At 62.6% G+C, this 50254-nt stretch carries 42 protein-coding genes, 2 tRNA genes and 1 pseudogene; 33 read left to right on the top strand and 12 right to left on the bottom strand.

The genetic code is table 11. The features are described 5' to 3' along the window. Together MUW49_RS18785 and MUW49_RS18790 are read right to left on the bottom strand one after the other, a co-directional pair. Positions 1-869: pseudogene (locus MUW49_RS18785) on the bottom strand (IS4-like element ISAeme15 family transposase); the annotation flags it as partial. A gap of 106 nt (positions 870-975) precedes the next feature. Beyond that, positions 976-2172: an amino acid aminotransferase gene (locus MUW49_RS18790; RefSeq protein WP_109112889.1), complete on the bottom strand. Its 1197-nt coding sequence runs from the start codon at positions 2170-2172 to the stop codon at positions 976-978. Between the two features lie 392 nt (positions 2173-2564). Between MUW49_RS18790 and MUW49_RS21980 the strand changes: the two genes are divergently transcribed. From MUW49_RS21980 to bcsC, 8 genes are all read left to right on the top strand, one after another. Beyond that, positions 2565-2690: a hypothetical protein gene (locus tag MUW49_RS21980; RefSeq protein WP_258555889.1), complete on the top strand. Its 126-nt coding sequence runs from the start codon at positions 2565-2567 to the stop codon at positions 2688-2690. An 8-nt stretch (positions 2691-2698) separates the two neighbouring features. Next, the gene (gene bcsG / locus MUW49_RS18795) at positions 2699-4210 is read left to right on the top strand and encodes a cellulose biosynthesis protein BcsG (protein ID WP_244813079.1); all 1512 of its coding nucleotides are present in this window, start codon (positions 2699-2701) and stop codon (positions 4208-4210) included. 14 nt (positions 4211-4224) lie between these two features. Next, positions 4225-4449 (top strand): cellulose biosynthesis protein BcsR, encoded by a 225-nt coding sequence (bcsR, locus tag MUW49_RS18800; protein WP_010672842.1) that lies wholly within the window; start codon positions 4225-4227, stop codon positions 4447-4449. Further along, positions 4446-5108: a cellulose biosynthesis protein BcsQ gene (gene bcsQ, locus MUW49_RS18805; protein WP_104455264.1), complete on the top strand. Its 663-nt coding sequence runs from the start codon at positions 4446-4448 to the stop codon at positions 5106-5108. Before bcsR ends, bcsQ begins: the two co-directional genes overlap by 4 nt. 940 nt (positions 5109-6048) lie before the next feature. Further along, a complete protein-coding gene (locus MUW49_RS18810; RefSeq protein WP_244813080.1) occupies positions 6049-7671 on the top strand; it encodes a glycosyltransferase family 2 protein in 1623 nt (540 codons plus the stop codon). Beyond that, positions 7671-9893, top strand: a complete 2223-nt coding sequence (gene bcsB, locus MUW49_RS18815) for a cellulose biosynthesis cyclic di-GMP-binding regulatory protein BcsB (protein WP_244813081.1) — start codon at positions 7671-7673, stop codon at positions 9891-9893. The genes MUW49_RS18810 and bcsB overlap by 1 nt, the downstream gene beginning before the upstream one ends. Before the next feature lie 3 nt (positions 9894-9896). After that, the gene (bcsZ, locus tag MUW49_RS18820) at positions 9897-11006 is read left to right on the top strand and encodes a cellulose synthase complex periplasmic endoglucanase BcsZ (protein WP_244813082.1); all 1110 of its coding nucleotides are present in this window, start codon (positions 9897-9899) and stop codon (positions 11004-11006) included. Then, a complete protein-coding gene (gene bcsC / locus MUW49_RS18825) occupies positions 10991-14434 on the top strand; it encodes a cellulose synthase complex outer membrane protein BcsC (RefSeq protein ID WP_244813083.1) in 3444 nt (1147 codons plus the stop codon). Before bcsZ ends, bcsC begins: the two co-directional genes overlap by 16 nt. A gap of 28 nt (positions 14435-14462) precedes the next feature. Here bcsC and MUW49_RS18830 read toward each other — a convergent pair whose 3' ends face one another. Beyond that, positions 14463-14738, bottom strand: a complete 276-nt coding sequence (locus MUW49_RS18830) for a metal/formaldehyde-sensitive transcriptional repressor (RefSeq protein WP_041214512.1) — start codon at positions 14736-14738, stop codon at positions 14463-14465. A gap of 71 nt (positions 14739-14809) precedes the next feature. On the opposite strand from MUW49_RS18830, the gene dmeF reads away from it, so the two are divergent. Then, the gene (gene dmeF, locus MUW49_RS18835) at positions 14810-15751 is read left to right on the top strand and encodes a CDF family Co(II)/Ni(II) efflux transporter DmeF (protein ID WP_244813084.1); all 942 of its coding nucleotides are present in this window, start codon (positions 14810-14812) and stop codon (positions 15749-15751) included. A 15-nt stretch (positions 15752-15766) separates the two neighbouring features. Here the strand turns inward: dmeF and MUW49_RS18840 are convergent, their stop codons facing one another. Next, a complete protein-coding gene (locus tag MUW49_RS18840; protein WP_042014589.1) occupies positions 15767-16168 on the bottom strand; it encodes a hypothetical protein in 402 nt (133 codons plus the stop codon). A gap of 261 nt (positions 16169-16429) precedes the next feature. On the opposite strand from MUW49_RS18840, the gene pulA reads away from it, so the two are divergent. Beyond that, positions 16430-20488: a pullulanase-type alpha-1,6-glucosidase gene (gene pulA / locus MUW49_RS18845; protein WP_113978339.1), complete on the top strand. Its 4059-nt coding sequence runs from the start codon at positions 16430-16432 to the stop codon at positions 20486-20488. Between the two features lie 194 nt (positions 20489-20682). Here the strand turns inward: pulA and MUW49_RS18850 are convergent, their stop codons facing one another. Beyond that, positions 20683-23100: a zinc/cadmium/mercury/lead-transporting ATPase gene (locus MUW49_RS18850; RefSeq protein WP_113978337.1), complete on the bottom strand. Its 2418-nt coding sequence runs from the start codon at positions 23098-23100 to the stop codon at positions 20683-20685. 254 nt (positions 23101-23354) lie between these two features. Between MUW49_RS18850 and tpx the strand changes: the two genes are divergently transcribed. Both tpx and MUW49_RS18860 read left to right on the top strand, forming a co-directional pair. Continuing rightward, positions 23355-23855 (top strand): thiol peroxidase, encoded by a 501-nt coding sequence (gene tpx / locus MUW49_RS18855; protein ID WP_010672853.1) that lies wholly within the window; start codon positions 23355-23357, stop codon positions 23853-23855. 146 nt (positions 23856-24001) lie between these two features. Beyond that, positions 24002-25222: a DEAD/DEAH box helicase gene (locus MUW49_RS18860; protein ID WP_244813085.1), complete on the top strand. Its 1221-nt coding sequence runs from the start codon at positions 24002-24004 to the stop codon at positions 25220-25222. Between the two features lie 96 nt (positions 25223-25318). On the opposite strand, the gene MUW49_RS18865 is transcribed toward MUW49_RS18860, so the two are convergent. The 3 genes from MUW49_RS18865 to MUW49_RS18875 all read right to left on the bottom strand — a co-directional run bounded on the left by MUW49_RS18865 (position 25319) and on the right by MUW49_RS18875 (position 29044). Further along, positions 25319-26878 carry a PAS domain-containing methyl-accepting chemotaxis protein gene (locus MUW49_RS18865; RefSeq protein ID WP_042864414.1) on the bottom strand — a complete coding sequence of 520 codons (1560 nt, stop codon included), beginning with the start codon at positions 26876-26878 and terminating at the stop codon, positions 25319-25321. Between the two features lie 151 nt (positions 26879-27029). Beyond that, complete coding sequence (locus tag MUW49_RS18870) at positions 27030-27329, bottom strand: hypothetical protein (protein ID WP_010672856.1); 300 nt, start codon at positions 27327-27329, stop codon at positions 27030-27032. Between the two features lie 110 nt (positions 27330-27439). Further along, a complete protein-coding gene (locus tag MUW49_RS18875) occupies positions 27440-29044 on the bottom strand; it encodes an ABC transporter substrate-binding protein (protein ID WP_128318329.1) in 1605 nt (534 codons plus the stop codon). A gap of 173 nt (positions 29045-29217) precedes the next feature. On the opposite strand from MUW49_RS18875, the gene MUW49_RS18880 reads away from it, so the two are divergent. Next, on the top strand, positions 29218-29925 hold the full coding sequence (locus tag MUW49_RS18880) for a ParB-like protein (RefSeq protein ID WP_042014597.1): 708 nt from the start codon (positions 29218-29220) through the stop codon (positions 29923-29925). Between the two features lie 85 nt (positions 29926-30010). Further along, positions 30011-30439 carry a DUF2753 family protein gene (locus MUW49_RS18885; RefSeq protein WP_010672859.1) on the top strand — a complete coding sequence of 143 codons (429 nt, stop codon included), beginning with the start codon at positions 30011-30013 and terminating at the stop codon, positions 30437-30439. 2 nt (positions 30440-30441) lie between these two features. Here the strand turns inward: MUW49_RS18885 and MUW49_RS18890 are convergent, their stop codons facing one another. Next, the gene (locus MUW49_RS18890; protein ID WP_041211009.1) at positions 30442-31191 is read right to left on the bottom strand and encodes an enoyl-CoA hydratase-related protein; all 750 of its coding nucleotides are present in this window, start codon (positions 31189-31191) and stop codon (positions 30442-30444) included. Positions 31192-31280: 89 nt separating this feature from the next. On the opposite strand from MUW49_RS18890, the gene MUW49_RS18895 reads away from it, so the two are divergent. From MUW49_RS18895 to MUW49_RS18905, 3 genes are all read left to right on the top strand, one after another. Then, positions 31281-31721, top strand: coding sequence for a copper chaperone PCu(A)C (locus tag MUW49_RS18895; RefSeq protein WP_039039478.1), 441 nt, complete (start codon positions 31281-31283; stop codon positions 31719-31721). 92 nt (positions 31722-31813) lie between these two features. Next, positions 31814-32443, top strand: a complete 630-nt coding sequence (locus MUW49_RS18900; protein ID WP_043155850.1) for a TIGR04219 family outer membrane beta-barrel protein — start codon at positions 31814-31816, stop codon at positions 32441-32443. An 18-nt stretch (positions 32444-32461) separates the two neighbouring features. Further along, complete coding sequence (locus MUW49_RS18905; protein ID WP_069652447.1) at positions 32462-33142, top strand: SDR family oxidoreductase; 681 nt, start codon at positions 32462-32464, stop codon at positions 33140-33142. 194 nt (positions 33143-33336) lie between these two features. Here MUW49_RS18905 and MUW49_RS18910 read toward each other — a convergent pair whose 3' ends face one another. The 3 genes from MUW49_RS18910 to MUW49_RS18920 all read right to left on the bottom strand — a co-directional run bounded on the left by MUW49_RS18910 (position 33337) and on the right by MUW49_RS18920 (position 38032). Continuing rightward, on the bottom strand, positions 33337-33966 hold the full coding sequence (locus MUW49_RS18910) for a 3'-5' exonuclease (RefSeq protein ID WP_039039479.1): 630 nt from the start codon (positions 33964-33966) through the stop codon (positions 33337-33339). Positions 33967-34160: 194 nt separating this feature from the next. Next, positions 34161-35885, bottom strand: coding sequence for a proline--tRNA ligase (locus tag MUW49_RS18915; RefSeq protein WP_244813086.1), 1725 nt, complete (start codon positions 35883-35885; stop codon positions 34161-34163). Positions 35886-36022: 137 nt separating this feature from the next. Beyond that, positions 36023-38032 carry a methyl-accepting chemotaxis protein gene (locus tag MUW49_RS18920; RefSeq protein WP_244813087.1) on the bottom strand — a complete coding sequence of 670 codons (2010 nt, stop codon included), beginning with the start codon at positions 38030-38032 and terminating at the stop codon, positions 36023-36025. A 232-nt stretch (positions 38033-38264) separates the two neighbouring features. On the opposite strand from MUW49_RS18920, the gene ruvA reads away from it, so the two are divergent. From ruvA to MUW49_RS19000, 16 genes are all read left to right on the top strand, one after another. Beyond that, complete coding sequence (gene ruvA / locus MUW49_RS18925) at positions 38265-38879, top strand: Holliday junction branch migration protein RuvA (protein WP_010672867.1); 615 nt, start codon at positions 38265-38267, stop codon at positions 38877-38879. A gap of 8 nt (positions 38880-38887) precedes the next feature. Beyond that, positions 38888-39898: a Holliday junction branch migration DNA helicase RuvB gene (ruvB, locus tag MUW49_RS18930; RefSeq protein WP_041211014.1), complete on the top strand. Its 1011-nt coding sequence runs from the start codon at positions 38888-38890 to the stop codon at positions 39896-39898. Between the two features lie 10 nt (positions 39899-39908). Further along, a complete protein-coding gene (locus MUW49_RS18935; protein WP_029313687.1) occupies positions 39909-40151 on the top strand; it encodes a hypothetical protein in 243 nt (80 codons plus the stop codon). Positions 40152-40837: 686 nt separating this feature from the next. Then, positions 40838-42394: a cytochrome ubiquinol oxidase subunit I gene (locus MUW49_RS18940; RefSeq protein ID WP_010672869.1), complete on the top strand. Its 1557-nt coding sequence runs from the start codon at positions 40838-40840 to the stop codon at positions 42392-42394. 12 nt (positions 42395-42406) lie between these two features. Next, positions 42407-43543, top strand: a complete 1137-nt coding sequence (cydB, locus tag MUW49_RS18945) for a cytochrome d ubiquinol oxidase subunit II (protein ID WP_244813088.1) — start codon at positions 42407-42409, stop codon at positions 43541-43543. 14 nt (positions 43544-43557) lie between these two features. Next, on the top strand, positions 43558-43674 hold the full coding sequence (gene cydX, locus MUW49_RS18950) for a cytochrome bd-I oxidase subunit CydX (RefSeq protein ID WP_005331536.1): 117 nt from the start codon (positions 43558-43560) through the stop codon (positions 43672-43674). Continuing rightward, positions 43661-43972, top strand: coding sequence for a cyd operon YbgE family protein (locus tag MUW49_RS18955; RefSeq protein ID WP_039039483.1), 312 nt, complete (start codon positions 43661-43663; stop codon positions 43970-43972). Before cydX ends, MUW49_RS18955 begins: the two co-directional genes overlap by 14 nt. A gap of 286 nt (positions 43973-44258) precedes the next feature. Beyond that, positions 44259-44666 (top strand): tol-pal system-associated acyl-CoA thioesterase, encoded by a 408-nt coding sequence (gene ybgC, locus MUW49_RS18960; protein WP_010672872.1) that lies wholly within the window; start codon positions 44259-44261, stop codon positions 44664-44666. Then, positions 44656-45342 (top strand): protein TolQ, encoded by a 687-nt coding sequence (gene tolQ, locus MUW49_RS18965; protein ID WP_010672873.1) that lies wholly within the window; start codon positions 44656-44658, stop codon positions 45340-45342. Before ybgC ends, tolQ begins: the two co-directional genes overlap by 11 nt. After that, positions 45342-45788, top strand: a complete 447-nt coding sequence (gene tolR, locus MUW49_RS18970) for a protein TolR (RefSeq protein ID WP_069784929.1) — start codon at positions 45342-45344, stop codon at positions 45786-45788. The genes tolQ and tolR overlap by 1 nt, the downstream gene beginning before the upstream one ends. Positions 45789-45793: 5 nt before the next feature. Beyond that, entirely contained in the window at positions 45794-46924 is a 1131-nt protein-coding gene (tolA, locus tag MUW49_RS18975) for a cell envelope integrity protein TolA (RefSeq protein WP_010672875.1), read from the top strand. Positions 46925-47001: 77 nt separating this feature from the next. Further along, on the top strand, positions 47002-48327 hold the full coding sequence (tolB, locus tag MUW49_RS18980; protein ID WP_041211016.1) for a Tol-Pal system beta propeller repeat protein TolB: 1326 nt from the start codon (positions 47002-47004) through the stop codon (positions 48325-48327). 48 nt (positions 48328-48375) lie between these two features. Further along, positions 48376-48900, top strand: a complete 525-nt coding sequence (gene pal, locus MUW49_RS18985; protein ID WP_010672877.1) for a peptidoglycan-associated lipoprotein Pal — start codon at positions 48376-48378, stop codon at positions 48898-48900. Between the two features lie 157 nt (positions 48901-49057). Next, the gene (gene ybgF / locus MUW49_RS18990; RefSeq protein WP_041211017.1) at positions 49058-49867 is read left to right on the top strand and encodes a tol-pal system protein YbgF; all 810 of its coding nucleotides are present in this window, start codon (positions 49058-49060) and stop codon (positions 49865-49867) included. Between the two features lie 174 nt (positions 49868-50041). Next, positions 50042-50117 (top strand) — tRNA-Lys (locus tag MUW49_RS18995). A 32-nt stretch (positions 50118-50149) separates the two neighbouring features. Further along, positions 50150-50225, top strand: a tRNA-Val gene (locus MUW49_RS19000). Positions 50226-50254 lie beyond the last annotated feature (29 nt).

The following is a 50254-nucleotide window of genomic DNA, read 5'->3' on the forward strand; positions in this document are numbered from 1 at the left end:
TCCTTGCCTGCCACCTCATAGGTCACTGCGCGAACTTGCCAGTGTGTCGGCAACGCCGGGTTTTTCTTGCGAGCCTGAGGCGAGACCGTCATTTGCAACAGACGGTCACCGTCGCCATAGCGCTCAAGTTCCGTGTATACCAGCCCGTTGCGTTCCGGGATGAGCCAGTGACGGTCGGTGTCTTCGGCCTGAATACGCAGCAACAGGTCGGCACCGAAGAAGCCTTTATCCAGCAGGGTCACTGACTTGTCCGGCAATGAGTGAATGAACTCGCTGGCCAGGGGGATTTCCCCTTTGCGGTACGGGCTGATGGCCGCGTTGGCAATGACATGCGAGCGGACATTCATGAGCGTGACCAACCGCAGCATCGGGTAGGGTGTCTGCCGGTTGGTTGAGGTGTTACCCGAGCCGAAATGTGCTCTGAGTTCAGGCATATCCTGGGTTCGGAACAGGGCCCCATCGATGGCAAAGACCTGTAAACCGTGCCAATGGTCTTCAGGATAACGTTCCCGCCCCCACACATCGGCGCACTGTTTGAACAGCCACTCGAGCGGCTGTTTGCCGAGTCGCTGACGAGCCTGAGACAGGGCACTGTCCGCGAGCAAGGCATCATTGGCCAACCCTTCTGCACAGATGTTGAGGCGCCGAGCGACCTCGGAGATAGGCTCATTGCGGAAAAAGGCCATCCCCACGACGAGCCACAAGACCATATCAGAAGGTAAGCGGCGTCGGCGGATAGTGGCCTTTTCAGACAAGGCGGCAGCGGCAGTAATCCATTCGTCGGGAATATGGTCGGCAAAAATGGCCAGCCGAGCCAGCATGTCGCCAGATGCCTCAACAACATCGTTCAGATCGTTTGCAATAGACATAAAAAAATCCGGAACCAGTGATTGGTTCCGGATTGTCCTACAGCAGAAGGATCGGTCAATGGATCCTTAACTGATCAGCATTGCCGCCTGAGCGGGGCTTGCGGGCTTAGCCCTTGAGCACTGCGGCCATGGCGTCGGCCACGTAGTCGACGTTGCGGCTGTTGAGGCCCGCCACGCACATGCGACCGGAGCGCACCAGGTAGACGGCGAACTCTTCCCGAAGGCGGTCCACCTGCTCCGGCGTGAAGCCGGTGTAGCTGAACATGCCGCGCTGGTTGATGAAGTAGCCAAAATCGCGGCCCGGCACCTTGGCACTCAGCACCTCGAACAGCTTCTGGCGCATGGCCTTGATGCGGGTGCGCATCTCGGTCACCTCACCGACCCACATGGCATGCAGTTCGGGCTGGCTCATCACCGCCGCGGTGATCTGGCCGCCGTGGGTGGGGGGGCTGGAGTAGTTGCGGCGTACGGTGGCCTTCATCTGGCCCAGCACCCGGCTCGCCTCTTCGGCATCCTGGCAGATGACCGACAGGCCGCCGCAGCGCTCGCCGTAGAAGGAGAGGTTCTTGGAGAAGGAGTTGCTGACGAAGAAGCTGACGCCGGCGGCCACCATGGCACGAATGGCGTAGGCATCCTCTTCCAGCCCGTCACCGAAGCCCTGATAGGCGATGTCCATGAAGGGGATCAGGTTCTTCTCGACCACCAGGGCGATCACCTGGTCCCACTGGGCACGGGAGAGATCCACCCCGGTCGGGTTGTGGCAGCAGGGGTGCAGCAGCACGATGCTTTTCGCAGGCAGGCTGCTCAGGCAGTCGATCATGGCGTCGAACTGCACGCCGCCGGTGGCCGCATCGTAATAGGGGTAGTCGTGCACCTTGATACCGGCCCCCTCGAACATCGCCTTGTGGTTGTCCCAGGTGGGATTGCTGACCCACACCTCGGAGGTCGGGAAGTAGCGCTTGAGCAGATCGGCGCCGATCTTCAGCGCGCCGGAGCCGCCGATGGTCTGGATGGTGGCGATGCGACCCGCCTTGACCGCTTCGTGCTCGGCGCCAAACAGCAGGTGCTGCACCGCAGTGCGGTAGTTGGCGGCGCCTTCCATCGGCTGGTAGGGGCGCGGGGCCGGGGCGGCGGCGCGCTGCGCTTCGGCCTGCTGCACCGACGGCAGCAGCGGAATGCGGCCCTGCTCGTCGTAATAGAGGCCAATCCCCAGGTTCACCTTCTGCTCGCGGGTATCTTTATGGAAGGTCTCGACTAGCGTCAGTATGGGGTCGCCAGCATAGGCATCGACGTGTTCAAACATGGGGGGTCCTTGAAGTTGACTGTCCAATTCGGCCGGCCATCAGCCGGGCCGATATGATGGCGCAATCCAGAGGTGGCCTCAAGTTGTTCGAGATGGCGACAGGGCTGACAAAGTCTGTCGCAGTGGTAAGCGCGGGGCCCTTGTCAGGATCCTGCATCCCGTCTGCACGTTCCTCCCATTTTGTCAGAGAAGGCTGCCTTATCGGGATCGTTTGGATAATATATGGATACATACGGCCCCTCTCATTCCCCTTACACCCATCCGGGGGAGTCAGGTTCAGCGCCACCTGAGACAAATTAATAGTTGCATAATAGTCAGGCTATTCTTTTGACAACCATTGCAGTGTGCCCGGCCCCTTCGGGGGGCCCACGATAACAGGTGACTCATCGCCGATGACCCGACACGTTTCTGATGCCGATTCTCCCTGGCTGGACTGGCATGGCCTGGGTGGCTGGAATGTCTATTTTCTTGCCAAGTTCGCCCTGCTCTGGGGGGATATCTCAACTTCGACCCCCTGATCAACCTGGTGTTTGCCGCCTTCCTGATCTTTCCCCTGCCAAGGGTCGGGTGGCGCCGTGCGCGGCACTGGCTGGCGTTGCCGGTGGGGGCGGGGATCTTCTATCACGATACCTGGTTGCCGGGGATAGAGAGCATTCGTGCCCAGGGCAGCCAGGTCTTCTCCTTCACCCTGGATTACTGGGCGGAGTTGCTCGGGCGTTTCATCAATTGGGAGATGGTCGGCGCGGGGTTCGTGCTGCTGACACTCTATCTGTTCATCGCCCAGTGGCTGCGCTTCACCCCCTGGATCCTGCTGGCGCTGCTCTGGCTCTGGGTCTCGCCCCAGGTGAGCAATCCCTTCGCGAGCAGCAAGGGGGCGAGCGAGCATGCCCTGAACACGTCCCGGGAGGAGACCCGCTCTTCAGTGCTGCCCATGGAGGAGCAGCTTGACCAGAGTGCCCCGCCGACCAACGAGAACCTCAACGCCTATCTCGATGACTTCTATCGGGAGGAGCAGGAGAGACTGGCGCACTTCACGGAGAGCCTGCCAGCCCAGGCGACCCCCTTCGATGTGCTCATCATCAATGTCTGCTCCCTGGCCTGGCGTGACGTGGAGGCGAGCGGCCTGAGCGGGCATCCGGTCTGGTCCCACTTCGACATTCGCTTCAACCGCTTCAACTCCGCCACCTCCTACAGCGGCCCGAGCTCCATTCGCCTGCTGCGGGCCAGTTGCGGGCAGACCAGCCACCAGGGACTCTATGTGACGGCGCCGAAGCAATGCCTGCTGTTCGAGAACCTGGCCCAGCTCGGCTTTGCCAAACAGGTGGCCATGGATCACTCGGGGGATTTTGGCAACTACCTGACCGGCCTGCAGCAGTATGCCGGGCTGGATGTGACTCCCATGGACAAGAAGGGGTTGGCCCATGACCTCGCCTCCTTCGATGGCGAGCCCATCTATCGCGGGGATGCCCTGTTCGGCCGTTGGCTGAACGAGCGGACACAGAGTCAGGCGGCACGCAACGTCACCTTCTTCAACCTCATCGCCCTGCACGATGGCAACCGCTATGTGGCGAGCCGCCAGATAGCGCCCTACAAGGCGAGGCTCAAGACCCTGCTGGATCAGCTGGACGACTTCATGACGACGCTGGAGCAATCCGGCCGCAAGGTGGCCGTGGTGATGGTGCCTGAGCACGGCGCCGCTCTCACCGGCGACAAGATGCAGATGGCCGGGCTGCGGGACATTCCCAGCCCGAGCATCACCCAGGTGCCGGTGGGGGTTGCCCTGCTCGGTACCAAGGCGCCCCACGAGGCGACCCGCAACGTGGACACCCCCAGCAGCTTCCTGGCGGTATCAGAACTGGTCTCCAGGCTGGTGGGGAAGGATGTGTTCGGGAGCGAGACCATCGATTGGGATGCCTTGCTGGGCGACCTGCCGCAGACCCCGCCGGTGTCCGAGAACCAGGGCTCGGTGGTGATCGAATATCAGGGCAAGTACCACATCAAGCTGGGGCAGGGGGACTGGGTCCCCTATCCCCAATGAGACCGGAAGTGACGATGCGCAGCGAACGGCAATCAGACATGCAGACCCCCTTCGGCGTCCCGGTGGAGGGCACGGTGATCAATGACGTGGCCATGGTCCAGCAGGCCTTTGGTGTCAGCCTCTCCTATCAGGATATTGCCGCCAGGGAGCGGCTCGCCGCCTTGTGCGCACGCTTCCCCCTGCTGGCGGAGGTGGCAGTGAAAGGGCCCGAGGGGACTGGCGAGGGGAGGTCTGCATGAAGGTGATCGCCCTGCAGGGGATCCGGGGAGGTGTGGGGACCACCGCCATCGTGGCCGGACTGGCCCAGGCTGCCCATGAGCAGGGGGCAAGGGTGCTGGCGGTGGATCTCTGCCCGGACAACCAGCTTGGCATCCACCTTGGCCTGCCCCATGACGATCCGGGAGGCTGGAGCCGGCTGACCCAGCCGGCGCGGGAGTGGCGAGGTGCGCTTCACCGCCGGGAGGAGGGACTGGATCTGCTCTCCCATGGCGGGGAGGAGGGGGCGTCGGCCGAGTGGCTGGCGGGGATCGATGGCTATGATCTGGTGCTGCTGGATCTGCCCCTGGGCATGGCCCCCGTCATCCCCTGCAGGCGCTTGCTGGTGGTCAATGCGGATGCCAACTGCCATGTGCGGCTTCACCGCCACCCCTGGGCGGCCGATGAGCGTCTGCTGGTGACCCAGTTCTCCAGCCAGCGGGCCCTGCAGCAGGGGCTGCTGGATCTCTGGCTGGCAGGGGGGCTCCCTCTGCTCAATCTTCATCTGCACAGGGACGAAGCCATGGCGGAGGCCATGGCCGCCAAGCTGCCGGTCGGCCGCTATGCCCCCACCAGTCTGGTTGCCCACGAGCTGGCCGCCCTGGCGACCTGGTGTCTGGCAGAGGGGGAGGCCCCCCGATGAGAGTGCGGCTGCTGACGCCGGCTGCGGGCCTCTGGTGCTCGCAGCGCTATCGCGCACTGCGTGAGCGGGGGGCTTCCCGCCCGGGGGCGGCCGCATTGACCCTGGGCTGGCTGCTGGCCTGGGCTCTCTTCCCCCTCGAGCGTCATGGCTGGCAATGGGTGCTGGGCCATGCCCGGGGGCTCTATCCCCAGCTGACGCACCCCCGGGTGGGGGATCCCCTGCGCGTTCTGTTGCAGAGCCTCTGGATGATAGTGCGTCGCCCACAGCCCATCCCTCTGCGCTGGCCTGCCTCCTGGCAGCGGATCTGGCATAGGGGCACTCAGGCTCTCGGGGGCTTCCTGGCCCGCCAGGAGGAGAAAGGGCTGGCCGCCGCCAGGGCCACGCCCCGCGAGGCGCGCTGGAAGAGCGTGCTGCTCTGCGTGGTGGCCGGGAGCCTCTCCCTGCTCTGCGTCACCCTGCCGTTCACCCTGCAGGCGCAACTGGTGTTCGTCCTCCTGCTGGCGGCCATGGCCTTCATCCTGCGGGCTGTGCCGGGCCGTTATCCCATGCTGATGATGATGGTGCTCTCCCTCACCATCTCCTGCCGCTACATCTGGTGGCGCTACACCTCGACCCTCGACTGGTTCGACCCCGTCAGCCTGGCCTGCGGCCTGCTGCTGCTGGCCGCCGAGACCTATGCCTGGCTGGTGCTGCTGCTCGGCTACTGGCAGACCGCATGGCCCCTGCACCGCCCCCCGGCACAACTGCCGGCGGATCCGGCCCAGTGGCCCAGCGTGGATCTGATGATCCCCACCTACAACGAGGATCTCGCCATCGTGAAGGGGACTGTCTACGCCGCCATGGGGCTCGACTGGCCCGCCGACAAGCTGACCATCTGGCTGCTTGACGACGGGGGCGGGCGGCGTTTCGCGATTTCGCCGAGGAGGCCGGGATCCGCTATGTGGCCCGGTCGACCCATGAGCACGCCAAGGCGGGCAACATCAATCACGCCCTCAAGATGGCCACCGGGGATCTGGTCGCCATCTTCGACTGTGACCACCTGCCGACCCGCTCCTTCCTGCAGATGACGGTGGGCTGGTTCTACCGGGATCCCCGTCTGGGCGTGGTCCAGACCCCCCACCACTTCTTCTCCGCCGATCCGTTCGAACACAACCTGCAACGGTTTCGCAAGATGCCGAACGAGGGGGCCCTCTTCTACGGCCTGGTGCAGGATGGCAACGATATGTGGGACGCCAGCTTCTTCTGCGGCTCTTGCGCCGTCATCAAGCGCACCGCCCTTGACGAGATCGGCGGCATCGCGGTGGAGACGGTCACCGAGGATGCCCACACCTCCCTGCGGCTGCACCGCCTCGGCTACACCTCGGCCTATATCCGGATCCCGCTGGCGGCGGGGCTGGCCACCGAAAGCCTCTCTGCCCACATCGGTCAGCGCATCCGGTGGGCGCGCGGCATGGTGCAGATCCTGCGTCTGGACAACCCCCTCTTCGGCAAGGGGCTCAAGCTGGGGCAGCGGCTTTGCTACTTCAATGCCATGCTGCACTTCCTCTCGGGCATACCGAGGCTCATCTTCCTGACGGCGCCGCTCGCCTTCCTTATCCTGCACGCCTACATCATCTATGCCCCGGCGGCGGCCATCGCCCTCTACATGTTGCCGCACATCTTCCACAGCGCCCTGACCAACTCCCGGTTGCAGGGCAAGGTCCGCCACTCCTTCTGGGGCGAGGTCTATGAGACGGTGCTGGCCTGGTACATCGCCAGGCCGACCACGGTGGCGCTCTTTGCACCCCACAAGGGGACGTTCAACGTGACCGCCAAGGGGGGTATGACGGAGGAGGTGTTCCTCGATCTGTCGGTCTCCCGCCCCTATCTGCTGCTGATCCTGCTCAATCTGTGCGGGCTGGGGTTCGGCCTCTGGCGCATCGGCACCGGCCCTGCCGACGAGGTGCCGACCCTGATCCTCAGCATGATCTGGACCCTCTACAACATGACCATACTGGGCGGCGCCCTGGCGGTGGCCTTCGAGTCGCGGCAGGTCCGTGCCAATCCCAGGGTGGAGATGGTGATGCCTGCGGCCATCAGGCTGGCGAACGGTCACCTCTACCCCTGTACTGTCAGGGATTACTCCAACGGGGGGGGCGGGGTGCTGCTCGAGGCGCCCCTGCCCCTGGCCGACAAGGAGAGGGTCTGGTTGCTGCTGCGCCATGACCAACGGGAGCAGGCGTTCGCCGCCAAGGTGCAGCGGGTGTTCGGCTGCAAGCTGGGACTGGAGCTGGAACCCATGGCGCAGGCACAGCATGTCGAGTTCATCCAGTGCACCTTCGCCCGGGCCGATACCTGGTCCCTGTGGCAGCAGCGTCTGGGCAAGGATCGCCCCCTCCACAGCCTGATCGACATTACCCTGCTCGGCTGGGGAGCTTACTGGCGTCTGGCCCGTACCTCACCCATCGGCTTTGTTTGTATCCTCCTCGAGAAGCTGGCTCGCTGGCTCCTCTCCTTCGTTCCCCGTCGCGTCTCCCCAGATTTCCGGGCTGGGACTCCGACCTCACAGACAGTGAAAGGATGATGAAACCACAACGCTACCTTATTCCTCTCCTGCTGATGGCGCAGAGTGCGACCGCCGCCGAGGCCGTCGGCCCCCTGCCGCCCGTTCCCGCTCCGGTGCGCACCCAGGGGATGAGCTTCGAACAGATGGCGTCATCGCCAGGCACCCTGTCCCTGCGCGGCAATGCGCCAGACGGACTGGCCGACTTCACCGTGCGGCGGGACGAGGTGGTGACCCGGGCCACCCTGGACCTGCACTTCACGCCATCGCCCTCCCTGCTGCCGCTCATCTCCCAGGTCAAGGTCTATCTCAATGACGAGCTGATGGGGGTGGCGGCTCTCAACCAGGATCAGATGGGGACGATGACCCATGCCAGCATCGAGCTGGATCCCCGCTATGCCAAGGATTTCAACCGCCTCAAGGTGAGCTTCGTTGGCCACTATCAGAAAGTGTGCGAGAACCCGGCGAGCGATACCCTCTGGCTCAACGTCAACCGGGACAGCAAGCTGACCCTGCAGTTGCAGACCCTGCCGGTGCGCAACGAGCTCTCCTTCTTCCCCATGCCGTTCCTCGACGTGCGGGACAATGGCAAGCTGACTCTGCCCATGGTGTTCACGGGCTCAGTGCCCCCGGAGCAGCAGCAGGCGGCGGCGGTGCTGGCCTCCTGGTTCGGCACCAAGGCCCAGTGGCGGGGCCAGCATTTCCCTGTGCTCATCAACCAGTTGCCGGATCGCAACGCAGTGATCTTTGCCACCAATGACGCGCGCCCCGATTTCCTGGTGGACTATCCCGAGGTGAAGGGGCCCACCATCGACATGATCAGCTCCCCCGACAACCCCTATGTGAAGCTGCTGCTGATCCTGGGGCGGGATCAGCAGGATCTGCTGACGGCGGTGCAGGGGCTGGCGCGAGGCGATGTCATGCTGCGTGGCCAGAGCGTCATGGTGGACGAGGTGAAGCCGCTCTCCCCGCGTCAACCCTACGACGCCCCGAACTGGGTGCGACTGGATCGCAAGATGCGCTTTGACGAGCTCACGGAGTACCCGGGCCAGTTGCAGGCAACGGGGCGCACGCTGTGGCCCATGAGCATGACGCTGCGCCTGCCGCCGGATCTCTATCTACTGGGGGAGAACGGCATCAGGACGGAGCTGAAGTATCACCACACCTCGCCCACCCTGCGCGACGGTTCCCGGCTGGATGTGGCGGTCAACGGCCAGCTCATGAAGTCGTTCACGCTCGAGCCCGGCGAGGTCAAGAGTGAGCGGTTGCTGACCCTGCCGCTCTGGTTTGCCGACGACGGCGACACCATGGCGCTGCGCATGCCCGGGCTCAAGACCACCCAGGCCAACAGCCTGAGCTTCTCGTTCGAGTATGCCCAGCAATACATGGGAGGGACGGAGGATGGCCGCTGCGATCTGGTGCTGCCCCCCGCCCATCAGGTGCGCATCGACGAGGGCTCCACCATCGACTTCAGCGGCTATCGCCACTTCATCGAGATGCCGAACCTCAAGGCGTTCGCCTATGCGGGCTTCCCCTTCAGCCGGATGGCGGATCTTGCCGACAGCCAGGTGGTCATGCCCGCCAGGGCGCACCCGGCGCAGATCACCACATTGCTCGATGCCGTCGGTGCCATCGGGGCTGAGACCGGGTATCCGGCGCTCTCCCTGCAGGTTCTGGACGACTGGGAGCGGGCGCGCACCGCCGATCTGGATACCCTGCTCATCGGCACCCTGCCCGAGGAGTTTCAGGGGGATCTGGCGCCAGACGCCCTGCTGCAGGCCACCCGCAGCTGGGTCAACGAGCCGACCCGCCAGCACAAGGGGGATCTGCTGCACACCATGGCCGATCGCCAGCCCCAGGCCAGGGTCGGCATGACGGGCAACCGCGCCATCGCCGTTATCCTGGGCCTGCAGTCGCCGACCCACGAGCAGCGCAGCCTGGTGGCCCTGCTGGCCGACGGTCCGGCCGGGGTCAGGCTGCTCAACGACACCCTGCAAAACGCCACCCTGCGCGGCCAGGTCGCGGGCTCGGTGGCCATCATCCGGGAATCCGGGGTGAAGAGCCTGGTGGTGGGGGATCGCTACGAGGTGGGCTACCTGCCCTGGTGGGAGCGAGTCTGGCAGCTGTTTGCCGAGTACCCGCTGCGCCTCGCCGGGCTGACGCTGCTCTGCATGCTGGTGCTGGGATGGGGCCTGCGGGTGCTGCTGGCCGGTGCCAGCCGTAGCCGCCTGAAGGAAGATTAAGAGATGACTCAGATGAAAAAAGCCTGTGGTGCCCTGCTGCTCTGGGCCCTTTGTACCCTGCCTGCCCTGGCGGCCTGTGACTGGCCGGCGTGGCAGCATTTTCGCCAGCACTACATCAGCGAAGAGGGCAGGGTCATCGACCCGGCCGACGGTCGGCGGATCACCACCTCCGAGGGCCAGAGCTACGGCCTCTTCTTCGCCCTGGTCAACAACGACAGGGAAACCTTCGCCCGCCTGCTCGACTGGACCGAGCGGCGGCTCGCCCGGGGGGATCTGACCGGCTTCCTGCCATCCTGGCTCTGGGGCAGGCAGCAGGACGGCAACTGGGGCGTGCTGGACGCGAACAGCGCGTCCGATTCGGATCTCTGGATAGCCTACAGCCTGCTGGAGGCAGGTCGCCTGTGGGACAACCACAGCTACTCTGCCCTCGGCACCCTGTTGCTGCGCCGCATCGCCCGGGAAGAGGTCGCCACGCTGCCGGGTCTCGGCCCCGTGTTGCTGCCCGGGGCGAAAGGCTATGAGGGGGAGGGACGCTGGACCCTCAACCCCAGTTATCTGCCCCCACAACTGCTGGCCAGATTCGCTTCCTTCAAGGGGCCCTGGGGCGAGATGCGGGCCCTCTTGCCCAAATTGTTGCAGGAGAGTGCGCCCCGTGGCTTTGCCCCGGACTGGGTGGACTGGCAGGCCGACAAGGGATGGCAGGTGACGGCGGACAAGGGCGACACCGGTGGCTATGACGCCATCCGTGTCTATCTCTGGCTCGGCATGCTGAGCGAGGAGGATCCCGCCAGGGCTTCCCTGGTGGCCCACTTTGCCCCCATGCTGGCGCAGCTGACCGAATCGGGTCATCTTCCCGAGCGGGTATCCAGCCAAAGTGGTCAGGTTCAGGGCAAAGGGCCGAGCGGCTTTGCCGCCGCCCTCCTGCCCCTGTCACGGGGCTTGCCGGCGCAGGTCACCTTGCGCAAGCAGGTCTCCGATCACGGGCTGGATGCGGATGCCTACTACGGCAGCGTGCTGACCCTGTTCGGCGCAGGCTGGGATCAGGGGCGTTATCGCTTTGCCGCCGACGGTACCCTGCAGCCGGATTGGAGCGAGTCATGTCAGGCAGAGTGACCCTGGCTTGCCTGCTCGCCTGCCTGATGAGCGGCAACCTGGCGCTGGGGGCCGTGCAGCCGGTGGACTGGCTGCTCGAGCAGGTCAGGATAGGGGAGGCCAGCGGGCGTGAGGATCTCGTCAGCAACAGCCTCTATTCCCTCTCCCTGGTGGAGCCCAATCACCCGGAGCTGCTGGCGGCCCAGGCGCGCCAGGCCCTGCGTCAGGGCAAGATCAGGGAGGCGAAGGCGCTGCTGGCCCGGCTCGGCAAGCTGGCGCCGGACTCCCCGATTTACCGCCAGGGCATGGCCAATCTCGCCCTGAGCGACTCGGCCCAGCGCCAGCAACTGCAACAGGCGCGGCTGCTGACCAATGCCGGCCGGCTGGAGGAGGCCGAGCGCCTCTATCGCTCCCTGTTCGTGGGGGATCTGCCCCCGAATCTCGACGTGGCGGTGGAATATGCCCTGCTGCAGATGCGCATGCCCGCCATGAAGGCGAAGGGCATGGCCTCGCTGGAGAGCCTGAACCGGCAATATCCGGGTGAGCCACGGGTGCGCAGCGGGCTGGCCCGCCACTACCTGGCCGACGGTCGGCGCCAGCAGGCCCTGGGGCTGCTGCGGGAGATGGCGAAGGATGACAACAGCCGCGGGGAGGCGGCGGAGATCTGGCTGGCGGACATCGAGGCCATGCCGGTCGGGCCCCGGAGCATCGACGAGTTGAAGCAATACATAGCCCTCTTCGGTACCGAGATGGAGACCGACAAGGCCGAGGCGCTGCTCGCCACCCAGGAGGCGCAGTGGGCCTCTCCGGCCTATCGCTCCCGACAGCTGGCACTGGCCCGTACCGCCAGCGGCGGAGCCTCCATCGCCGAGCTGCAGCGGGCCCTCGCCGCCAATCCCGGGGATCCCGACCTCATGGGGGCCCTGGGTCAGGCCTATTCCCGCCACGATCAGCGCGCGCTCGCCATCGCCCAGTTCGAGCGGGTGCTGGCACACCCTGAGGTGACCGACAAGGACAAATGGCGCAGCCTGCTGGCCACCAACCGCTACTGGCTGCTGGTGAGCCAGGGACGCAGCGCCCTGGAACGGGAGCAGTGGGATGAAGCGGCGACCCTGTACCGCCGTGCCATCGCCCAGGATGGGCGTGAGCCCGAAGCCTGGCTGGGGCTCGGAGACAGCGAGCGTGGCCGTCATCGCGATGCCGACGCGGAGTCCGCCTACCGCAAGGCGCTCGCCATGGGGAGCGCGCGGAAGCGGGCACTGGCCCGCCTGTTCGATCTCTACAAGGAGCAGGATCCGGCGCGTGCTCTGGCCCTGCTGGAGCAGCAGGGCACCCCCGGGATGCAGGCCGAAGGGCGGCGGCTCAAGGCCGGGCTGTTGCAGGAGGAGGCCGATCAGCTCGATCGGGCCGGCAAGGTGGCGGCGGCGCTGCGCCTTCGCGAGCAGGCACTCGCGCTGACCCCGGAAGAGGTATGGCTGGCCTATCGAGTGGCCGATACCCGGGCCCGCCTCGGGGAGGCTGGCAGCGGGGAGCGGCTCTTGCGGGAACGGCTGGCGGCGCACCCGCAGGATGCAACCCTGCGCTACGCCACCGCCCTCTATCTCTCGGGGCAGGACAAGACGGTGGAGGCGAGAGGGGTGCTGGCCGCCATCCCTAGGTCCGGCTGGACACAGGACATGGATGCGCTGGATCAGCGCCTCGCCCGTGACGAGGTGCTCGCCAGGGCGAGGGCGAGTCACGAGGCCGGGGATGATGAGGGGGCAGAACGCCTGCTTCAGCCGTTGCAGCCGGATGAAGAGGCGAGCCTGATGCTGGCGGAGTGGGCCACGGATCGGGGGGCCTATGCACTGGCGGAGCAGCGCTATCAGGAGGTGCTTGCCCGCACGCCGCAACAGCCCGAGGCCAGGCTCGGCATGGCCGAACTGGCCAGGGCCAGGGGCGATCTGGCAAAGGCCCGTCACTGGCTGCCCGCCTGGCCGGTCAGCCCGCTGCCCCCGGAGGGGGCCAACTACTACCGCCAGGTAGCCAATCTCTATCAGGCGCTGGGAGAGGGGGAGACGGCCCGCGCCATCTTCACCGCCTACGAACCCCTGGTGGCGATGCAACCAGCCTCCCAGCAGACGGCGCTGTTCTGGCGCGATGCCGCCCGCCAGCGCGTTGCCGAACATGATGTGGAAGGGGCTCTGGTGCGGGATCGCAAGGGGCTGGTGGCCGCAGGTCTGGCCCCCCGCGAGGATCTGGAGGGGGGCGAGCTGACCCGGCTGGCACGCAGTCAGGATGGGGAGGGGTGGCTGACATCCGGCCTGCGCAGCGATCTCGACAGGCATTACCGGCAGAGCCAGACCACCTTCTCCCTCGACAGCGATTACTGGGGCTCCAGCGGTACCGGGGGCTACTCGGATTTGCGGGCGCTGACCCAGATGGCGCAACTGGATACGCCGCTGGCCGGTGGTACCGCCTTCGGCCGCCTTGAACTGGTCGACATGGATGCCGGAGATCTGCCGGACTCCCCTTACCGGGCGCAGTTCGGTACCTGTGCGGCCAGGGACTGTAGCGGGGACGCGCACCAGCAGAACCGGGGCACCACCCTGGCGGCAGGCTGGCAGCGGGGGGCCTGGGCGTTCGATCTGGGGACCACGCCCCTCGGTTTCGAGGTGGTGGACTGGGTTGGTGGCGCCACCTTGACCGGTGACTGGCACACGCTGGGGTGGGGGATGACCCTCTCGCGTCGGCCCGTCAGCAGCTCGCTGCTCTCCTATGGGGGAACGGTGGATCCGGGCACGGGCATCAGCTGGGGCGGGGTGCGGGCGAACGGGGTCCGCCTCGATCTCAGCCGGGATCTGGGAGGGGCCGTCGGGTTCTGGGGCAGCGCCCAGCAGCACCTGCTGACCGGCAAGAACGTGCCCGACAACTGGCGCACCCGGCTCATGGGAGGGGGCTATTACAAGTTCGTCAACGAGACCCATCGCCGTGCCAGCGTGGGGCTCAGCACCATGCTGTGGCACTACCAGCAGGATCTGGGGGGCTATACCCTGGGGCAGGGGGGGTATTACAGCCCGCAGGGGTACTTCTCGCTCTCGGTGCCGGTGAGCTACCGGCAGCGAACCCCGGACTGGTCGTGGGAGCTGGGAGGCTCGGGATCCTGGTCCTACGCCCGTACCGACGACAGTCGCCGCTACCCGCTGGAAGGCTTGTTGCCAAGCGGTTTGCCAGACAGGAATGCGCCTGTGAAAGGGGGCAGTAGCAGTGGATTCGGCTACACCCTGAATGGCATGGTGGAACACAGGCTGACGGAACACTGGCGCATCGGTGGCCGGGTGGACATCCAGCAGGCGGATGACTATGCCCCCAGCCATGTCACCCTGTTCCTGCGCTACACCTTCAAGCCCTGGCAAGGGGATCTCGACATGCCGCCAAGGCCTCTCACTCCCTACGCGGACTTCGACTGACAGAGGCGCCCGTCATCACCGGGCGCCCTTATTTCAGATAGGAGCGCAGTACCCTCACCACCTGATCCAGATCCTCCAGCCGCTCGGCATGGGTCGCCTCCTCGGCGCCAAGATGCTCGCGCATGTGTCCCTCCAGCACCTCCAGCATCAGGCCGTTGACGGCGCCGCGGATGGCGGCGATCTGCTGCAGGATGGCGGCGCAGTCTGTTTCCTGTTCCAGAGCGCTCTCCAGGGCACCGGTCTGCCCCTTGATGCGCCTGACCCGTGCCAGCAGCTTCTTCTTGTCGTGAACCGTGTGTGACATCCAGGATCCTCTCGATCAATAAAACTATACTGGGGTATAGTATATAGCATCCTTGTTTTCAGGAGAAATCCATGCCATCCCTCGCTTCATCCCACTGCCACCACCCCGTCGTCCACGAAGGGAATCCCCTGGCCGAACAGAAGACCCGCTGGGCCGTGCTGCTCACCGTCGTCATGATGGTGGCGGAGATCGGTGGTGGCTGGTTCTACAACTCCATGGCGCTGCTGGCCGACGGCTGGCACATGAGCTCCCATGCCCTGGCCCTCGGCCTCTCGGTGCTGGCCTATCGCGCAGCCCGCCACTTTGCGCGGGATCACAGGTTCAGCTTTGGTACCTGGAAGATAGAGGTGCTGGGGGGCTTCAGCAGCGCCCTGCTACTGGTGGGGGTGGCGGGGTTGATGCTGTTCGAGTCGGTGACCAGGTTGCTGGACCCCAGCCCCATCCATTATCAGCAGGCGATCGGCATTGCCCTGCTGGGCCTGCTGGTGAATCTGGCCTGTGCCTGGCTGCTCAGGGACGATCACGGCCATCACCATGGTCACGACCACCATCACGGTCATCACGACCACTCGCACGATCACCACCACGGCCATCAGGATCTCAACCTGCGCGCCGCCTACCTCCACGTGCTGGCGGATGCGGCCACCTCGGTGCTGGCGATTCTGGCGCTGGTGGGAGGCATGTTGTGGGGGGCGGACTGGCTGGATCCCCTGATGGGCATCGCCGGGGCCGTGCTGGTGGCGGTGTGGGCCAGGGGGCTGCTGCGTGATACCGGGCGTGTCTTGCTGGATGCGGAGATGGATGCGCCGCTGGTGGACGAGATCCGCGAGGTGATCGCCGAGCTGCCTGGCGCCGAGATCCGCGATCTGCACGTCTGGCGGGTGGGGCAGATGCAGTATGCCGCCGCGATGTCGTTGCAGATGGCGACCCCGGTCCCGGCACAGGCGATCCGCGAGCGCCTCGCCATCCACGAGGAGCTGGTGCACCTGACCATCGAAGTGTCTGCCGACTGACGCCCCTGGCGGGGGTCAGCGGGGAGGCTCGCTCCCCTGATCCTGCCAGAGGGAGCCCAGCATCAGCCTCAGCAGCAGTCCCGGCGGGTCGTCGAGCAGGCGGCCCGGCTCCAGCAGCAGGTGGCCGTCGGCACGAAAGCCCAGGCTGGCGTGAACCTTGCCTTCCTCGCCACACACCTGGAGGAGGCCGTTCAGGGAACCCCCCTCGCCGGGTTGACAGCGCAGCCGCAGCTCCCGTGGTTCCCCCAGCAGGGTGAAGGCGCGGGCGAGGGGCGGGCTCTCTTCATAATCCGGCCAGTTGAAGAAGTGATAGCGTTCGGCGAGCACGCCGGCCTGCTGGCAGAACTGATCGAACAACTGGGCAATGCCCTGATACTCCTGGTCCAGCCGCCTGGCCTGCTCCTCAATCCGTTTCATCACCAAGCCCCCTCTATCCATTTGATTGGACATTGATTTCGTCACTCGCTCCCCTCTTCACGCTGGTATGGGCCGAAAGCGGTGCCAGGTCTGTGAGCGCGATCGAGTTTTCGTTATGAAAACGTTATCTTGTTGATGCGGATTGGTTTTTTTTGCCCATCCGCTCACATTTACGGCAATTCCCGCTGATTAATATGACACCGCTCGGCAATGACCGGGTACTCGGATATCGAGACTAACTACAGCGGGAATTATAAAAAAATGGATATGAAAAAGACCAAAGTGGCGCTGGTAACAGCCTCACTGCTCGCGCTTTTGTCAGGCTGTAACGACAACAGTTCTTCCTCTTCTACCCCCACCCCCCAGGATGAGCCCGTCGCTCGTCTTCCCAACGTCCAGCCCCCGGCCGAGCTGCTGACGGCCGGTCCCGACGAGGCCGTGATCGCCCTGGTCGATACCCAGAGCAGCGCGGCACGCGGGGTCACCGGCCCGTTCGCCAACCACAGCTTGCACCTGTGGAACAACGACGCCTGCAACGCGACGGCCGAGAGCGGCCTCAACAGCAGCTGGGATGACAAGAGCAAGACGCCGTCCGAGGCGGACAGCTTCGGCCCGGCCTGGGTCGTGCCGCTCAGCAAGATGGAAGGCTGCATCAACTTCATCGCCCGCAACGGCGATCTCGCGAACCTGACCGGCAGCGACATGAAGGTGGTCTTCAGCGATCACCCGGATCGCACCGTGGCCATAGTGGCGGGCAAGAGTGAGATCTTCGGCAGCCGGGCCGAGGCCTTCACCGCCGCCTTCGGCGTGGCGGGGGCCAGCGCCCACCTGATCGACGACAACACCCTGATTTGGCAAGGGGGCAAGGACAAGCCCTATGTGCGCCTCTACTACACAGAGTCAGGCACCATCACCGCAAACAGCGAGGGTGTATTCGATTTTCCCTACCTCAAGCTGACCCCAACCAGCCTGACCGAAGAGCAGCAGGCCAAATACCCGCACCTCAAGGATGCCGCCGCCTTCGCCCTGCCTGCGGGGAAAGATCTCAAGCCCCTCCTCAAGGGTGAGCTGGTCGCCATCGGGACCGATGCGGACGGCATCCTGCAGGGGGCGACCCTGGTGCAGAGTGCCGGTGCCCTCGATGCCCTTTACAGCGAAGCGGCTACCAAGCTGGCCTACGGCGCCGTGGTGGAGGGAGGCAATGTCACCTTCCGGCTCTGGGCACCGACTGCCAAGTCGGTCAAGCTGGCGCTGTTCGACGAGCAGCACAAGTCGCTTGGCGAGCGCGCCATGACTCTGGACGAGGCCAGCGGCAGCTGGAGCGTGCAGGGGGGCAGCGATCTTGTCGGCAAATACTACCGCTACGACATTCAGGTCTATCACCCGGTCAGCCGCAAGCTGGAATCCTATCAGGTGACCGACCCCTACTCCTTGAGCCTGGCGATGAACTCCGAGTTCAGCCAGGTGGTGGATCTCGACGATCCGGCCCTCAAGCCGGAAGGCTGGGACAGCCTCAAGGCGCCCCACAGCCAGAAGAACCCCGCCGACATCACCATCTATGAGGCCCACGTCCGGGATCTGACCGGCAACGACGAGTCGACGCCGGTGGATCACCGCGGCAAGTTCCTCGGGCTGACCGACAGCGACAGCGTGCCCGTCACCCACCTGAAATCCCTGGCCAAGAGCGGCGTCAGCCACCTGCACCTGCTGCCGGTGTTCGACATCGCCACCGTCAACGAGGATCCGGCCAAGGTGGCCAACATCGGTGATGACTTCAGCAAGCTGTGCGAGGTCAATCCCGAGGTCAAGAACTCCAGGTTTGCCAGCCACTGTGGTGGCGGCGAGACCATCGAAGCCGTGCTCGGTGATCTGCAAGCCAGCGACAGCAAGGAAAACCCCGTGGTGCAGGAGCTGTACGGCTATCTGCGCGGGGTGGACTCCTTCAACTGGGGCTATGACCCCTACCACTACACCACCCCGGAAGGCTCCTACGCCACCAATGCGGAGGGGACGACCCGGATCAAGGAGTTCCGCGAGATGGTGCAGGCCATCAAGCAGAACATCGGCATGAACGTGGTGATGGACGTGGTCTACAACCACACCAACGAAGCGGGTCTCGGTTCCAAATCCGTGCTCGACAAGATTGTGCCCTGGTACTACCAGCGCCTCAATCCGGAGACCGGTTCGGTGGAAAACTCCACCTGCTGCTCCAACACGGCGCCGGAACACGCCATGTTCGCCAAGCTGATGGATGACTCTCTGGTCACCTGGGCGCGGGACTACAAGATCGATGCCTTCCGCTTCGACCTCATGGGCCATCACCCGAAAGATCAGATGGTGCAGGCCCTGGCCGAGGTGAAGAAGGTCAATCCGGACATGTACTTCTACGGCGAGGGGTGGAACTTCGGCGAGGTACAGGATGACAAGCGCTTCGTACAGGCGACCCAGAAGCACCTGGCCGGTACCGGCATCGGCTCCTTCTCCGACCGGCTGCGTGATGCGGTGCGCGGCGGCAGCCCGTTCGACGGCGGCGAAGCCATTCGCAAGACCCAGGGCTTTGGCAACGGCGCCCTGGTGGATGCCAACGAGCTGGACGGCGTCGATCTCGCCACCGCCCTGCATCAGTCCGATCTGGTGCGCCTCGGCATGGCGGGCAACCTCAAGGAGTTCGTGCTGACCGACAAGGACGGCATTCCGAAGAAAGGCTCCGACATCGACTACAACGGTCAACCGGCGGGCTATGCCCAGGATCCGACCGAAGTGCAGAACTATGTCGACAAGCACGACAACCAGACTCTGTTCGACAACCTGGTGTACAAGGCACCCGCCGGGGCCGACCTGGTGCGGATGCAGGGGGTCTCTCTGGCGACCGCCATGCTGGGTCAGGGCATTCCCTTCACCCACGCGGGTGTCGAACTGCTGCGCTCCAAGTCCATGGAGCGGGACAGCTACGACTCCGGTGACTGGTACAACCGGGTCGATTACACCCTTGGCGACAACAACTTCGACAAGGGCTTGCCGCGCAAGGACAAGGACGAGGCCAACTACGAGCTGATCGAGCAGGTGCTCGGCCAGCACGCCAAGCCGGGTTCGGCCGAGATGCATCAGATGGTGAACTTCTACCAGGAGCTCTCCGAACTGCGTCAATCCTCTCGTCTGCTGCGTCTTGGCAGCGGCGCCGAGGTGATCAAGCGGGTCGACTTCCGCAACACCGGCCCTGAGCAGATCCCGGGTCTCATCGTGATGAGCGTGGATGACGGGGTGGGCGCCGGTGCGGATCTGGATCCGGCCATCGACGGCCTGGTGGTGATGATCAACGCCACCAATCAGCCCCAGAGCATCGGCGATTTCCGTGACGGCAAGGATCAGCCCATCGATCTGACCGGCATGGTCCTGAGCGGTGCCCACCGTGACTCCGACAGCATCGCCAGCGGGGCGGCCAATGACAGCGGTCAGCTGACCCTTGGCGCCTGGTCGGCGGCGGTGTTCGTCAAGCCGCAGAGCGGTGCCCAGGGCGCGGGGCTGCCGGTGAGCAAGAAGACGGATCTGAGCACCTTGCCTCCCTTCGGTGACACCGAGGTGTTCGTGCGCGGTTTCCTGAATCAGTGGGATCCGGTCAACAAGATGAACTTCAGTGGTAACTTCACCTATGAGTTCACCACCGAGGTGACGGCGGATCAGCTGGGGTCGACCCAGGTGAAGATCGCTGGCAACGAGTGGAGCGGCCCCGTCAATTACGGCAAGTGCAGCGATACCGACCAGCTTGCGACCGGCCAGGTCAATACGCTCTGTGCCAATGGCGGGGATCTGCCGTTCAACGTGGAGAAGGCTGGCACCTACAAGTTTGTCTTCACCGCCATGAACAAGGACAAGCCCACCCTGAGCGTCAGCTACACCGAACCGGCGCAGAGCTGCAAGGTGCTGGATACCGTCGCGGGCAATCCGCTCGGCTTCCCGCTCTATGTGCGCGGCAGTCTGAGCGACTGGAACGCCCAGCCGGCCTACCAGCTGAGCTACAAGGGGATGGAAGGCAACCTCGCCATCTATCAGGCCGCCTTCAACTACGCGGGCAGCTTTGACTTCAAGTTTGCCAACGACGATGGCAACTGGAGCAAGCAGTTCTTCGTGAAGGATGCCGGTGGCACCCTGATCGCACTGGAGCCCGAGCAGGTTTACCCGCTCCAGCACGGCGACGGTGGCATGGGCAACAACAGCATCACGCTGGAACAGGGTCTGTGGAGCTTCCTGGTGAAGGTTGACCCGACCCAGACTTCCGGCGAGGTGGGCAGCGTCATCATCCAGGAGTGCAGCGCCAAGTAAGTCTTTCCCATCGAGCCCGGGGCTGGCTCGGCAGCCCCGGGTTGAATTCCGCCTTGCCAAGGGCGGGATAACACCGAGAGAGTAAGCAAAGCGCGACTGCCGACCGGCAGCCGCGCTTTTTCTTTGCTCGTGGGCGAGGCAATAAAAAAGCCGCCCCATTGGAGCGGCTGTTGGTTGTACCGTTAACGGCCGGCCTAGCGTTTTCGCAGCAGGCGCAGGGCGTTGGCGGTGACCAGGGCGGTGGCGCCGGTGTCGGCCAGCACCGCAATCCACAGGCCGGTGATGCCGAGCAGGCTGGTGACCAGGAAGATGGCCTTGAGCCCCAGCGCCAGCGCGATGTTCTGGTGGATGTTGGCCAGCGCCGCGCGGGAGAGCCGGATCATGGCGGCGACCCCGCCGAGCTGGTTGTGGGTCAGCGCCGCATCGGCGGTTTCCAGCGCCACGTCGGTGCCGCCTCCCATGGCGATGCCGATGCTCGCCCGCTTCATGGCCGGGGCGTCGTTGATGCCGTCGCCGATCATCGCGACCTTTTGCGTCAGACCGAGCTTGGCGATCTCATCGACCTTGCCCTCCGGCAGCAGGCCGGCGCGCCAGCCCATGCCGAGCTCGGTGGCGATCGCCTCGGCGGCGCGGGGGTTGTCCCCGGTCAGCATGATGCTCTTGAGACCAAGCTGGTTGAGCTCTTGCAGCGCCGCAGCCGCCTCCGGCCGGATCTGGTCGCGCAGGGCCAGCAGGGCGGCCGGGGCGGCGTCAGGCTGACCGAGCACCACCACTGTCTTGCCTTGCTGCTCCAGGGTGGCGACCCGGGCCTGTATCGCGGCATCCAGGGTGGCGACCCGGCTCGGTGCCAGCAGCTGCCAGAGGGTGCCGTCGATGCGACCTTCCACGCCCATGCCGGGCAGGGCGCGCAGCGCCTGGGCCGCGGCGAGGCTGAGGCCCCGTTCGCTGGCCGCGGTCACCACGGCGCGGGCCAGCGGGTGGTGGGAGCCCTGCTCGATGGCTGCCGCCAGCGCCAGCAGTTCGGCCTCCGGCTGGCCATTGAGGCTCACCAGTTCGGTCAGCTGCGGCTTGCCCAGGGTCAGGGTGCCGGTCTTGTCAAAGGCCAGGGTATCGATGTGGGCCAACCGCTCCAGCGCTGCGCCCCCCTTGATGAGGGCTCCCTGCCGGGTGGCTGCCGCCAGCGCCGAGGTGACCGCCGCCGGGGTGGAGATGACCAGGGCGCAGGGGCAACCGATCAGCAGCAGCGCCAGCCCGCGATAGACCCACTCGTCCCAGCTCTGGCCGAAGGCGAGCGGCGGTACCAGCACCACCAGCAGGGCGACCAGCATCATGGCCGGGGTATACCAGCGGCTGAAGCGGTCGATGAAGCGCTCGATGGGGGCGCGCTGGGTCTCGGCCTCTTCGATGAGATGCAGGATACGGTCGATGGCGTTGTTGCCGGGCTCGGACACCACCTCGAGGCGCAGCACCCGATCCGCCGCCAGGCTGCCAGCGGGGACCTTGTCACCCCGGCGGCGCTCCACCGGGATGGATTCGCCGGTCAGGGCGCTCTCGTCAAAGGCGCCGAGGGGGTCGAGCAGGCGGGCATCGGCGGCCAGGCGGGCGCCTGGGGCGATTTCGATGATGTCACCGGGGCGCAGCTCATCGGCGCCGACCTCTTCGCGCACCTCGCCCTCGGCAGTGGTGCGGATGCGCAGCGCCTTGTCGGGCACCAGCGCCATCAGGGCGGTGACCCCGGCGCGGGCGCGGCCGGCGGCGTAGGCCTCCAGATGTTCACCCAGCATGAACAGCAGCAGCACCATGGCCGCTTCGGCGGTTTCGCCGAGGAACAGGGCCCCCACGGCGGCGACCGTCATCAGGGTCTCGATGGCGAAGGGGGAGCCGCTTCTGGTCAGTGCCCACGCCTTGCGGGCGACGGGCCACAGCCCCCAGAGGGTGGCCAGGGTAAAGAGCGGCTGACCGATCTGGGCCGGCAACAGGGCCGCCATCCCCATCAAGCCGGCGAGCGACAGGGGCTGCCAGTATTTGCCGAGCAGGTTACTGACCCTCTGCATCTGCGGGCTGCGGCCCGGTTCGCTGCGAGCCGTGTTCTGAGCGCCTCCTTTGAGCTGGAAGCCGGCGGCCAGCACGGCGGCGGTAACGGGGTCGGGGGAGAGGCCGGGGGCCAGATCCACCACCAGCTTCTCGGTGGCAAACAGCACCCGAGCCTGCTGTACGCCCTCCACCCGGCTGACGGCGGTCTCTATCTTGCGGGCACAGCTGGGACAATCCATGCCCAGCACCTGCCAGCTATGGCGGCGGCTGTTTTGCTCGGGGGTAGCCAGCGGCGGCTCGGTCGCGGCGGTCGTGTGGGCGTGCCCCTGCTCATGATGATCGTGGTCGTGGGCTGTGTCGGTGGCGCAAGCGCCTCTGGGGAGCTCTTCATCACCCGGGCCGTCTGCGCCACTTTGCCCCTGATGATCGTGGCGGGTCGGGTTGGCGACGCCACTGGCCTGTGCCCCGTTGTCGCAGCAGTGGCTGGTGTGGCTGTGCCCGGCCTGTGGGGTGGCGGCCTTGCTGACGGCCTTGATGGGGGCGGCGGCGTGTTGATGGCTGCAGCAGGATTTGCTCATGATGCGTTCCTCTTGAGGGATCCCGCCCCTGCGGGATCCTGGATGACTGCGCCGAGTGTAAACCTTGGTGTAAAGTCCAAGGTCAAGCCCTCTTCTCCTCTTTGTTCGGGGCCATGACAGTGGCCGCTGATTTGCCCCTGGAGCAGGAGGGACGCAAAGGGATGCCAAATCCCTTTCATTAGCGGGTGTTTGTCATCCCGTGGCGGGCCTATACTGGGGACCCTGGATCCCACATCAATCATCAAGGACCTAACATGAGCAATACCGTCACCCTGCAAGGCAACCCCGTCTCCGTCTCCGGCCACTTCCCCGTTGCCGGTGAGCAGGCCAAGCCCTTCTCCCTGGTTGCTGGCGATCTGTCCGATGCGACCCTGGCGACCTTCGCCGGCAAGCGCAAGATCCTGAACATCTTCCCGAGCGTCGACACCCCGACCTGCGCCACTTCCGTGCGCAAGTTCAACGAGCAGGCAAGCGCCCTGAACAACACCGTCGTGCTGTGCATCTCTGCCGACCTGCCGTTCGCCCAGGCCCGTTTCTGCGGCGCCGAGGGTCTGGACAAGGTGGTGAACCTCTCCACCCTGCGCGGTGTCTCCTTCCTGCAGGACTACGGCGTGGCCTTCTCCTCCGGCCCGCTGGTGGGTCTGGCTGCCCGTGCCATCGTGGTACTGGATGAGCACGACAAGGTGCTGCACAGCGAGCTGGTGGCCGAAGTCGCCGACGAGCCGAACTACGCCGCCGCCCTGGCCGTTCTGTAAGTCGCGCCACAGGCTGATTGCCTGACGGCCTGCTCCGTTCACACGGGGCAGGCCGTTTTTATTGCGCTCCCGAACCTTTTACTTATGGGGTGGGTCTGGCTAGACTTCGCCTCCACATCCTCGTTCAGCCTGTATCTGCGATCCCCATGACGTTTGACGAACTCGCCCTTGACCCCGCCCTGTTGCCCCTGCTGCCCGCAGCGCTGGAAAAACCGACCTCCATTCAGCAGCTAGCCATTCCTGCTGCCTTGTCAGGACGGGATCTGCTTGCCCTGGCCAGGACCGGCAGTGGCAAGACCCTGGCATTCGGCCTGCCGCTGCTGCAGAGGCTGGACGCAGCCAGCGACCGGGTACAGGGATTGGTACTGGTCCCCACCCGGGAGCTGGCAAGCCAGGTGAGCGCCGCCCTTCAGGAGATTGCCGACGGGTTGGGGGTGCGCCTTCTGACCCTGTGTGGCGGGGTGGCCCAGGAGTGGCAGGAGCGGGAACTGGCTCTCGGCCCCCAACTGCTGGTGGCGACACCCGGACGGTTGCGAGACTTGCTGGCCCAGCAGGCGCTGGGGCTGGGTGCCCTGCGCATGCTGGTGCTGGATGAGGCGGATCGCCTGCTGGAGATGGGGTTCTGGCCCGATATCCAGTGGCTGATGAAGGCGATGCCGGAGGCGCGGCAGCAGATGCTCTTCTCCGCCACCTTGCCGGTCGAGCTGGAGAGCCTGGCCTCGGGCCTGCTGCAGGATCCGGTGCGCATCGAGGCCGAGCCGCTCAACAGCCTGGTGAGCGACATCGAGGAGCGGCTCTATCTGGTCAACAGGAGCAGCAAGGTGCCTGCGCTGATCGCTCTGCTGGAGGCCGGAGAGTGGCCCCAGGTGCTGGTCTTCATCAGTGCCAGGGACGACGCGGACGGGGTGGCCAAGAAACTCGCCAGGGCTGGCATGACGGTGGCAGCCCTGCACGGAAACAAGGATCAGGCCACGCGGAAGCAGGCGCTGGCGGATTTCAAGGAGGGCAGGGTGCGGGTGCTGGTGGCCACGGACCTGATGGCGCGCGGCATCCACGTGGAGGCATTGCCGGTGGTGATCAATCTGGATCTGCCGGAGCATGCGCCCGTCTACGTGCATCGTATCGGTCGTACCGCCCGTGCCGGGCAGAGCGGTCTGGCCATCTCCCTTACCTGCCACGGGGATGGGGAGGCGCTCGAGGGGATCCGGGCCCTGACCGGTCGCCCCCTGCCCCTGGCGGCGCTGGCAGGTTTCCCGGTGACCGACAAACCCGCCAGCGGGGAGAGCAAACGGGCGCCAAGAGACAAGCAGGCGAACCGTCGCACCCAGGGCAAGCGCAGCATCAAGCAGTTCAAGGGCAAATCCTGAGACGGACTTCTTGCCCCCGGCGGGAGCCTGTCGTCGTGAAGGAGAGGAGAGATCGGCAGCGCGCCCGGGGGCGCGCCAAACTACACGGCAAGGGGGTCAGTCGTGGAACTGGTTGATCAGGCGGGAGAGGTTTTGCAACCGCTCCACCAGCAGGGTGATGCCATCGAGGGCTTGACGGCTGTTGTCCGCGGTGTGGCTCGCCAGTTGGTGGATCTGGTGGATCCCCTGATCCAGGGTGCTGGTGACATCCGCCTGCTGGCTCACCGCCTGGGCTATCTCGTCGCTGGTGTGGGTCACCCGGGCCAGCATCCGGTTGATCTGGTCGAGCACCTCGGCGGTGGCCCCCATGTGCTGCTGGCAGAGCACTGATGTCTGGGCCCCCTGCTCCATGCCATCGGACAGTTGCCGGGTGCTCTGTTGCAGCGCCCCTATCATGTCGCTTATCTCGCCGGTGGAGCTGCGGGTCTTCTGGGCCAGGGCCCGTATCTCGTCGGCCACCACCGCAAAGCCGCGCCCCTGTTCACCGGCCCGTGCCGCCTCGATGGCCGCATTGAGGGAGAGCAGGTTGGTCTGATCCGCAATCTGCCCGATCACCTCCAGAATGCCGTTGATCTTCTGGCTGTCCTGGGTCAGACGCGCCAGCACGCCCTGGCTGGCGTCCAGCTCCTGATGAAGCCTGTCGACCGAATCCCGGGTGGTGGCCAGCGCCTGCTGGCCACTGGCGGACACCTGCTGGACCTCGCCCACCAGCGCATTGGCCTGGTGGGCATTGTCAGCCACATCACGGATGGACTGGCTCATCTGGGTGATGGCCGCCGCCAGTTGCTCGCTCTGGGCCCGCTGCTGTTGCAGGTGAGTGTCTATGGTCTGGATATGCCCCCTGTCATCCTCCGCCGCCTGCAGGATCTGCTGGTTGGTGTCCGCGCTGCGACCTACCACGGCGCGCAGCTCCGCCTTCTTCATGCGCAGCAGCAGTTCAAGGGCGGCCAGGCTGTCCTGACGCCTGGCATAGAGTACCTGGCAAAGGGCGCTGCCCTGCTCCTCGCCCGCCATGGCCAGCAGTCTGGCCAGCCGCCGTTGCAGATGCCAGCCATGCCCCATCTGGGCCAGCAAGCAGAGCAGGGTGATGACTCCCCACCCCGGCTGGCCGGTGACCAGACTGGCCCCCATGCCGAGCAGGGCGGTGCCAGAGAGCAGCAGACACAGCTGCCCCGGCTCCAGGGTCAGCCGGGTCAGCCAGGGCAGTGCCTTGCCGTCACGGATCCGGGCATAGAGCTGCTCTGCCCAGGCGATGTCGTGATCCTGGGGACGGGTGCGGACAGACTGGTATTCGATGATTTGCTGCTGATCGTTGAGGATCGGCGTGACGTAGGCGTTGACCCAGTAGAACTGACCACTCTTGGCGCGGTTCTTTACCAGCCCCATCCAGCTCTTTCCTTGTTGCAGGCGGCGCCACATGTCGGCGAACGCGGCCTTGGGCATGTCGGGGTGGCGGACCAGATTGTGGGGCTCCCCTTCCATTTCGGTCGCGCTGTAGCCCGCCACATCGCAAAAGTGCTGGTTGGCATAAGTGATGTGACTGGCGGGATCCGTGGTCGAGATCAGTGATATGTGATCGGGGAAACGGATCTCCCCTTCGTGCCGGGTTGTGGTCATGTGCGCATCCTGAATGAGCCAAGTAACTGATAAATTTGTTTTTATTTTTTGTGACTGTTACGGCGTCATTGTAGATGCGGACTGTTACACCACCTTGGCTTGGGTCAATAAATCAACACGGGAAAGGCTGAAAAAAGTCGTAGATGGCGGCTCAGCCGCGGGGAGTGAAGTCGTGGATCTCCCCCGTCCTCGGCTTGAAGCGGGGGTCATTGTCTTCTGCGCTGGCGACCCAGGCCATGGCTTGGCAGAAACTCTCCTGCTTGGCGAAGGCATCCCGGGCCTGATCGATGGCTCGTTCGGCATTGCGCCGCTCCATCTTGCTGGCCTTGCGGTCGCTGAACTGCTTCTGCTGGCTCAACATCCATTCGAGGAAGGCCTGGCGGCATTCGGTTTCATCGGCGGCCTTGGCGGGAAGGGCAACAAACAGGGCAATCAGGAGCAGAGCACGCATGGCAGGATCGGATCACGGGGTTGATGAATGAAAAGAGGCGGCATTTTATGCCGGGAACTTGAACAGGAACAGTGCCAGGAGGGGTCAGATGTCCCGACCCCTCCCCGGACTCAGTGTTTGACGAGGTAGAGCTGACGGCTGTAGGCCACGTCTTCCGGGTTGTTGATGGGATACCCCTTGAGCCAGGGCTTGATGAGCCGGGCATTGGTGTACTGGTAGATGGGGGCGATGGGGGCCTCCTTCTGCAAGATGGCCTCGGCCTCATCGAACAGGCGGGCCCGTTCTGCGGGATCCTGACTGTTGGCCGCCTGCGCCAGCAGCTTGTCGTAAGCCGGGTTGGCGAACCGGGCCATGTTGCCGCTGTGGCCCGATCCCCAGAGCCCGAGGAAGGCGGAGGGGTCGTTGTAATCGGCGACCCAGGAGGAGCGGATCACCTCGAACTGGCCGCTTTGACGGCTGTCGAGATAGGTTTTCCACTCCTGGTTGGTGAGCTCGACCCGGGCTCCCAGCTTCTGTTTCCACAGGTTGGCGATGGCCAGCGCCATCTTCTTGTGAATTTCCGCCGTGTTGTAGAGCAGGGTCAGCTTGAGGGGATTGCTTGGGCCGTAGCCCGCTTCTTTCAGCAGGGCTCTGGCACGCTCGTCCAGCGCCTGCTGACTGCTGGTGGAGAGCAGATTGGGCTTGGGGTCGAAGTCGGCGGTCACGTCCGGGGTGAAGTGGTAGGCCGGTTTCTCCCCGGTGCCCAGCACCTTGTCGGCAATCAGGCCCCTGTCGATGGTGTAGGAGAGCGCCTGGCGCACCCGCACATCATTGAGGGGCGGGCGCTGGGTGTTGAAGGCGTAGTAGTAGGTGCCGAGCTGTTCCGGGGTATAGACTTCCCCCGGGATCTGGGCCATCAGGCTCTGGTACTGCTCCTTGGGGAAGGATTCGGTGATGTGCAGATCCCCGGCCAGATAGCGGTGGGTGGCCGCGCTCTCCTGGTTGATGGGCACGAAGGTGACGCGGGTCAGCACCGTGTGGGCGCGATCCCAGTAGTAGGGATTGGGCGTCAGCTCCAGTTTCTCGTTCACCACCCGGTGACTCAGCACGAAGGCGCCGTTGCCCACCAGCTTGCCGGGCTGGGTCCACTGGTTGCCATATTGTTCCATGCTGGCCCGGTGCAGGGGCGACAGGCTGGGATGGGTCAGCAGGCTCAGGAAATAGGGCACCGGCTGGGAGAGGGTCACTTTCAGGGTATGGTCATCGACGGCCTCCACCCCGAGCGCATCGGGGGCCAGCTTGCCTGCCACTATGTCGTCCACCTTGTCGAAGCGAGCGAGCTGGGCGAACCAGGCGAAAGTGGCGGCTTCCCTGGGGTCAACCAGCTTGCGCCAGCCATAGACGAAGTCGGCGGCGCGCACGGGGTCGCCGTTGGACCAGCGGGCATCCGGCCTCAGGTGGAAGGTGAATGTCTGGTTCCCCTCGTTGTCCCAGCGGGATGCCACCCCGGGCAGCACCTTGCCGTCCGGTCCCTGGGTCAGCAGCCCCTCGTAAAGATCCCTGAGGACCTGCAGCTCCGGCAGTCCCACCAGCTTGAGGGGGCTCAGGCTCGCCGGTTCATCCTTGAGATGACGGACGACGGCCTGTTCAGCGGCGAGTGGGGTGCCGGGCGGCACATCGGCGGCCTGGACGCAGGCACAGCCCAGCAGGGCCAGCAGGGGGCTCCATCCTTTCATGGTGAATCCTTCAAAATGTGTGAAGCGGGGAGAAAACTCGGCGAGAATGCATCGCCGGCAGATGGGAAATCATGATATCCCCTTTGCTGGTCAGACCGCCAGCATGAGTCCCATGATATCCGATGCGGCTGTCAACGAAGGGGCGCCGTGAGCGCCAGGAAAAGGAGAGAGTGATGAGAGCATGGATCTTGTTGGCCTGCGTGCTGAGCCAGGGCGCCTGGGCGTTGTCCCCGTGCGAGAAGAGCAGCCCGGTGGGAAGCTGGTGCGAAGTGAACATAGAGGCGCTGCACCCCACCCAGGGCGGCGTGGGGCAGTTGCAGGTGGATACCACCGCCCGGGAGCTGGCGGACAAGAGCGAGAAGCAGCTCGACAAGCTGATGAAAAAGAAAGAGATCCCCATCGTCATCGCGCCGGATGGGGGTTACTGGCTGGTGGACAGGCACCACCTGACCAAGGCGCTGTGGCAGCAGGGGGTGAAGCAGGTCAGGGTCAAGGTGATTGCACGGTTGCAGGACAGGGCCAATTTCTGGAGCCAGATGCAGAACAACCACTGGGCCTGGCTCAAGGATGAACGGGGTCAACCCCTGACTCCCGAGCAGTTGCCCGGTCATATCGGTGAATTGCCGGATTATCCCTACCGCACCCTGGCGGGGCTGTTGCAGGATGCGGGCTACTTCAGCAAGAAGGATCAGGTCTACTTCGTCGAGTTTGCCTGGGCCAGCTGGCTCGGCCAGCAGATGGCCTGGCAGCCGATCGATGAGGTCAACCTCGCGGATCGCCTCGCCGAAGCCAAACGGCTGGCGTGCAGCAGCAAGGCGGCGGATCTGCCTGGTTACCCCGGCAAGCAGTGTCGCGTCAATCAGCCCAGAACGGCGGGTTGAGGGATCCTGCACAAAGGGTCTGGTTGATATTTGTTCTCGATTGGCCATGATACAAACTCCACTCGTGTCGGCAAAGGAGAGGAACATGGAACATCAGAACTGGCAACGTTACATGCTGGAGGCGGAGAATGCCCTTGGCATGGGGGCTCTGGGCACGGCGATCTGCCTCTATCAGCAGGCCCTGGGGGAAGTCTATGAGCTGGCCTCCGGGGATCTGGACGAACTGGCCAGCATGCGGGTCGCCACCTGTCACCGCATGGCCGATTTCTGGCGTGCCATGGAAGAGCCCGCCTATGAACTGCGCTACCTCAAGCTCGCCTCCGAGCTGGTCACCGCCCTGGTGCCCCAGTGCCCCAACCGGGAGTGCGAATCCCTCATCAGCGAGCTGGGCTGCTGCCGCGCCGCCCTGCTCTCCTTCTTGAAGCGCCACCCCAATCCGGAGATTGCCCGGCTTATCCAGGTGCAGGACAGGGTGCAGGGCTGCGAGCTGATAGGCCGGTTCCGTCTCAACTGAGTTCAGCGCCGTTTTTGCAGCTTGCTGGCGATGCGGCTTTGCGCCTCTTCCCCTTGCAGGGCCTGGGCGAAGGCGCGCGCTTCCAGGTCGATGACGAAATGCACCGCCTGTTTGAGCTCCTGCTTGAGCAGCGCCTTGCTCTTCTGGAGCGCCATCGGCGGCTTGGCCGCCAGTTTCAGTCCCTGCTCCCGAGCGAAGGGGAGCAGGTCCGCCGGGGCCAGCACCCGGTTGGCGAGCCCGAGACGCAGCGCCTCTTCTCCATCGATGGCCTCTGCCAGCAGCAACAGCTCCGCCGCCTTGAGGTGACCGACGGCGCGTGGCAGCAGCAGGCTGGCGGCAAACTCCGGCACCAGTCCCAGCTCGACGAAAGGCAGTTGCAGCCGGGCGTTGTCACCCAGATAGACCAGGTCGCAGTGCAGCAGCAGGGTAGTGCCGATGCCGACTGCCGGGCCGCCCACGGCGGCGATCACCGGTTTGGGGAAGTCGGCCAGGGTGTGCAGAAATTGCAGGATGGGATCGTCCGGCTCAAGGGCGTGCTTGCCAACAAAGTCGGCCAGATCGTTGCCGGCGGTGAAGCACTCCGCCTGGCCCTGCAACAGCAGCACATGGACCTCTTCGTCCCGGGCGGCCTGGCGCAGCGCGTCGGTCAGCGCCAGATACGTTTCCGTGTTGAGGGCATTGCGCTTTTCCGGTCGATTGAAGGTCAGGGTGAGCAAGCCGTCCTGCTGTTCGGCCAGAATTGTGAGGGCCATGTCTGAATCCTTGTTGTCGGGGGCTGTCAAAAGCTTGCCACAGGGGTAAGCTTTGTCTCGTTTAACAACATCATAAAAGGATTTCAACCATGTTTAAACGTGCGTTTTATTCCACCATGGCACTGCTTCTGGCCGCCCCGGCCCTGGCCAAGGTCGACGCGGTCGATGGTTATGTGCGCCTGCTGCCCCCTGGCTCGCCGAACACGGCGGCGTTCATGGTGCTCAGGAACGATGGGGACAAACCGGTTAAACTGGTGGCGGGTGCGTCCCCTGAGGCGGGCCGTGTCGAGCTGCACACCCATTTGCACGAGAACGGCGTCATGAAGATGCGACAGGTGGAGAGCATCGAGATCCCGGCCAAGGGGGAGGCCGTGCTCAAGCCCGGCAGCCTGCACATCATGTTGTTCGACATCCACACCCTGGCTCAGGGCACGCCCTTCCCGCTGACCCTGACCCTGGACGATGGTCAGACGCTGTCACTGAGCCTGCCCGTGAAGCCGGTCGAACCCATGAAAGGGATGAAGCACTGACATTTATGGACGCTTGTTCAGCTTTTTACTCTAGGTATTCCTTGCCCAGCGGGTAAAATGATGGCCTTTCCAGTCCAAAATGGAGCGAAGTGATGAAGAAGACCCTGATTGCCGGCACTGTGATGGCTCTGCTCAGCCATGGGGCCATGGCCGCCAATGACTGGCGTTTTGCGGCGGGTGCCGATCTGTGGAATGCCCAGGGAAGTGGCCAGGTCAGCAGCGTGGGTGCCGATGGCAGCTACGACGAGAACTACAACTGGAGCGGCTACCTGCAACTGGAGCACGGCATCCTGCTGCTGCCCAACGCCAAGTTCGAAATGTCCGACTTCAGCAGCAGCGGCGGCAGCTTCAACAACGATCTGCTGGCTTACGACCTGAGCCTCTACTATCGCCTGTTCAACAACGACCTGTTCCAGATCGACCTGGGTCTGACCGGTCGTCGCTACGACGGTGATTTCAACACCCAGCACTACTCCTATGACAAGGATGTGCTGATGGCCTACACCGGCGCCGAAGTGCGCATCCCGGGGACCGGCTTTGCCGCCTTCGGCGATGCCCGCGTGCAGGATGCCGACAACTACGACTACCGTCTGGGCGGTTCCTACAAGTTCTCTTCCGTGCCGCTCAAGATCCGCGCCGGCTGGCGTGAGGCCGAGATGGACTTCGATCGCGTCGATCAGACCATCGACGGCTGGTTCATCGGTGGTGAATTCACCTTCTGATCTCCCTGAGGAGCACACATGGGCCACATCATAGTGACTGGCGCGGGGTCCGGACTGGGCCGCGCCCTGACCATAGGGCTGGTTGAACGCGGCCATCAGGTTTCCATGATGGGTCGCCGTTACCAGAAACTGCAGGAGCAGGAAGAGCTGCTCGGCAAGGCGGTGATCGGCATTGCCGCCGATCTCGCACACCACGAAGAGGTGGATGTCGCCTTTGCCGCTGCGGTGGAGTGGGGCGGCCTGCCCGACATGGTGATCCACTGTGCCGGTGTCGGCGAGTTTGGCCCGGTGGGTGTCTACACCGCCGAGCAGATCCGCCGGGTGGTGGAGAGCAATCTCATTTCCACCATACTGGTGGCCCAGCAGACGGTGCGCCTCATCGGTGACAAGGGCGGGGTGCTGGCGAATGTGCTCTCCTCCGCAGCCCAGACCGGCAAGGCCAACGAGAGCCTCTATTGCGCCTCCAAATGGGGAATGCGCGGCTTTCTCGAATCCTTGCGGGCCGAGCTGAAGAGTGCTCCCCTGCGACTGGTGAACCTCTATCCGAGCGGGATCCGCAGCGAGTTCTGGGAGAATTCGGATCACGTGGACCCGAGCGGCTTCATGACGCCGGAAGACGCTGCAGCCTACATGCTGGATGCGCTGGCCGCGAGAAGCAGCTGCCATGTGACCGATCTCTTTATCGGTCGCAATGCCTGAAGCGCCGTGAACCGGCCCCGTCGCCAGATGACAAGGAAACAAAAAGCGCGCCATTTGGCGCGCTTTTTCATTGATGTGCAGTGCTAAATTATCTGCTTGCCTGCCTCTCTTTACGCCGGGCCATCATGGATTTGAAGGTGGGGAAATTCAGTGCCGACATGGCGTGGATGGTTGATGATGCATGTCGGCACATATTATTTCCGAGTCGCATATTCCCGCAGGAAGGATGGAATCACCTGTTTTGGCTTCTTGCCAAGGGTCAGCAGCAATTCAAAGTCCGGGTCGATAATGCCATGTCGACACGCCAGCTCTTCCAACAAGGCAAGCCAGAGGTGGGCCGTCACCTCGGCATCCGCCAGGGCACGGTGAAACACCCCATCATTGGGCAGACTCCGGTATTGCACCAGGGTACCCAGCTTGTGATCCGGGGCATCGGGAAACAGGCGCCTCGATAGCAGCAGGGAACAGGCGAACTGGCCGCGGTATTGCGCCGGCAATCGCTCTATTTCCGCATCCAGAAAGCGCTTGTCGAAGGAGGCGTTGTGGGCGACCAGATTGTCATCACCGATAAAGTCGACGAAATCCGCCATCACCTCGTTACAGGGGGGAGCCTGTTTCAGCATGGCATTGCTGATCCCGGTATATTGCTCGATGAAGCTGCTCACGTTGAAGCCCGGATTCATCAATGCCGAGAAACGCTCACTGATATGGCCATCCTTGATTCTGACGGCACCGATCTCGATGGCTCTATCCCCTTGTCCGGGTGAAAGCCCTGTGGTCTCGAAGTCGAGCACGACAACGGTATTGGCTGAGGCGATGGACATAACTTCTCGGGCAAGCTCGGTAAAGAGCGCCAGTCTAGGAAATCAGCCGTGCCGTGTACAGGGCAATGCAGTTATCTCATTGGTTCACGCTGGAGACGCATTTTTGTGCATCATGGCTGAGAGCCATATAAAAAGCCCCGAGTGCCGTGGCACTCGGGGCTTTCCTATGAAAAGCGAAAGGCGGTGTCGCGTTATCAGCGACCCAGCTTGGCCTTGAGCAGGGCAACGATCTCTTTGATCGCCACTTCCTGCTTCTCGCCGGAGCGGCGGCACTTGTACTCCACCACGCCGTTGTCCAGACCACGGTCACCGATGACGATGGCGTGGGGCACACCGATCAGCTCCATGTCGGCGAACATCACACCCGGGCGCTCCTTGCGGTCGTCAAACAGCACGTCCACACCGGCGGCTTTGAGCTCGGCGTAGAACTGTTGCGCCTGCTCGGCCACGCGCTCGGACTTGTGCATGTTCATCGGCACGATGGCCACTTCGAACGGGGCGATGGCGTCCGGCCAGATGATGCCGTACTGGTCGTTGTTCTGCTCGATGGCGGCAGCCACCAGACGGGAAACCCCGATACCGTAGCAACCCATTTCCATGGTGACGGACTTGCCGCCTTCGTTCAGCACGCTCGCCTTCATCGCTTCGGAGTACTTGGTACCCAGCTGGAAGATGTGGCCCACTTCGATACCGCGCTTGAGCAGCAGCTTGCCCTGGCCGCACGGGCTCGGGTCACCTTCTACCACGTTGCGCAAGTCGGCAACCTCAAAAGAGGTGATGTCGCGATCCCAGTTGGCACCGGTCAGGTGGAAACCGGTCTCGTTGGCGCCGCAAACAAAATCGCTCAGATGGGCGGCGCTGCGATCGACGATGATGCGACCGGCAAAGCCGACCGGGCCGATGGAGCCTGCGTCGCAACCGGCGGCAGCCTTGATCTGCTCGTCATTGGCGAAGGTCAGCGGGTTAGCCACGCCAGAAAGCTTCTCGGCCTTGATTTCGTTCAGCTCGTGGTCGCCACGCAGTACCAGGGCGATGACAGCCTGTTTTCCGTGCTCGTCTTCCTCGGCCAGTACCAGCAGGGTCTTGGCGATGGCGGTCGGCGCCACGTTCAGGAAAGCGGCCACATCAATGATGGTGTGGACGGCCGGGGTGGCCACCTTGGTCAGGGCTTTGGTTGCGGCAGCGCGCTCGCCAGCCGGTGCCAGGGCTTCGGCCATCTCGATGTTGGCGGCGTAATCGGATGTATCGGAGAAGGCGATCAAGTCTTCACCGCTCTCGGCCAGCACCTGGAATTCGTGGGAGCCGGTGCCCCCGATGGAGCCGGTATCGGCCTGCACCGGGCGGAAGTTCAGACCCATGCGAGTGAAGGCGGTGCAGTAGGCCGCATGCATCTTCTCATAGGTATCGACCAGGGAAGCCTTGTCGATGTGGAAGGAGTAGGCATCCTTCATCAGGAATTCGCGGCCACGCATCACGCCGAAACGGGGGCGCACTTCGTCGCGGAACTTGGTCTGGATCTGGTAGAGGTTCAGCGGCAGTTGCTTGTAGCTGTTCACTTCGTAACGGACCAGCGCGGTGATCACCTCTTCGTGGGTCGGACCCAGCACGAAGGGGCGGTTGTGACGGTCGGTCAGGCGGCACAGCTCGGGGCCGTAGTCATCCCAACGGCCGGACTCCTGCCACAGCTCGGCGGGCTGTACCACCGGCATGGACACTTCGACGGCACCCGCATTGTTCATCTCTTCGCGGACGATGTTTTCAATCTTCTTCAGGACCCGCAGGCCGGTCGGCAGCCAGGCGTACATGCCGGAAGCGAGTTTGCGGATCATCCCGGCGCGCAGCATCAGCTGGTGGCTGACAACTTCAGCGTCGGAGGGGGTTTCCTTGAGAGTGGAAAGCAGATATTGGCTGGTACGCATCGCGGTAGACCTTCGCTAGTTCGGGCGGCTTGGCCCTGGAAAATTTCAAGTGCGGAATTTTAACAGGCGAAGCCCCCCGGCCCAAGGGCTAAATTCAGCGGCGCTGGGGGGAGGGCGGGGGCCTTGCCCCGCCCGCACTAGACCCGAAATTGCGACAGCAACTGCTGTTGCTGCTGGCTGGCCTGATGGAGGGAGGAGGCCAGTTGCAGGCACTCCTGGGCTTCCTGTTCGCCCGTCTGGGCCTGCAGGCTGATATCCGAAACCTTGCCCGTGGTGTGTCCCAGGGTGTGGGAGAGCTGGCTGGTCGCCTCTGCCACCTGTTGCACCATGTCGGCGAGCTGATCGATGGCCTCTTCTACCTTGAACAGGATCTGTTTGGTGTTGTCGGAGTCCGCCATACCCGATTCCACAGTTTTCAGGTTGCGTTGCATCATCAGATAAGCCTGCTCTGTCTGCTGCTGGATGCTGTTGATCACATCCGTTATCTCGGCACTGGAGGTGGCGGTGCGATTGGCCAGGGTGCGCACCTCGTCGGCCACCACGGCAAAACCGCGCCCCATCTCGCCCGCCCGGGCGGCTTCGATGGCGGCATTGAGTGCCAGCAGGTTGGTCTGCTCCGAGATATTGCTGATGGTGGAGATGATCTGGCCAATCTGCCCCGCCTGCTCCTTGAGGGCGTTGATGGCGGTGGCACATTCACCCACCTCCATGACCACCCGCTGCATGCCGGCGGTGGCGGAGGAGACATACTGGCTGCTTTGCGTGGTGAGCTGGCGCACCTCATTGGCGTTCTGTGCCGCCAGGTTGCAGTTGTCCGAGATGGTGGTGGCCACCTGCACCATCTGCTCGCTGTCGTGGTGCAGCGCCTGGGCATGCGCTGCGGTCTGGCGGCTGCTCTGGCTGATGGCCTGGACCCGGTTGACCGAGGTGCGCACGTGCTGGTTGATGTGCTGGTTGTTGTCCATGGTGGCGCTGATCATCTTCTGCAGCTTCTCGATGAAGCGATCCACGCTGCCGGCCAGGGAGCCAATCTCGTCGTCGCGTGAGAGGTTGATGCGGGCATTGAGATCTCCTTCCCCGGCGGCGATGTCCTGCATGCGCTTGTCGACCTGGAGTAGCGGGCGAACAATGGTGCGCACCAGCCAGAAGCCGCAGCAGGTGACGATCAGCAGGCTGAGCAGCAAGCCCCCCAGGATGAGTCCTCTGGTGTAGTCGATGATGGCGTTGAGCTGGTGAACCTGATCCTCGACGGTGGCGTCCCCCTGGGCCTCGACCTCGACCAGCGCCAGCCTGAGCTGGTCGGCGCTGTGTTCGTAACGGGCCAGCTGGTTCTGATAAGCGCTCAGGGCTGTGGTCCATTCACGGATCAGGCGGGCATTGTCGGCTTGCAGGGCACGATACTGGGTGGAAAGCATTTGGCCTGCAAACTCCCCGTCGCCGGGCACATCGAACTGGCCGGTTGCCAGCATGCCGTCAACCGCGTCCTGATAGAAGCGGGTGGCTTGTGCCAGCTCGGCCTGGATGGCAGGAGTAGGGCCTTCGCTCTGCATCTTCTCCAGCGCATAGAGCTGGCGCAGGAATCCGATGTTGGCCTCCATGCCGCCATCGGCCGCCTGCCAGCGGGTCGCGAGGCCGCCGTTCCAGCTGATGGCCTGATCCGGTGAGCGGGTGAGGCTCTCGACGGCCTCGTCACCGATCACCTCCAGCCTGGTCGAGAGGCGTGACATGCGTTCAGAACTGGCACGCAGCGCCTCATCGGCGCTTGTGAAGGTGCGATAGAGGGTCAGCAGCTGTGCCTGCTCTTGCTGATAGGTCTGCTCATGCTGCTTCAGCGTGGTGATGGCTGCCGCATCGATGAGCCCGCCTTGCTCCACCCGGCGCAAAGCGTCGCTGGCCGCCTCTTTTGCCCGTTGCAGCTCCGGTGCGTCGAGGGGGATCCCCGAGAGCATCTTCTGGATATAGAGCGACTGGTTGCCGAGTTCGATGGAGCCCTCCATGGCACCATCTGCCGTCTGCCAGGCGGCACCCAGGACGTAGGAGAGCAGATCAGCCAGCCGCTGGCTGCCATACCAACCGATCGCCCCCATGCCCAGGGTGCAGCCGAGCAGAATGGTGAGTCCGAGGTTGGATGTGGTGACGATTTTCATGATTCAAGCCTTCCCTGGTGCCGAACAAGACCATTTCAGTGTTCAATCAATGACGAAGATGTGCCATCCCCGATGGAAAATAAAGTGACAGACAGTGTTCTGAACGAGGGAAGTGGCCGGGTATGAAGAGCGGGTCATCCCATGATCTGCATGGACCTATGCTGGATACTTATCCAGTTATTCTTTATGCTATGACCCAATTTGCGAGAGTCTGCGTGGCGAGGAAAAGAACATGATCGGTCGCTTGAGAGGCGTCATCATCGAGAAGCAACCCCCCGAGGTGTTGCTGGAAGTCGGAGGGGTGGGATATGAGGTTCATATGCCCATGAGCTGCTTCTATGATCTGCCCGAACTCGGGAAAGAGGCCGTCATTCACACCCACTTCGTGGTGCGTGAAGATGCCCAGCTGCTCTACGGCTTCAACCACAAGCAGGAGCGGGCGCTGTTTCGCGAGCTGATCAAGACCAACGGGGTCGGCCCCAAGCTGGCACTGGCCATTCTCTCCGGCATGACGGCCACCCAGTTTGTGATGAGCGTCGAGCGCGAGGAGATAAGCTCCCTGGTCAAGTTGCCCGGCGTGGGCAAGAAGACTGCCGAGCGCCTGGTGGTGGAGATGAAAGACCGCCTCAAGGGCTGGGTCAGCCACGATCTCTTCTCCCCGGCCGAAATCACCCTGCCCGCGAAAGAGAGTCCGCTGCGTGCCCCGGATGCGAGCGAGGAGGCGGCCAGTGCACTGGTGGCCCTCGGCTACAAGCCGCAGCAGGCCAGCCAGATCGTCAGCAAGGTGGCCGCCGACGGCATGTCGGTAGAGGAGATCATTCGTGAATCCCTGCGCAGCCTGGTGTGAGGTAGACAATGATTGAAGCGGATCGCCTCATCTCGGCCGGTGCCGCCCGTGAGGACGAGATCATCGATCGGGCCATCCGGCCCAGAAAGCTGGCCGATTATACCGGGCAGGATCACGTCTGCGATCAGATGGAGATCTTCATCGAGGCCGCCCGCCAGCGCGGGGAGGCCCTCGATCATCTGCTGATCTTCGGGCCTCCCGGCCTTGGCAAGACCACGCTGGCCAACATCGTCGCCAACGAGATGGGGGTCAACATCAAGACCACCTCGGGCCCCGTGCTGGAGAAGGCCGGCGATCTGGCGGCGCTCCTCACCAACCTGGAACCGAACGATGTGCTCTTCATCGACGAGATCCACCGTCTCAGCCCGGTGGTGGAGGAGGTGCTCTACCCGGCCATGGAGGATTATCAGCTCGACATCATGATAGGGGAGGGGCCGGCGGCCCGCTCCATCAAGCTCGATCTCCCTCCCTTCACCCTGATCGGTGCCACCACCCGGGCCGGCTCCCTCACCAGCCCCCTGCGTGACCGGTTTGGCATCGTGCAGCGCCTCGAGTTTTACAACGTCAAGGACCTGACCGACATCGTCTCTCGCAGCGCCCGCTGCCTCGGGCTCGACATGACGGAAGACGGCGCTCTCGAGGTAGCCCGTCGCTCCCGGGGGACACCGCGCATTGCTAACCGTTTGTTAAGGCGGGTACGAGATTTTGCCCAGGTGAAGTCTGACGGGCGAATTGACGGACCCATTGCGGCCCGTGCTATGGACATGCTGGACGTGGACAATGAAGGTTTCGACTTCATGGATCGCAAGCTATTGTTGGCCGTCATCGACAAGTTTATGGGGGGGCCCGTCGGGCTCGACAACCTGGCCGCCGCCATCGGTGAGGAGAAGGACACCATAGAAGACGTGCTGGAACCTTATCTGATCCAGCAAGGCTATCTGCAACGTACACCCAGAGGGCGGATTGCAACTCAGAGAGCCTACGCACACTTTGGCCTGGAACGACCGGCAGATCAGTAGACGTTGCGATATGAACCAAAAAGCCGCCCTTGAGGCGGCTTTTTGTTTTGCGGGCAAAAAAAAGCCCACGGCACAGGCGGTGGGCAAAGACAATTCAGGATGGATGTTCACAGACAGTGAGCGCGTCTGCAGACCGGTCGGGAAAAAACAGAGGAGCCGTCGCGAGGCTTCAGAGTCGGTTCATTTGATAGAGTTGAACGAAAGAAAGCTTGTAGTAACGGATGGTCTTGGCAACAAACTTTTTCATCATTAATCCCAACAAACAGGTTCGAAATGTTCATCGAATACGTACCGGGAACCCGGAATGACCGGCCTGTATTCAGAGGTATGCCCTCACTGCGAGGCGCATTGTAGGAGCTCTTTCCGGGTGGGGCAAACAAGAAAATCTATGGGCTTTTGATTAGATAAACTAATGATTTTCGTGGGGGTGCCAATCCGCATAAACATGTGTTTTTACTGGGTTTAAATTGATTTTTGGATGAGCCTGGCCATTTATTGAAATAATCGAGATGTGAGGGCTTTATTTCCGGGGTTGCGTATTTTTTTAACAGAATTGAAACTATTTTAGTGAGTCATAAAATTGATTTAAATCAATTATTTACGACTTATCGTTTTTTGTGATGAAGCTCCCATAATTAATGGGAAAAGCCCTATAAGTTACCTTGAAAAAACATGTATTGAGGGTGGTTTTACATTGATTTTAATCAAATAAAGGTGATATAAAACAGCGATCATTATAGGCGGGAATAGAACCCTGGTTATTGTTTATTAGATGTTAAACATTAGCTTTTTTTGTTCCTGTATATTGCCTTGTTGTTAATGTGGTGGCAGTCGAATCCGGTCAGTCCGCGAGGGGTGACCGACCGTTCGGGGACTTCCAATGGAAGCTTTGTCCTTAAAACTTAAAATAGCCGTGCCAATAATCGGTGAGGAAACATCATGATTGCTGAGCATGTGGTAGACCTATCGCGGTTCCAATTTGCTGCGACGGCCCTTTATCACTTCCTGTTTGTACCCTTGACGCTGGGGATGGCCTTCATCCTGGCGATCATGGAGTCTGTCTATGTGATGACCAACAACACAGTGTACCGGGACATGACCAAGTTCTGGGGCAAGTTGTTCGGTATCAACTTTGCCCTCGGGGTTACCACAGGGCTGACCATGGAGTTTCAGTTCGGTACCAACTGGGCTTACTACTCCCACTATGTCGGCGACATCTTCGGGGCCCCGCTGGCCATCGAAGGCTTGATGGCCTTCTTCCTGGAGTCCACCTTCGTCGGTATGTTCTTCTTCGGTTGGGATCGTCTCAGCAAGCGCCAGCACCTGGCGGCTACCTGGCTGATGGCGCTCGGGACCAACCTCTCCGCACTGTGGATCCTGGTCGCCAACGGCTGGATGCAGAACCCGGTGGGTGCCGAGTTCAACTTCGAATCCATGCGCATGGAGATGGTGAGCTTCGCCGACCTGGTGTTCAACCCGGTTGCCCAGGTCAAGTTCGTCCACACCGTGGCAGCAGGCTATACCACGGGCGCCATGTTCGTGCTCGGGATCTCCTCCTATTACCTGCTGAAGAATCGTGATGTGGCGTTCGCTCGTCGCTCCTTCGCCATCGCAGCCGCGTTCGGCATGGCCTCCATCCTCTCCGTGCTGGTGCTGGGTGACGAGTCCGGCTACGAGACCGGGGAAGTGCAGAAGGTGAAACTGGCAGCCATCGAGGCCGAGTGGAACACGGAGCCGGCTCCGGCATCCTTCACCCTGTTCGGGATCCCGAACCAGGAGGAGATGCGCACCGACTACGCCATCAAGATCCCCTATGCCCTCGGCATCATCGCCACCCGTTCCCTGGACGGTCAGGTGACTGGTCTCAAGGATCTCAAGAGCGAGCATGAGCTGCGCGTGCGCAACGGCATGACCGCCTACGACCTGCTGACCAAGCTGCAATCCGGTGACAAGTCCGACGATACCCGCGCCCGCTTCGACGAAGTGAAGCAGGATCTGGGCTACGGTCTGCTGCTCAAGCGTTACACCCCCAACGTGACCGACGCCACCGACGAGCAGATCAAGGCCGCCGTGGATGACTCCATCCCGCAGGTACTGCCGCTGTTCTTCGCCTTCCGCATCATGGTCGCCTGCGGCATCCTGATGCTGGTGCTGATCGGTCTGGCCTTCTATGACAGCACCCGCCACAAGATCGGCGAGCGCAAGTGGCTGCTCAAGGCGCTGTTGTACGGCATCCCGCTGCCCTGGATCGCCATCGAGGCTGGCTGGTTTGTCGCTGAATATGGTCGTCAACCCTGGACCATCGCCGAGATGCTGCCGACTTATGTCTCTGCATCCAACATTCCTGCGTCCGAGATCTGGTTCTCTCTGATCGGGATCTTCCTGTTCTACACCGTACTGCTGATCATCGAGATGTACCTGATGTTCAAGTATGCGCGCCTGGGCCCAAGCAGCCTGAAGACGGGCAAGTACCACTTCGAACAGAGCAAGGCATAAGGAGAGTGACCCATGTTTGATTACGAACTGTTGCGTCTGGTCTGGTGGGTGCTGGTCGGCGTGCTGCTGATCGGGTTTGCCATCACCGACGGTTTCGATATGGGGGTGGGCGCCCTGCTCCCCTTCGTCGGCAAGAAGGATGTGGAGCGTCGCGTGATGCTCAACACCATGGGGCCGCACTGGGAAGGCAACCAGGTCTGGCTGGTGACCGCCGGTGGCGCCCTGTTCGCCGCCTGGCCCATGGTCTATGCGGCGGCCTTCTCCGGCTTCTACATCGCCATGATCCTGACCCTGATGGCGCTGTTCTTCCGTCCGGTCGGCTTCAAGTACCGCTCCCTGCAGGAAGACGCCAAGTGGCGCTCCAACTGGGACTGGGCTCTGTTTGCCGGTAGCGCCATTCCCCCTGTTATCTTCGGGGTGGCGTTCGGCAACCTGCTGCAGGGTGTACCGTTCAGCTTCAACCAGTTCCTGATGATGACCTATCACGGCAACTTCTTCGGCCTGCTCAATCCGTTCGGTCTGCTGGCCGGTCTGGTGAGCCTCTTCATGATCATCACTCAGGGTGCAACCTGGCTGATGATGAAGACCGAGGGGGAAGTGCTGGCCCGTTCCCGCACCGCCGCCATGATCTTCTCCCTGCTGACCCTGGTGCTGTTCGCCCTGGCCGGCGTCTGGGTAAGCGGCATGGATGGCTACGTGATCGTGGGCTCCGTCGCCACCGACGCCGTCACCAACCCGCTTCATAAAGAAGTCGTGGTGCAGTCCGGTGCCTGGATGCAGAACTACAACCTCTATCCCTGGATGATTGCCGCACCCGTGCTGGGTCTGGTGATGTGTCTGCTGACCGCCGTGGCGGCCAAGCTGGACAAGGGTTGGGTGGCGTTCTTGTTCTCCTCCTTAGGCATCGCCGGCATCATCCTGACCGCGGGCTTCTCCATGTTCCCGTTCGTGATGCCCTCGAGCCTCGAGCCGTCCCAGAGCCTGACCATGTGGGATTCCACCGCCTCCTTCAACACCCTCAAGGTGATGACGGTAGTCGCAGTCGTCTTCGTGCCGACCGTGCTGGCTTACACCATCTGGACCTACATCAAGATGTTCGGCCGGGTGAGTAACAAGCACATCGAAGACAACCAACAATCGCTCTACTAAGAAGGTGCCCTGATATGTGGTATTTCACCTGGATCCTGGGGCTGCTGCTGGCCTGTGCGTTTGGGATTATCAATGCGCTCTGGCTGGAGCACACCGAGAACCTGGATCGTCAGATTGATGAAGACAAGTGACAGGCTCGCCCGGCTGGCCGCTCCTCTGGAGCGCCAGCCATGGCAAGGTCTGATGCTGCTGGCGGCGGCCCTGCTGGCTGTCGCCATCTTGCAGGCGCCCAACCTGGTCGCGGCCAACACCAGTGAGCACGGCCTCTGGCTTGCGCCCTGGCTGATGTGGGCGGTCTGTTGCGGTGTCATGCATGGACTGGGGTTTCACCCGCGCAGCCTGGTGGGCCGCGTGCTGTTCTTCCCCTGGCTCGCCCTGCCCAGCCTGCTCTGCGGGCTCTGGCTGACCAGCAGCTACTACCTGCCATAAATGATGAAGGAGGTCGGCATGAGCCCACCTCCTTCTTCTTTTTTGAGGGGCGTGCCGCCGCCCGGTCAGAGCGACAGAACCTCGCTTGTCACGCCGCTCGCAGCCACTTCTCTTGTCCGCTTTTCTTGTGATGCTGACAGCCCTGTGGTCTTCGGCCTGTCGGCGCCGCAGCACGCCATAAAAAACAGGGGGAGAGGGGATTTCCCTGTCTCCCCCTGCTTCTTTCCTATTCAGCCCTGCGCTATGATAGCCCCCCATCTGACTGTCGAATGGATCACAGATTTTTATGGGGGAAGTCTCTGAGTTTCCGGTGCGTGTCTACTACGAAGACACGGATGCCGGAGGCATCGTCTACAACGCCAATTATCTCAAGTTTATGGAACGGGCCCGCACCGAATTCCTGCGCGCAGGCGGCATCGAACAGGATGTCCTGCTGCAGGCGGGGATCGCGTTTGTGGTGAGTCGCACCGAAATCGACTTCCGCGCGGCGGCCCGTTTCAATGAACTGCTGACCGTAATGACGCAAGTAACTGAAGTGAAACGCGCTTCCATGCGTTTTTCACAGCAGATCCTGGCGGCTGATGGACGGCTGATCACTCAGGCCATGGTACAGATCGCCTGTGTCAGTCATCCGCAAATGAAACCTGTTGCAATACCTGAAAAAATCAAGGGAGTGCTGTTAAGTGCACGCTGAAATTTCGTTTATTGGCCTGTTCTGGCAAGCCAGTCTGTTGGTGAAACTGGTCATGATGACCCTGATGGGCATGTCGGTCGTCTCCTGGGCGCTGATCATCCAGCGCTCCAAGGCCATCAAGGCGGCCAACCTCGCCTCGGAGCAGTTTGAAGATAGATTCTGGTCCGGGGTCGACCTCAATCGTCTCTACCAGGAGTCCTCCTCCCGTCGTGACGACATCGAAGGCATGGAAGACATCTTCTACTCCGGCTTCAAGGAGTATGCCCGCCTGCTCAAGGCCGGTGCCCGTGGTCAGGATGCGGTGATGGACGGTACCTATCGTGCCATGCGCGTCTCCCTGTCCCGAGCAGTGGACGATCTCGAGTCCAACCTGCCGGTCTTGGCGACCATCGGCTCCATCAGCCCCTATATCGGTCTGTTCGGTACCGTCTGGGGGATCATGAACGCCTTTATCGCTCTGGGTCAGGTTCAGCAGGCGACCCTGCAGATGGTGGCACCGGGTATCGCGGAGGCGCTGATCGCCACCGCCATGGGTCTGTTTGCCGCCATCCCGGCCGTTATCTTCTACAACCGCTTCACCAACAAGGTCGAACGGCTGGAAAACGCCTACGCCAACTTCATGGACGAGTTCACCACCATTCTGAACCGCCAAATCGCACAGCAGGGTGAGAAGTAATGCAAACCTATCAGCGGCTCAAACGCAAGAAGGTCGCCGAGATCAACGTGGTGCCCTATATCGACGTCATGCTGGTGCTGCTCATCATCTTCATGGCGGTCACGCCCGTGATCACGCAGGGGGTCAAGGTCGACCTGCCCCAGGCGGAGTCCGAGCAGTTGCCGGAAGACGCCAAGCCGCCTTTCATCGTCAGCGTCAATACCGAGGGTGAGTACGTCATCAAGGCCGGCGAGGCGGATGACGAACCCGTACCGAGCGGCACCCCAGAGGCGATGCAGCAGTACATCACCGAGAAGGCTATGGGCTATCTGGCCATCAACCAGAACGCGCCCGTGGTGGTCGCCGGTGACAAGTCCGTACGCTACGAGGAGGTGATCCTGCTGATGGTGGCCCTCAAGAAAGCCGGTGTGCCTCAGGTTGGTCTGATGACGGATCCGGTGAACTGACGGAGATGGATGTGAAGCGTGGTATTTCCGGTTATCTCGTCGCGTCGCTGCTGCTGCATCTGATCATCGGCATCATCCTGCTGGTCGGTGTCGACTTCAGCAAACCCAAGCGCCCCGAGTCCAAGGGACAGATCGTCAACGCGGTCATGATGGACAGCGAAATGCTGGAGCAGCAGATGCAGCAGGTCCAGCAGCAGAAGCAGGCCCAGCCCAAGGCTGCACAGCAGCAGAAGGACAAGGAAGACGCTGAGCGCGTCAAACGCGAGCTGGCACAGGAGCAGGAGCGTCTGCGTATCGCCGAGACCAAGCGCAAGCAGGCCGAAGAGGCGACCCGCAAGGCCGAAGCCGACAAGCAGAAGAAAGAGGCTGAACAGAAGCAGGCGGAAGAGAAGGCCCAGAAAGCCGAGGAAGCCCGCAAGCTGGAAGAGCAGAAGACCAAGAAGGCCGAAGCCGAACGCAAGGCGGCGGAAGAGGCCAAGGCGCTGGCGCTCAAGAAGAAAAAAGAAGAGCTGGAGAAGAAGCAGGCTGAAGAGAAAGCCAAGGCGGAAGAGGCCAAGGCCAAGAAAGCGGAAGCCGAGAAGAAGGCCAAGGCCGAAGCCGAGAAAAAGGCGAAGGCGGAAGCCGAGAAGAAAGCCAAGGCCGAGGCCGAGAAGAAGGCGAAGGAAGAGGCTGACAAGAAGGCAAAAGCTGACGCAGAGAAGAAGGCGAAGGCCGAGGCCGACAGAAAGGCCAAGATTGAGGCGGAGCGCAAGCGCAAGGCGGCCGAAGAGGCCAAGTTGCAAAAAGAGATGGAAGCCATGATGGAGCAGCAGCTGGCCGCCGAGGCCAATGCGCGCAGTCAGGCCGCATCGGCAGCCGCCAAGGGTGAGGTCGACAAGTATGCCGCCCTCATCAAGGCCACGGTCGAGCGCTACATGATTTTGGATCCCACCATGCGGGGCAAAACATGTACTATCGGTGTCAAGTTGGCCAGTAGCGGCTTCGTCATCTCGGTGGACAACGGTCAGGGTGATCCGGCGGTCTGTCGCTCCGGCAAGGCGGCGGTTCTGAAGGCCAACCAGTTGCCGGTGCCGAAGGATCCGGCGGCATTCGAATTGATGAAGGATCTACGCCTTCAGCTAGCGCCAACGATTTAAGAGAGTGTTTCTGCTTTGATTGGCAAGGGTTGTTGATCAGAGAACTGAGTCTCAAATTGGAACTGAGAGTTTAAGCCATGATAAGAAAAGTGTTTTTTGCTTTGGTTGGCTGTTTGTTGCTGGGCCAGAGTGCTCAGGCGGCCTTGGACATCGTCATCACCGGCGGTATCGACAGTGCGCGCCCCATCGCCATCGCCCCCTTCAAGTGGGAGGGCAATGGCCAGTTGCCGCAGGATATCGCGGAAGTGGTCTCCAACGACCTGATGCGCAGCGGCAAGTTCAAGCCGCTGGCTCGTGGCCAGATGCCGCAGACGCCGAGCTCCAGCGGCGAGATCAACTTCGCACCCTGGGCTTCCCAGGGAGTCGAAGCCGTGGTGGTCGGCTCCATCGCCGCCGTGGGTGATGGCACCTACAAGATCAACTTCGAGCTGGTCGACGTCCTGAAAGGCCAGCTGGCCAAGACCCAGGGCGGTGAGGCGAACGGTTACATCCTGGACAGCCGCATGGCGACCATCCCGGGTGCGCAGATGCGCCAGTTTGCCCACCGCATCTCCGACATCGTCTACGAGCGTCTGACCGGTGAGCGTGGTGCCTTCCTGACTCGTCTGGCCTATGTCTCCGTGCAGCAGGGCACCCAGTTCCCGTATCAGCTGCGGATCTCCGACTACGACGGCTACAACGAGAAGACTCTGCTGCGCTCCCGTGAACCCCTGATGTCCCCGGCCTGGTCGCCGGATGGCAGCAAGCTGGCTTACGTGAGCTTCGAGAACCAGAAGTCCGAGATCTATGTGCAGGACATCTACACCCAGCAGCGCAGTCTGATCACCAGCTTCCGTGGCATCAACGGTGCGCCGGAGTGGTCTCCGGATGGTCGTCGTTTGGCTATTGTTCTGTCCAAAGATGGGCAGCCTGACATCTATGTCGTTGATGTTGCTAGCAAGCAACTCACTCGAGTCACAAATAACCGCACCATCGACACCGAACCCTCCTGGATGCCGGACGGTCAAACTTTGCTGTTCACCTCTGAACGTGGTGGCAAACCCCAGATTTATAGCGTAAATTTGGCGACTGGCATGACTCGCCGGATGACCTGGGAAGGGGATTCCAACCAGGGGGCATCCATCACACCGGACGGCAAGTCCATGGTGATGGTGACCCGGGTTCAGGGACAATATCGCATCGCTCGCCAGGATATGGAAAATGGAGCCATGCTGGTACTGACCCAGAGTGCTCTGGATGAATCGCCAAGTGTGGCTCCCAATGGCAGCATGATCATTTATGCCACCATCTATCAGGGTCGTAAGAGTCTTGCATTGGTGTCGACCGACGGTCGCTTCAAGGCAGTGCTTCCGACCAGTAGCGGTGAAATTCGTGCACCAGCTTGGTCGCCCTTCTTGAATTGATAAAAATCGATTGTTTTTTGTTTTGTTATAAAGGTTTAAGGAAATAGCATGCAACTCAATAAACTGCTCAAGGGTCTGGCCATCGCACTGCCACTGTTCACCCTGGCTGCCTGTAGCTCCTCTTCCGACTCCGACGCCGCTGGCGCCGAGTCCGGCATGACCGACGGCATGGGCGGTGTACAAACCGGCGGCGCCAACGGCATGTTGTCCCCGGAAGAGCAGATGCGTCAGAAGTTCGAAGCGCTGCAACGCGACAACGTGATCTACTTCCCGTACGATGGTTACGACATTCAGGGTCAGTACGCCGACCTGCTGGATGCCCACGCCAGCTACCTGCGTGAACGTCCGAGCGTCAAGGTACTGATCGAAGGCCACGCCGACGAGCGCGGTACGCCGGAATACAACATCGCGCTGGGTGAGCGTCGTGCCAAGGCTGTTGCCAAGTATCTGCAAACCCTGGGTGTGCAGGCCGAGCAGCTCTCCATCGTCAGCTATGGCGAAGAGAAGCCGCTGGATCTGTCCCACACCGAGGAAGCCTTTGCCAAGAACCGCCGTGCGGTCCTGGTTTACTAAGGTTTGAGTCGAACGAAGTTCGTTTATATGCAAGCGGCCATTTCGATGGCCGTTTTATTTGCACTAAACGTCAAGGTTTGATCCGAATGAAATCTGTATCAGCGAGCGACTATGCGCTGGCCGTTTTATTTGCACTAAACGCTAAGGTTTGATCCGAATGAAATCTGTGTACAAGCAAGCTGGTGTTGCGCTGGCCGTGTTGGTTGCTTTGAATGCGCAAGCGGCAGCACCCGTGAGCGATCTGAGCGGGGATTCTGGCAGCAGCGGCGTAGTGCTGAGCGGCAACAATGGTGCCATCGTACCGACCGGCAGCCTGGAAGACCGGGTTGCTCTGCTGGAGCGTACCCTCAACGCCCGTCTGCGTCTGCAGGCCGAACTGCAGCAACAGGTCGACTCCCTGCAAGGGGAGGTCTCCGAGCTGCGTGGTCAGCTGGAACAGCAGACCTACCAGATGGAGCAGTCCCAGGAGCGCCAGCGCCAACTCTACCAAGAGCTCGACAAGGTGGCCAACAGCCAGCCTGCCGCCGCGCCCGCAACACCTGCTGCAGGTGCTGCAACGCCTCCTGCCGCGGCTGCCAACTACTCCACCAACCAGGATGAGAACCAGGCCTACGACGCAGCCGTGAACATGGTGCTCAAGGAGAAGAACTACGACAAGGCCATTCCTGCCTTCGAAGGGTTCATCAAGCAGTTCCCGAACTCCAGCTATGTTCCCAATGCCCACTACTGGCTCGGCCAGCTGATGTTCAACAAGGGTGACAGGGCGGGGGCCGCGAGCCAGTTTTCCACGGTGGCGAACAAATACAGCAAGTCACCCAAGCGGGCCGATGCCCTGCTGAAACTCGGCATGCTCGCCCAGCTTGACGGCAAGAAAGCAGAGGCCAAGGCCTTCTATGAGCAGGTGATCAAGGGTTACCCCAACACCTCGCCGGCCCAGCTGGCCAAACAGAGTCTGGCCAAGCTGTGACATTGCTGCATGTCACTGTTTTCGTAACACTCTTGTAAATACCGCCGTGCTTTGTATGCGCAGTGAACAATCAGATTTAATTTAAGATTTTTCTATTGCGCCAGGATGATAAATCCGTAATATAGGCCGCCGTCAGAGCCGGAGCAGTAATGCAGTCGGCACTGGTCGTGGTGAGGGTCGTTAGCTCAGTCGGTAGAGCAGTTGACTTTTAATCAATTGGTCGCTGGTTCGAATCCAGCACGACCCACCATTTCTTCACAGCAGGTGAAGACAATATTCCCAGGTCGTTTAGCTCAGCTGGGAGAGCACCTCCCTTACAAGGAGGGGGTCACTGGTTCGAGCCCAGTAACGACCACCATGTTGTAACACTGGCCGCCACATGCGGTT

The organism is Aeromonas sp. LsrichE-8G (assembly GCF_022869435.1).
Taxonomy (GTDB): Bacteria; Pseudomonadota; Gammaproteobacteria; order Enterobacterales; family Aeromonadaceae; genus Aeromonas; species Aeromonas caviae.

What these genes read in the sequence shown, in the direction of transcription:
- MUW49_RS18790 (WP_109112889.1), bottom strand. Translation starts at nt 2,172, where the DNA reads ATGTTTGAACACGTCGATGCCTATGCTGGCGACCCCATACTGACGCTA.
- MUW49_RS21980 (WP_258555889.1), top strand. Translation starts at nt 2,565, where the DNA reads ATGACCCGACACGTTTCTGATGCCGATTCTCCCTGGCTGGACTGGCAT.
- bcsR (WP_010672842.1), top strand. Translation starts at nt 4,225, where the DNA reads ATGCGCAGCGAACGGCAATCAGACATGCAGACCCCCTTCGGCGTCCCG.
- bcsQ (WP_104455264.1), top strand. Translation starts at nt 4,446, where the DNA reads ATGAAGGTGATCGCCCTGCAGGGGATCCGGGGAGGTGTGGGGACCACC.
- bcsB (WP_244813081.1), top strand. Translation starts at nt 7,671, where the DNA reads ATGAAACCACAACGCTACCTTATTCCTCTCCTGCTGATGGCGCAGAGT.
- bcsZ (WP_244813082.1), top strand. Translation starts at nt 9,897, where the DNA reads ATGACTCAGATGAAAAAAGCCTGTGGTGCCCTGCTGCTCTGGGCCCTT.
- bcsC (WP_244813083.1), top strand. Translation starts at nt 10,991, where the DNA reads ATGTCAGGCAGAGTGACCCTGGCTTGCCTGCTCGCCTGCCTGATGAGC.
- MUW49_RS18830 (WP_041214512.1), bottom strand. Translation starts at nt 14,738, where the DNA reads ATGTCACACACGGTTCACGACAAGAAGAAGCTGCTGGCACGGGTCAGG.
- dmeF (WP_244813084.1), top strand. Translation starts at nt 14,810, where the DNA reads ATGCCATCCCTCGCTTCATCCCACTGCCACCACCCCGTCGTCCACGAA.
- MUW49_RS18840 (WP_042014589.1), bottom strand. Translation starts at nt 16,168, where the DNA reads ATGAAACGGATTGAGGAGCAGGCCAGGCGGCTGGACCAGGAGTATCAG.
- pulA (WP_113978339.1), top strand. Translation starts at nt 16,430, where the DNA reads ATGGATATGAAAAAGACCAAAGTGGCGCTGGTAACAGCCTCACTGCTC.
- MUW49_RS18850 (WP_113978337.1), bottom strand. Translation starts at nt 23,100, where the DNA reads ATGAGCAAATCCTGCTGCAGCCATCAACACGCCGCCGCCCCCATCAAG.
- tpx (WP_010672853.1), top strand. Translation starts at nt 23,355, where the DNA reads ATGAGCAATACCGTCACCCTGCAAGGCAACCCCGTCTCCGTCTCCGGC.
- MUW49_RS18860 (WP_244813085.1), top strand. Translation starts at nt 24,002, where the DNA reads ATGACGTTTGACGAACTCGCCCTTGACCCCGCCCTGTTGCCCCTGCTG.
- MUW49_RS18865 (WP_042864414.1), bottom strand. Translation starts at nt 26,878, where the DNA reads ATGACCACAACCCGGCACGAAGGGGAGATCCGTTTCCCCGATCACATA.
- MUW49_RS18870 (WP_010672856.1), bottom strand. Translation starts at nt 27,329, where the DNA reads ATGCGTGCTCTGCTCCTGATTGCCCTGTTTGTTGCCCTTCCCGCCAAG.
- MUW49_RS18875 (WP_128318329.1), bottom strand. Translation starts at nt 29,044, where the DNA reads ATGAAAGGATGGAGCCCCCTGCTGGCCCTGCTGGGCTGTGCCTGCGTC.
- MUW49_RS18880 (WP_042014597.1), top strand. Translation starts at nt 29,218, where the DNA reads ATGAGAGCATGGATCTTGTTGGCCTGCGTGCTGAGCCAGGGCGCCTGG.
- MUW49_RS18885 (WP_010672859.1), top strand. Translation starts at nt 30,011, where the DNA reads ATGGAACATCAGAACTGGCAACGTTACATGCTGGAGGCGGAGAATGCC.
- MUW49_RS18890 (WP_041211009.1), bottom strand. Translation starts at nt 31,191, where the DNA reads ATGGCCCTCACAATTCTGGCCGAACAGCAGGACGGCTTGCTCACCCTG.
- MUW49_RS18895 (WP_039039478.1), top strand. Translation starts at nt 31,281, where the DNA reads ATGTTTAAACGTGCGTTTTATTCCACCATGGCACTGCTTCTGGCCGCC.
- MUW49_RS18900 (WP_043155850.1), top strand. Translation starts at nt 31,814, where the DNA reads ATGAAGAAGACCCTGATTGCCGGCACTGTGATGGCTCTGCTCAGCCAT.
- MUW49_RS18905 (WP_069652447.1), top strand. Translation starts at nt 32,462, where the DNA reads ATGGGCCACATCATAGTGACTGGCGCGGGGTCCGGACTGGGCCGCGCC.
- MUW49_RS18910 (WP_039039479.1), bottom strand. Translation starts at nt 33,966, where the DNA reads ATGTCCATCGCCTCAGCCAATACCGTTGTCGTGCTCGACTTCGAGACC.
- MUW49_RS18915 (WP_244813086.1), bottom strand. Translation starts at nt 35,885, where the DNA reads ATGCGTACCAGCCAATATCTGCTTTCCACTCTCAAGGAAACCCCCTCC.
- MUW49_RS18920 (WP_244813087.1), bottom strand. Translation starts at nt 38,032, where the DNA reads ATGAAAATCGTCACCACATCCAACCTCGGACTCACCATTCTGCTCGGC.
- ruvA (WP_010672867.1), top strand. Translation starts at nt 38,265, where the DNA reads ATGATCGGTCGCTTGAGAGGCGTCATCATCGAGAAGCAACCCCCCGAG.
- ruvB (WP_041211014.1), top strand. Translation starts at nt 38,888, where the DNA reads ATGATTGAAGCGGATCGCCTCATCTCGGCCGGTGCCGCCCGTGAGGAC.
- MUW49_RS18935 (WP_029313687.1), top strand. Translation starts at nt 39,909, where the DNA reads ATGAACCAAAAAGCCGCCCTTGAGGCGGCTTTTTGTTTTGCGGGCAAA.
- MUW49_RS18940 (WP_010672869.1), top strand. Translation starts at nt 40,838, where the DNA reads ATGATTGCTGAGCATGTGGTAGACCTATCGCGGTTCCAATTTGCTGCG.
- cydB (WP_244813088.1), top strand. Translation starts at nt 42,407, where the DNA reads ATGTTTGATTACGAACTGTTGCGTCTGGTCTGGTGGGTGCTGGTCGGC.
- cydX (WP_005331536.1), top strand. Translation starts at nt 43,558, where the DNA reads ATGTGGTATTTCACCTGGATCCTGGGGCTGCTGCTGGCCTGTGCGTTT.
- MUW49_RS18955 (WP_039039483.1), top strand. Translation starts at nt 43,661, where the DNA reads ATGAAGACAAGTGACAGGCTCGCCCGGCTGGCCGCTCCTCTGGAGCGC.
- ybgC (WP_010672872.1), top strand. Translation starts at nt 44,259, where the DNA reads ATGGGGGAAGTCTCTGAGTTTCCGGTGCGTGTCTACTACGAAGACACG.
- tolR (WP_069784929.1), top strand. Translation starts at nt 45,342, where the DNA reads ATGCAAACCTATCAGCGGCTCAAACGCAAGAAGGTCGCCGAGATCAAC.
- tolA (WP_010672875.1), top strand. Translation starts at nt 45,794, where the DNA reads ATGGATGTGAAGCGTGGTATTTCCGGTTATCTCGTCGCGTCGCTGCTG.
- tolB (WP_041211016.1), top strand. Translation starts at nt 47,002, where the DNA reads ATGATAAGAAAAGTGTTTTTTGCTTTGGTTGGCTGTTTGTTGCTGGGC.
- pal (WP_010672877.1), top strand. Translation starts at nt 48,376, where the DNA reads ATGCAACTCAATAAACTGCTCAAGGGTCTGGCCATCGCACTGCCACTG.
- ybgF (WP_041211017.1), top strand. Translation starts at nt 49,058, where the DNA reads ATGAAATCTGTGTACAAGCAAGCTGGTGTTGCGCTGGCCGTGTTGGTT.